Origin of the sequence: Virgibacillus salarius, assembly GCF_039521925.1 — a bacterium.
Taxonomy (GTDB): Bacteria; Bacillota; Bacilli; order Bacillales; family Amphibacillaceae; genus Virgibacillus; species Virgibacillus salarius.
Window position 1 is genome coordinate 1 of sequence record NZ_BAAACY010000035.1, and the last position, 41,436, is coordinate 41,436.

General features: G+C 35.6%; 37 protein-coding genes and 4 pseudogenes. 35 read left to right on the top strand and 6 right to left on the bottom strand.

Translation table 11 applies throughout. The features are described 5' to 3' along the window. From ABDZ84_RS05455 to ABDZ84_RS05525, 15 genes and pseudogenes are all read left to right on the top strand, one after another. The coding region (locus ABDZ84_RS05455) for a thioesterase domain-containing protein (protein ID WP_343780491.1) at positions 1-1,043 on the top strand (1,043 nt) is incomplete at its 5' end. Positions 1,044-1,377: 334 nt separating this feature from the next. Next, complete coding sequence (locus ABDZ84_RS05460) at positions 1,378-2,064, top strand: response regulator transcription factor (protein ID WP_034679502.1); 687 nt, start codon at positions 1,378-1,380, stop codon at positions 2,062-2,064. Further along, positions 2,061-3,074: a sensor histidine kinase gene (locus ABDZ84_RS05465; protein ID WP_026682509.1), complete on the top strand. Its 1,014-nt coding sequence runs from the start codon at positions 2,061-2,063 to the stop codon at positions 3,072-3,074. Before ABDZ84_RS05460 ends, ABDZ84_RS05465 begins: the two co-directional genes overlap by 4 nt. Positions 3,075-3,102: 28 nt before the next feature. Continuing rightward, a complete protein-coding gene (locus tag ABDZ84_RS05470) occupies positions 3,103-3,849 on the top strand; it encodes a thioesterase II family protein (RefSeq protein WP_026682510.1) in 747 nt (248 codons plus the stop codon). After that, a complete protein-coding gene (locus ABDZ84_RS05475) occupies positions 3,842-4,537 on the top strand; it encodes a 4'-phosphopantetheinyl transferase family protein (RefSeq protein WP_026682511.1) in 696 nt (231 codons plus the stop codon). Before ABDZ84_RS05470 ends, ABDZ84_RS05475 begins: the two co-directional genes overlap by 8 nt. A 228-nt stretch (positions 4,538-4,765) precedes the next feature. Further along, positions 4,766-5,530: an ABC transporter ATP-binding protein gene (locus ABDZ84_RS05480; RefSeq protein WP_026682512.1), complete on the top strand. Its 765-nt coding sequence runs from the start codon at positions 4,766-4,768 to the stop codon at positions 5,528-5,530. Then, positions 5,517-7,442, top strand: coding sequence for an ABC transporter permease (locus tag ABDZ84_RS05485; protein WP_026682513.1), 1,926 nt, complete (start codon positions 5,517-5,519; stop codon positions 7,440-7,442). Before ABDZ84_RS05480 ends, ABDZ84_RS05485 begins: the two co-directional genes overlap by 14 nt. 52 nt (positions 7,443-7,494) lie before the next feature. Beyond that, the gene (locus tag ABDZ84_RS05490; RefSeq protein ID WP_026682514.1) at positions 7,495-10,500 is read left to right on the top strand and encodes an efflux RND transporter permease subunit; all 3,006 of its coding nucleotides are present in this window, start codon (positions 7,495-7,497) and stop codon (positions 10,498-10,500) included. Between the two features lie 135 nt (positions 10,501-10,635). After that, positions 10,636-11,619, top strand: coding sequence for an ABC transporter ATP-binding protein (locus tag ABDZ84_RS05495; RefSeq protein WP_026682515.1), 984 nt, complete (start codon positions 10,636-10,638; stop codon positions 11,617-11,619). Beyond that, positions 11,597-12,370 (top strand): ABC transporter permease, encoded by a 774-nt coding sequence (locus ABDZ84_RS05500; protein WP_026682516.1) that lies wholly within the window; start codon positions 11,597-11,599, stop codon positions 12,368-12,370. The genes ABDZ84_RS05495 and ABDZ84_RS05500 overlap by 23 nt, the downstream gene beginning before the upstream one ends. Before the next feature lie 813 nt (positions 12,371-13,183). Next, entirely contained in the window at positions 13,184-13,390 is a 207-nt protein-coding gene (locus tag ABDZ84_RS05505; RefSeq protein ID WP_026682518.1) for a hypothetical protein, read from the top strand. Positions 13,391-14,073: 683 nt separating this feature from the next. After that, positions 14,074-14,580, top strand: a complete 507-nt coding sequence (locus ABDZ84_RS05510; RefSeq protein ID WP_051388428.1) for a matrixin family metalloprotease — start codon at positions 14,074-14,076, stop codon at positions 14,578-14,580. Positions 14,581-14,595: 15 nt separating this feature from the next. Then, entirely contained in the window at positions 14,596-15,213 is a 618-nt protein-coding gene (locus tag ABDZ84_RS05515; protein ID WP_051388429.1) for a hypothetical protein, read from the top strand. A gap of 22 nt (positions 15,214-15,235) precedes the next feature. Next, positions 15,236-15,676 carry a DUF4362 domain-containing protein gene (locus tag ABDZ84_RS05520; protein WP_051388430.1) on the top strand — a complete coding sequence of 147 codons (441 nt, stop codon included), beginning with the start codon at positions 15,236-15,238 and terminating at the stop codon, positions 15,674-15,676. A gap of 196 nt (positions 15,677-15,872) precedes the next feature. Further along, a pseudogene (locus tag ABDZ84_RS05525) lies at positions 15,873-16,390 on the top strand (transposase); the annotation flags it as partial. 570 nt (positions 16,391-16,960) lie between these two features. Here ABDZ84_RS05525 and ABDZ84_RS05530 read toward each other — a convergent pair. The 3 genes and pseudogenes from ABDZ84_RS05530 to ABDZ84_RS05540 all read right to left on the bottom strand — a co-directional run bounded on the left by ABDZ84_RS05530 (position 16,961) and on the right by ABDZ84_RS05540 (position 20,489). After that, a pseudogene (locus ABDZ84_RS05530) lies at positions 16,961-18,390 on the bottom strand (IS4 family transposase). A gap of 125 nt (positions 18,391-18,515) precedes the next feature. Beyond that, a pseudogene (locus ABDZ84_RS21455) lies at positions 18,516-18,755 on the bottom strand (MFS transporter); the annotation flags it as partial. A gap of 585 nt (positions 18,756-19,340) precedes the next feature. Further along, positions 19,341-20,489: an MFS transporter gene (locus ABDZ84_RS05540; RefSeq protein ID WP_205388354.1), complete on the bottom strand. Its 1,149-nt coding sequence runs from the start codon at positions 20,487-20,489 to the stop codon at positions 19,341-19,343. A 195-nt stretch (positions 20,490-20,684) separates the two neighbouring features. On the opposite strand from ABDZ84_RS05540, the gene ABDZ84_RS05545 reads away from it, so the two are divergent. The 13 genes and pseudogenes from ABDZ84_RS05545 to ABDZ84_RS05600 all read left to right on the top strand — a co-directional run bounded on the left by ABDZ84_RS05545 (position 20,685) and on the right by ABDZ84_RS05600 (position 33,746). Continuing rightward, complete coding sequence (locus ABDZ84_RS05545; protein WP_026682929.1) at positions 20,685-21,533, top strand: LysR family transcriptional regulator; 849 nt, start codon at positions 20,685-20,687, stop codon at positions 21,531-21,533. Positions 21,534-21,733: 200 nt separating this feature from the next. Further along, positions 21,734-22,584: pseudogene (locus ABDZ84_RS05550) on the top strand (aminoglycoside 6-adenylyltransferase). 147 nt (positions 22,585-22,731) lie between these two features. Then, positions 22,732-23,298 carry a GNAT family N-acetyltransferase gene (locus ABDZ84_RS05555; protein WP_026682930.1) on the top strand — a complete coding sequence of 189 codons (567 nt, stop codon included), beginning with the start codon at positions 22,732-22,734 and terminating at the stop codon, positions 23,296-23,298. 238 nt (positions 23,299-23,536) lie between these two features. Continuing rightward, the gene (locus tag ABDZ84_RS05560; RefSeq protein WP_026682931.1) at positions 23,537-24,292 is read left to right on the top strand and encodes a class I SAM-dependent methyltransferase; all 756 of its coding nucleotides are present in this window, start codon (positions 23,537-23,539) and stop codon (positions 24,290-24,292) included. Positions 24,293-24,499: 207 nt separating this feature from the next. Continuing rightward, on the top strand, positions 24,500-25,351 hold the full coding sequence (locus ABDZ84_RS05565; protein ID WP_026682932.1) for an AraC family transcriptional regulator: 852 nt from the start codon (positions 24,500-24,502) through the stop codon (positions 25,349-25,351). A 442-nt stretch (positions 25,352-25,793) separates the two neighbouring features. Then, entirely contained in the window at positions 25,794-26,384 is a 591-nt protein-coding gene (locus ABDZ84_RS05570; RefSeq protein ID WP_080668772.1) for a nucleotidyltransferase family protein, read from the top strand. 248 nt (positions 26,385-26,632) lie between these two features. Continuing rightward, on the top strand, positions 26,633-27,097 hold the full coding sequence (locus ABDZ84_RS05575) for an NUDIX hydrolase (protein ID WP_080668773.1): 465 nt from the start codon (positions 26,633-26,635) through the stop codon (positions 27,095-27,097). Between the two features lie 526 nt (positions 27,098-27,623). Next, entirely contained in the window at positions 27,624-29,693 is a 2,070-nt protein-coding gene (locus ABDZ84_RS05580) for a peptidoglycan D,D-transpeptidase FtsI family protein (RefSeq protein ID WP_026682934.1), read from the top strand. Between the two features lie 196 nt (positions 29,694-29,889). Continuing rightward, positions 29,890-30,186, top strand: a complete 297-nt coding sequence (locus ABDZ84_RS05585) for a hypothetical protein (protein WP_026682935.1) — start codon at positions 29,890-29,892, stop codon at positions 30,184-30,186. Between the two features lie 223 nt (positions 30,187-30,409). After that, positions 30,410-30,580 (top strand): GrpB family protein, encoded by a 171-nt coding sequence (locus tag ABDZ84_RS21460; RefSeq protein ID WP_080668774.1) that lies wholly within the window; start codon positions 30,410-30,412, stop codon positions 30,578-30,580. 305 nt (positions 30,581-30,885) lie between these two features. After that, positions 30,886-31,986, top strand: a complete 1,101-nt coding sequence (eutH, locus tag ABDZ84_RS05590) for an ethanolamine utilization protein EutH (protein WP_026682936.1) — start codon at positions 30,886-30,888, stop codon at positions 31,984-31,986. A 54-nt stretch (positions 31,987-32,040) separates the two neighbouring features. Next, positions 32,041-32,685, top strand: a complete 645-nt coding sequence (locus ABDZ84_RS05595) for a YczE/YyaS/YitT family protein (RefSeq protein WP_034679802.1) — start codon at positions 32,041-32,043, stop codon at positions 32,683-32,685. Positions 32,686-33,080: 395 nt separating this feature from the next. After that, complete coding sequence (locus tag ABDZ84_RS05600) at positions 33,081-33,746, top strand: hypothetical protein (RefSeq protein ID WP_026682937.1); 666 nt, start codon at positions 33,081-33,083, stop codon at positions 33,744-33,746. Positions 33,747-33,872: 126 nt separating this feature from the next. On the opposite strand, the gene ABDZ84_RS05605 is transcribed toward ABDZ84_RS05600, so the two are convergent. Then, positions 33,873-34,022: a hypothetical protein gene (locus ABDZ84_RS05605; RefSeq protein WP_161629298.1), complete on the bottom strand. Its 150-nt coding sequence runs from the start codon at positions 34,020-34,022 to the stop codon at positions 33,873-33,875. A 279-nt stretch (positions 34,023-34,301) separates the two neighbouring features. On the opposite strand from ABDZ84_RS05605, the gene ABDZ84_RS05610 reads away from it, so the two are divergent. From ABDZ84_RS05610 to ABDZ84_RS05620, 3 genes are all read left to right on the top strand, one after another. After that, positions 34,302-35,762 (top strand): SulP family inorganic anion transporter, encoded by a 1,461-nt coding sequence (locus ABDZ84_RS05610; RefSeq protein ID WP_026682938.1) that lies wholly within the window; start codon positions 34,302-34,304, stop codon positions 35,760-35,762. A gap of 81 nt (positions 35,763-35,843) precedes the next feature. Then, positions 35,844-36,260: a universal stress protein gene (locus ABDZ84_RS05615; protein ID WP_026682939.1), complete on the top strand. Its 417-nt coding sequence runs from the start codon at positions 35,844-35,846 to the stop codon at positions 36,258-36,260. A 253-nt stretch (positions 36,261-36,513) separates the two neighbouring features. After that, on the top strand, positions 36,514-36,831 hold the full coding sequence (locus ABDZ84_RS05620; protein ID WP_026682940.1) for a hypothetical protein: 318 nt from the start codon (positions 36,514-36,516) through the stop codon (positions 36,829-36,831). A 131-nt stretch (positions 36,832-36,962) separates the two neighbouring features. Here ABDZ84_RS05620 and ABDZ84_RS05625 read toward each other — a convergent pair whose 3' ends face one another. After that, positions 36,963-38,087 carry an NAD(P)/FAD-dependent oxidoreductase gene (locus tag ABDZ84_RS05625; protein ID WP_026682941.1) on the bottom strand — a complete coding sequence of 375 codons (1,125 nt, stop codon included), beginning with the start codon at positions 38,085-38,087 and terminating at the stop codon, positions 36,963-36,965. Further along, positions 38,088-38,540, bottom strand: a complete 453-nt coding sequence (locus ABDZ84_RS05630) for a DinB family protein (protein ID WP_051388465.1) — start codon at positions 38,538-38,540, stop codon at positions 38,088-38,090. A 120-nt stretch (positions 38,541-38,660) separates the two neighbouring features. Here ABDZ84_RS05630 and ABDZ84_RS05635 point away from each other — a divergent pair, with 120 nt between their 5' ends. The 4 genes from ABDZ84_RS05635 to ABDZ84_RS05650 all read left to right on the top strand — a co-directional run bounded on the left by ABDZ84_RS05635 (position 38,661) and on the right by ABDZ84_RS05650 (position 41,135). Then, the gene (locus ABDZ84_RS05635; RefSeq protein WP_026682943.1) at positions 38,661-39,239 is read left to right on the top strand and encodes a hypothetical protein; all 579 of its coding nucleotides are present in this window, start codon (positions 38,661-38,663) and stop codon (positions 39,237-39,239) included. A 42-nt stretch (positions 39,240-39,281) separates the two neighbouring features. Continuing rightward, positions 39,282-39,854: a hypothetical protein gene (locus tag ABDZ84_RS05640; RefSeq protein ID WP_034679805.1), complete on the top strand. Its 573-nt coding sequence runs from the start codon at positions 39,282-39,284 to the stop codon at positions 39,852-39,854. Between the two features lie 69 nt (positions 39,855-39,923). Beyond that, a complete protein-coding gene (locus tag ABDZ84_RS05645) occupies positions 39,924-40,856 on the top strand; it encodes a manganese-dependent inorganic pyrophosphatase (protein ID WP_026682945.1) in 933 nt (310 codons plus the stop codon). 126 nt (positions 40,857-40,982) lie between these two features. After that, positions 40,983-41,135: a small acid-soluble spore protein P gene (locus tag ABDZ84_RS05650; protein ID WP_026682946.1), complete on the top strand. Its 153-nt coding sequence runs from the start codon at positions 40,983-40,985 to the stop codon at positions 41,133-41,135. The last annotated feature ends 301 nt before the right edge of the window (positions 41,136-41,436 follow it).

Below are 41,436 nucleotides of genomic sequence, written 5' to 3' on the forward strand. Positions count from 1 at the left end.
CCCTCACCGCTAATGGAAAAGTAGATCGAAGATCGCTACCAGAAGTCACGAATCAAGATCTCATTCAAGGAGAGTACAAGGCGCCAGAGAATAAAGAAGAGGAGAAGCTTGTCAAGATTTGGCAAGAAGTCTTAGGCATAAATGAAATAGGAACGGAGGATAATTTCTTTGAACTTGGTGGGAATTCGATAAGCTTCGTTCAACTTTTATCTAAAATAAGAGAATATTTTAAAGCAGGCATTGGTTTGGATAGTTTGTATACAAATGCAACGATAAAATCAATGGCAAAATTAATAAGAAATGAAGAATCTTCCTTTATCGTTGGGGAAGAGGATCTTCACTTATTAAATGGTAAAAAGGATCATAACATTTTTGCCTTTCCGCCTATTGGCGGCTTCGGAATGGTATATAATGGAATGGCAAATTTAATGGATACACATTCCCTATATGCATTCGATTTCATAAATTCTGATAATAGAATTGATCAGTATATTGAATTAATTCGAATGGTGCAGCCAGAACCACCGTATCAACTATTAGGTTATTCAGCAGGTGGGAACTTAGCATTTGAAATTACTGCAGAAATGGAGCGACAAGGATTAGAAGTATCCTATATCATCCTTCTAGACAGTTATCCAATCGAGGGAGCAACACTAAATAAAGCGGATACTACTAACTTATATGACAATATTATAAAAGAAGCGAAAACAAATCCTGCCTATCAAAAGTATCTAGAAAGAGATTATTTTAAGGAAGAGATTATCAAGAAGATTAAACTTTATTCGGACTATGTTAATAATCTAGTAAACCATCATATCATTGATACGACTATTCACTTCATTCAGGCTCAAAATGATGAGCATTACGTTAAAGATGAACTGTCTTTGCCAAAATGGGACGAGTTTACAAAGAAAGACGTATTAAACTATCAAGGCTATGGTAATCATGGTGATATGTTATCGGAACCATATTTAGAAAGAAATATGGAAGTAATTAACCAGATATTAACCTCTTTGCAAATGAAAGCTTTAAATACTAAATGATATTAGGAACTAGTAAAGGGCGAAAAAACAGGAATAAAGGGAAACTACAATCAGTTGGGGGGTATCCCCTACGATTGTAGTACCACAAGGGTATGACCTAAAGGACTTTGTTGAACCAATCGGCCATTTACCGGCAGTCGATCGCCACATATCCATATTGGTTTCACTTTTGAAATGGAGGTCTTACTGCCGGTTATATCGAGATAAATATATATTTCAATTTTTCTACACTATTTTAATCCATATTTTCATCTTTTTTGATTATGCTTTACAATACATATAAAAGTGTAATCGTTTAATCACCTAGTTGAGATTCTACTTAGGGAAGGTGAACATGTTGAAAGGTGTTTATAAATTATTAATCATTGAAGATGATGAAAACATGGCAAACGTATTGAAGACTCTCCTTGAAAAATGGAATTTTCATACAATGGTTTGTAATGACTTTGAAAATATTTTAAAAGTGTTTGAAAAAGAAGAGCCTCATATTATTTTAATGGACATTAATATCCCGTCTTTTGATGGATTTTACTGGTGTAAAAAGATTAGAGAGATTTCAAGTGTTCCTATAATCTTTTGTTCCTCAAGAAACAGTAATATGGATATTGTAATGGCTATCAATAATGGTGGAGACGATTATATACAAAAGCCTTTTGATAGTTATGTACTAGTTGCCAAACTGCAAGCAATTATTAGACGTACGTATGAGTATAAATCAGATTCCAATCAAATCATTGAATGTAAGCAGGTCATACTAAATTTAAGCGATACAGCGGTTTACCACCAAGATCAGAGGGTAGAGCTTACAAAAAATGAGTTTGAAATTTTAAAAACATTGATGGAGAATAAAGGAAAAGTGGTCACACGAGATCGATTAATGAAGAAGCTCTGGGATGATGATATTTATGTAAACGAAAATACCTTAACTGTTAATATTAATCGTTTACGAAGTAGATTAGAAGATATCGGTGTCGTGAATTATATAGTAACGAAAAGAGGAATGGGTTATATAATTCAATGAAGATACAAGATTATTTAAAAGCTCACAAGCTATGGGTGGTAAGTAACGTAATTGTACTTTTTATTGTTAATAGTATTTACATTAGTACTGTAGTAGAATATAGATCTTCTGATTTATTGTATATGAACGGCCTACTAATCATTATACAACTATCTTTTCTATTAATTGGATTTTGGCAACAAAAAAATAAATATAACAAAGCTATGAAAAGCTCGATGGAAGAACTAGAAAAAATGGCCATTCATGATGATGATTACATTATAAATATGCTCTATACTTTATTACAGCAACAACGATTTCAACACCAAAACAATGAAGAAGCGTTTAAAAAGAAAATCAATGAAATACAAGATTATATTACACAATGGGTTCATGACATTAAAGTTAATATAGCAGTATGTGACCTGCTACTTGATGAGACAGAAGATATAAAGGTAAGAGATTTACGAAATCAAATAGAGCAAATTAAATTTAGAGTAAATCAAACGCTATATATCACTCGAGCAAATCATTATAGTCAGGATACAGTTGCTGAAAGAATAGACGTTGGTCAAGTTCTAAGAATGGCAATAAAAGAGAATGCGCTTTTCTTGATTAATAAAGACATTACGATTAATACGGATTTACACCATATTACGGTTATTAATGATAAAAGGTGGGTTTATTACATTTTTACTCAAATATTAAATAATAGTAGTAAGTATACCCAAAAAGGGGGAACAGTACAGATTAATAGTGAAGAGGATGATCATGCATATTATATTTACATTAAAGATGATGGCATTGGTATTCCTAAAGAGGATTTGGGGAGGATTTTTGACAAAGGCTTTACTGGTAAAAATGGAAAAAACGTTACCAAATCTACTGGTATGGGACTTTACTATACAAAGAAAATATCAGAAATGCTTCAAATCGGTATAGATGTTAAGAGTGAAGAAGGAGAATATACAGCGTTTACAATTATATTTTATAAACTATCAGATTACTTCAACATAGCATCTAATGGTTAAAAGTTTAAGAAAAGGTGGGAGTTTCATAATGAAAAAGATAAAACTTTTCTGTATCCCATATGCTGGCGGGTCTGCTACTGTTTATTCGAAGTGGAAAAGATTAGTAAGTGCTAATATCGAAATCGTAGAAGTAGAATTAACAGGTAGAGGACGTAGGATAAATGAGGCTTTAATAGATAATATGGATGATATGATAGAGGATATTTATACGAGCATTAAAGATCAATTACAGGAACCTTATGCAATATTTGGTCATAGCATGGGTGGACTTATTACATACGAACTTTGTCAAAGATTAAAAAAGGAAAGCCATCAAGACCCCGTACATATTTTTATTTCCGGAAGAAAAGCACCACATATAAAGAATCCGTTTTATGATTATCACGATTTACCATTTGATGAATTTGTAAAGAAAATTGTAAATTATGGTGGAATGGAACGAGAGATTTTTGAAAATAAGGAGTTGGCTGAGATTTTTGTACCTATCCTACGAGCAGATTTTAAGTTGATTGAAACGTATGAATATAGCCAATCAAATCATCGTTTAGACTATGATTTTTCTATATTTCATGGCAATAACGATCACACGGTTCAATGGAATGACATAATACAATGGGATGAAATAATAAGTGGGAACAGTAAATATCATCGAATCCCTGGGGGACATTTTTTTATTAATGAGAATACAAGGCAAGTAACAGATATCGTTTGTAATGTTCTAGGAAATGAAATAAACAGCTTAACTAAAGGAATGGGGCCAACATTCAATGTGTGAAGTTTATGGTGTAAACATTGCACAAGGAATTGGTGACCAACCGTTTCAGCAATTATTAAGCATATTACCGTATGAAAAACAGAAGAGAATTAATCGATTTAAATTTGTTAAAGATGCGGAAAGAAGTCTAGTAGCAGAGTTATTAATTCGTTACCTCTTAAACATAAAGGGATTTACCAACGGTGAAATTCACTTTCAACTTAACCCATCTGGGAAACCATTTTTGCAAAATGTACCAAATATTGCATTTAATTTAAGTCATTCTGAAAACTGGGTCGTCTGTGCACTGGATAAGACCCCTGTCGGTATTGATGTTGAACATGTACAGTCTATTGATTTACAAATAGCAAATCAATTTTTTACGGATGTAGAATGCCATTATATATTTTCTAATTCTTCTGCTCAGCTGGATAGATTTTATGAAATATGGACGATGAAAGAAAGCTATATAAAAGCAAGGGGACATGGGTTATCCATTCCATTGGATTCATTTTCCATAACCGCATTAAATAATAAATTTAAGATTGAGGTCCATAATACGATAAGTAAGTATAATGTAAAACTAATGACAGTCGATCCAAAATATAAGCTTGCACTATGTTCGATGAGTAATAATACTCCTGCACCTGTTACCGTTATACCCCTGGACAACTTAATTACCAATCATTTGCAAGATAGGTTATCTTAAGGGAGAAATGATCTCCCTTATTTTAGTTTCAACCTCAAATTTCTGGTTATGCATATAGATGTCCCTCCTTTGTAGTCATTATCCTCCTTACTTTAATTTAAAATTCTAGAAAACTAACATAAATGTCACATAACTATTTAAAATGTAACCTAAATCGATAGAGAGTGATTTTATTGCGAATTATAATAAAATTAAAACGTAATTAAGTTGGGTTGGAGGTTGAAATCTTTGAAAAAAATAGTAGAACTATCCAATGTAATTAAAGAATACGGTAAATCAAGTAATTCTTTTCGGGCATTAAAAGAAGTAAGCTTCGACATTAACGAAGGAGAATTTGTTGGCATTATGGGGCCATCTGGTTCAGGTAAAACTACATTGCTTAATATTATGTCTACAATTGATAAACCTACGTATGGAAAAGTCTTACTAGATGGTAAGGATTTAAATGAATTTAAAGGAGAGAATTTAGCTGGGTTCCGAAGAGATAATATTGGTTTTGTTTTTCAATCCTTTAATTTATTAGACAATATGACGGTAAGAGATAATATCGCCTTACCACTTACTTTAAATAATGTAAGACATGAAATTATTTTACAAAAAATTGATACGTTCACGAAGCTATTAGGGATCTCCGACCAAATGGATAAATATCCTGTTGAATTATCTGGAGGTCAAAAACAAAGAGTAGCTATCTGTAGAGCTCTAATTACGGATCCAAAGGTTATTTTTGCAGATGAACCAACTGGAGCATTGGATTCTAAGTATTCATCTGATGTGTTAGAGTGCTTTAAAAATGTTAATAGTAGGTTAGGGATCACCATTATTATGGTAACACATGATTCCAATGCAGCCAGTTACTGTGATCGTGTAATGTTCTTAAAGGACGGAAAGATGCACGGTAGATTAGATAGTAATGGTAACAAACAGGAAATGTTTACAAAAGTATTAGATATGCTTGCTATCCTGGGAGGTTCGGATAATGAACTCCTTTAGAATTGCTTTTAAGCTAATGCGAAACAATTCTAATATCTATGGTCTGTATTTTTTAGTGTTAGTAGTAACAGTTGCTACTTACTATAATTTCGCGGCCATTCAGTATAATGATAAATTTGTGGAATTAACCGAAAGAGTCCAGTCTGCTGTAGTAGCTAGTTTCGCCTCTGGATTTGTCTTGATATGTACAGTTGTATTTTTTATGTGGCATGCGAACAGTTTTTTTATAAAACAGCGTCAAAAAGAAATTGGGCTTTATATGTTGATGGGAATTAGCAATGCTAGAATTGGCAGAGTATTAGCGCTAGAAGGTTTGTTTATTGGTGGATTAGCTTTTACTGTTGGCTTGATCATTGGTATCTTATTTTCCAAGCTTTTCTTTATGTTATTAAGTAAGGCAATGTTTTTAGATGTTGTATTACCATTCAATATTTCAATAGAAGCAATTATACAGTTAATATTGGTGTTTGGGGTTATCTTTATCTTACTGGGAATTAAGAATTATAGTGCTATCAAGAAGAAACAGTTAATCGATATGTTACATGCTACGATAGAAAAACCTGCTAAGCCAAAATATAGTCTACCTAAAGGTATTCTAAGCATTTTTTTAATTGTAGCAGGCTATTTCATTGCACTTAATATTAAGCCTTGGCAATTAGACTTATTGCTTGCTGCGGTAGCGATCGTGTTTTTAGTTAGTCTAGGAACATACTTATTTTTTGGAAGTTCATTAACAGTCATTTTAAGTAACTTAATTAAGACAAAGCGTTTTATTTATAAGGATGTAAGACTAATCAGTATAAGCAGTATTTTTTTTCGGTTAAAGGAGAACTATCGAAGTTTAGCAATGACAGCAATTTTGGCAGCGGCGACCGTTACAGCATTTAGCGTTAGTATTTCATTTAATCAATTTGCAAATAGTCACGAAGTGATTGAAACACCTTATAGTTTTAGCGTTGAGAGTGAATCCCCAGATACTAATGAATTGGTTAGAGAAGCTGTTGAGTCTTCTGAACATAGCTTAAAGGGAGTTCATGATCTGCATTTTTTTATTGGAAAGGTCCATTATGATGATTCCCGTAATGAAGTGGATAAAAATAATGAAGCTATAATTACGAGCTATTCACAGATGGAGAAAACACTGGAGTATTTACAGTATAAAGGTAGAGACAATCTGTTAGATCAGATTAAGCCATCTCAAAATGAAGCGACATTTATTCTAAATCCTAATACGATTGCTTCTCCTATGAATATTCTCGGAGATAAGATGAAGATAAATAAAACTGATTTCCAGATTGCAGAATTTACCCAAGTTCCATTTATAGGTAACAATAGTAAGTATGGACGAATGAACGTGTATGTTCTCCAAGATCAAGATTATGAAAGACATGTTCAAGATTTTGAAGAACTAACGCTTACTGGAGTAGACATCACCAATCAGGAGAACAGTAGTGAGTTAATTAGTAATATCAAACAAATAATTCCTAATGGGGAGCAAATGCTTTATGAGAATCCGAAACAATATATCTGGGAGTACTATGCTTTAGGAACATTGTTTTTCTTAGGTTTAATTATTTCGATTGTATTCATGCTTGCGACATTTAGTACGATTTACTTTAAGTTTTTAAGTGATGCTTTTTCTGATAAAGAACAATATGCGATGCTTAAAAAGGTTGGCATGAGTAGAAAAGAAGTCCAGCGTTCGGTTAATTTAACGGTTGGAATTGCATTCTTAATCCCTATCATAATTGGTATTGTCCACAGTGTGGTAGCGATGAAGGTATTGGAGCAAATCATGAGTGTGAAATTTACCTTCCCGCTTTTACTAGGGGTAGGTTGGTTTGTTTTTGTCATGACCTTCTTTTATAAAGGTATTATCAGAAGCTATACCAATATGGTCTATAAAGATTAAGCTTTTTATGGCCTAATTTCACAAAACAACATTGCAAAGGGGAGTTTTAAAGATGTCTTGGTTTACCAAATGGTCTTTTGCCAACAAAGCGGCTGTAACTCTAGTAACCTTAATTGTTCTGATATTGGGAGTCCTTAGTTACTTTAGGATGCCTATGGAATTCTTGCCAAAAGCGGAAACACCACAGATTAGAATCATCGCAATGGGGCAGGGTGTTAATTCTAAGTCGATGGAAACTGATGTCACAAGTCCGATTGAACAATCAATTGCAGCGGTAACTGGAAAGAGTGGAGTTCTTTCAACAACTGGTGATGGTTACAGTAAGATTGATGTGTTTTTTGAATATGGAACAGATATGGATCAAGCAAGACAAGATGTACAAGAATTAGTAGATTCGGTATCTTTACCTAATTACGTATCAAAACCTTCTGTAACAAAGCTGGATACGTCCTCTATTCCAATTTCCTTTGTAGCAATAACTTTTAAAGATGGTATCACAGCAGAAAATCTAGACTTTGTAAAAGAAAAACTGGAGCCAATATACAGAGATACAGAAGGAGTAGCAGAAGTACAAATACAGGGAGTTGAAGATTCCTTTGTTTCAATCCAATTAGATCGTGAAGAATTAGATGAATTACAAATACCAGTTCAAACTGTTATTGAGGCTCTACAAGGGCAGGATGGGTCATTTGCAGTAGGAGAAAATATCATTGAAGGTAATGCTAGTAATATTACAGTAGTTGGTAATATAGATAGTCTAGAAGACCTTGAGAATATTACTGTATCAAAAAATGTTCAGCTCGAAGATATTGCTATTATTCAAAAAACTAGACCAGGAGATGTTATTAATCGATTTAATGGGGAGGATAGTATTGAATTTACCATTGTTAAAGATAGTACATCCAATGCAGTGACACTTAGTGAAGAGGTCGATAGCATAACAAAAGAAATAAGTGATAAATATGATAATTTAGAAGCTACTGTGTACCTGACTACAGCGGATATGGTCAAATCATCGGTACAATCGATGATCAAAGAAGTTCTTATTGGCGCTCTATTTGCAACAATTGTAATTATGCTATTCCTTCGGAAAATTCGTTCTACCTTTATTACGATTGTTTCAATACCATTATCACTATGTATTACATTAATTTTATTATCCCAATCAGGAATTACGTTAAATATTTTAACACTCGGTGGTGTAGCTGTAGCAGTTGGGCGTTTAGTAGATGATAGTATCGTTGTGATTGAAAACATATTTAAGAAAATGCAACAAGAAAAGTTCTCGGTAGGGATGATAATTGATGCAACAAGGGAAGTAGGCGGAGCAATTACTGTTGCAACTTTGACAACTGTCGCTGTTTTTTTACCGATAGGGCTAGTGAATGGGAGTTTACAAGAATTTATTTTACCATTTGCCTTAACAATTACGTATTCGTTACTTGCTTCATTACTAGTTGCATTAACAGTCGTTCCGCTTATGAGTGCAGGACTATTAAAAGGTTCAAAATTAACAGAGTATAAACCACCTGTCCGATTTAGAAAGGTTGTTAACTGGTCATTGAGCCATAAGTTCATCACGTTAACGATTGCTTTATTATTATTCTTTGGTTCAATCGGTGCATATTTCGTAATGCCAAAAGGAGTAGTGGATGATTCGAGTACAGATTATATACAAGCAACATTAAAATATCCCTCTGATACTCCGCTTAAAAAGGTAACAGAAAGCACATTGAAGCTGGAGTCGAAAGTTCAGAAAATAGAAGGAGTTAAACATGTTATCACCTATTTGGGTAACTCGAGCTCTGCCGTTCAATCGGGAGTCGTTAAGTCGCCTACAGAGGCACAGGTGAGAGTGTTACTTTCAGATGAAGAAGAGGTTGATCGTATAATGGAGGAGATAGAGCAGCAACAGGATTTATTTTCGGGCGCTGATTACAGTGTAGTAGCAGCTTCTTTCCTTGGATCAACAGCAACAGATATTAATATTGATGTAACAGGTGATAATTTAGAGAATATTGAAGATGTTACAAATGAAATAGTCGAACAGATTGAAGATGTAGAGGGAATTGAGGAAGTCACAACAAACCAACAAGAGAAGAAAAGCGTTTATTCGTTTGAAGTGAATTCTGCTAAAATCAATACTGAGCAAGTGGCATCTCAACTAGGCATATTATTAAATAAAACACCAATTGGGACGATTGATCTTCAAGGTGAAAAGACTAATATTGTATTAGAACCATTGCTGAGCACTGAAACAGAAGAGGATTTAGAGGATATCTCGATATTAAGTGAAGACGGCCCTACACCTATTACCGAAGTAGCATCGTTAAAGAGTGAGCGTACAGCTACCAATCAGTATCATAAAGATGGCGAACCATTCTTACAAGTAACGGCAAAAATAGATCCAACAAAACTATCCGAAATTAATGCAGATATTCGTACTACTATATTCGGAGATGGCGAGAAAAATGGGATTAAAATTCCCGAAGATGTTGAAGTATTTATTGGTGGAGCTAATGTCCAACAATCAGAAGACTTCAATGATCTATTCATGACGATGGGCATTTCCATTGGCTTAGTATTTTTAATCCTTGTTGTAACTTATAAAGGGATTAAAACACCAATTGCGATACTCATCACATTGCCGCTAGCATTAATTGGTTCCATTGTTGGCTTATTAATTACAGGAATTTCAGTAGATACGACCGTATTATTAGGGGCATTAATGCTCATTGGTATCGTAGTGACAAACGCAATTGTCTTATTAGATCGCGTAAAACAAAATGAGAAAGCGATGAGTATAAGAGAATCCTTATTAGAAGCCTCACAACGGAGATTACGTCCGATTATCATGACAGCTATCTCCACAATCAGTGCCATGATTCCACTGTTATTTGGAACAGCAGAAACAGGAAGCCTTGTATCAAAAAGCTTAGCAGTTGTTGTTATTGGAGGATTAACTATATCTACCTTATTAACGTTAGTAGTGATTCCATGTGTTTACGAATTATTGCATACCAAGGAGAGAAAAAGATCAGTTATAGAAAAGAATTAAATATAGCTTTTTGTTAGCTAATGGAGAAAATGATATGACGATTTATGAAAGAGTATCATTTTCTCTTTTTCAGAACATTCGATATAATGATGAAGAGACAAGGTCGTATAATAAAAAGCAGAAGGGATGGTGAAGATGGAAGCCATAATTGAAGTAAAAAACCTTAAAAAGGTCTATAAAAAAAGAAAAACGAAAGAATCTCTAATAGCTGTAGATGATATTTCATTTTCGGTTAATCGGGGAGAGATTTTGGGTCTGTTAGGTCCAAATGGTGCAGGAAAGTCTACTATGATTAAGATGATCTGTGGACTTCTTATTCCAGATGATGGCTCTATTATAGTAAATGGCATTAACACCCAAAAGAAGCGATTGGATGCGCTACGCCATATAAGCGCAGTACTTGAAGGGAATCGTAACCTGTATTGGCGTCTATCAGTAAAGGAAAATTTAGAGTATTTTGCTGGAAATAGAGGACTTTCTAGTAAAGATATTGCTGAACAAATTGAAGGCCTTTTGACCAAGTTTAATCTAAAAGACAAAGAAAATGAATTAGTGAATCGACTTTCGCGCGGAATGCAGCAAAAACTTGCCATTGCAGTTGCAATGCTTGCAGATAGCGAGATTATTTTACTGGACGAACCAACTTTAGGACTTGATATTGAAACAAGCTATGAGGTTCGCGAACTATTGAAGTCAATTGCCAAAGGGTATAACCGAACTATTATTATCAGCTCTCATGATATGGATGTCATTCAAGCTATTTGTAACCGGACTATTGTTATTAACTACGGAAAAGTAGTTGCAAATGATAATGTGGAAAACCTACTACGTTTGTTTGAAGTTCGCTCCTACAAGATTCAACTAGGTGATCATTTGACTGATCGGCAGTATAAGATGTTGGTAGAAAAGTTTCCAGGGCTAGAATACATACCAGATTCCATACAATCTACAATCGAGGTTGATCTAAATCATAGTAAAGAAATTTATGATTTGTTTGATGTATTGAAGCTTGAGCATATCCCGGTTGAGACAATTGATAGACAAACAGTTAATTTTGAAGAAATCTTTATGAAAATTGTAAAGGGAGAGAAAGAATATGCGATGGTATATCCTTCTTAAGACAAATGTTCGTAAAGAGTACATAGAGCTAAAACGCTATCTACCTAATACCATAGCTATGCTACTTACTTTTTATTTCATCTTTTTAGCAATGTTTTTAGGTATTCAAGTAATTGGGGATCCTGGTACTCAGGATGTAAACACGCAATATATTATTGTCAATTATGTTTTTTGGTTTTTGACGGTAATGGTTATAAATCAAATTGGCTTTGATATCATCAATGAATCCATGCGAGGTACACTAGAGCAACTTGCTATGTCACCTATGGGGATATGGAGAATCATGACTGCTAGACTTGTTGCCACAACAATACTGAATTTTATAATTGTCGTTATATTATTACTCATGTCTATGCTAACTACCGGACAATGGCTAAATATTGATGTGGTGACTATAATCCCAATTCTAGTATTGACACTTTTTAGTATGTATGGGCTAGGCTTAATTATTGCAGGTATTTCAATAGTGTTGAAACAAGTACAAGCTTTTCTCCAAATTTTACAGTTTATTTTAATGGGGTTAACGTTTATTCCATTATCTGTTGCACCTATCTTATCTTTCTTTCCATTTGTAAAAGGTGTGGATTTAATGCGAAGTGTGATGATAGAAGGCTTAACTTTATCCTCTATAAATTTGGGGGATATAGCAATATTGCTTATTAATGCGATTATTTACTTTACTTTAGGCTTAGCAACCTTTCTTTGCTGTGAACGGATAGCAATGAAAAAAGGATTGCTGGCACAATACTAACAGCTAAAATCAGTAAGTAAATAAGATAGAAGAAAAACTAGAATGCAGCCAAATGTATTTTAGTTTTTCCTGTGTCCTTTATTATGAAGGCGGAAAAGTAAAAGGTAAATTTATTTCAAAAGATAACGGTAAAACATGGGAATTTTCAATGGAGGTACAGCTGAATGAAGCGAAATAGCACGAAACAAAAATGGATAGGCTGGATGTTATTTCTTTTTACAATTGCCTTTTTTGTTTACAAATAGGATATTTGATTGTTCACGATAGGTTTCAAGTAGAGTATATTGATAATAGATTATTTTATATGATTAATATTGTCTGTGTGGCCTGTTTATTTCTTGCAAATATTCTATTGCTGCGAATCACTAAACGATTCAAAATAATAGGTTCTAGTATCATATTCCTATTTATCGCTGTTCATGTAGTACTTCTAGTAGACAGTAATAAACAAGTTAACAATATAACAAGTGTTTCACCTGACTTTAAACATGTACTATCTATTAAAAAAATGTTGAGAGTGGATCAGCCGTTTACTATAGGTCGTATGGTATTTTAGCTCGTCCAAAAGATAGCTTACCAGCCGAGATAATTGGCGATTTTAAGGTAGATTGGTTAGCTAAAGATATCGCAGCCGTTACTTATAAAACGGCAGACAACTCGATACAGCAATTTATAGCCACATATGGGGATCGAGGTGATGGTACAAGCTATTATTATGTTGGTGCACAAATTCACGGGAATTGGCAAGGTGATAACATTAAAGTAGTTAGTAACCAAGAAGGGATCTCTGTTACACAAGCTAATCAAACAGAATTGTTTACATGGGACACTATTGAACAGTTTGGTACACTTGCAGTTGTTTTGAAGAAAAATAACGAAGCAGCTTGGACCATTTCTTTGAACGAGAATTTTGAAGTTGATTCTGCTGCCTCCCAATCAAATGTTGGCAATATTCGTTTATATAAAGCAATCTTAGAAGAAAATCAGCCAATTACGCTCCACTATAAATCTTCAAACTAAAATTAATTGTACTATTAGTGATCCCTACATTACTTTTTAGATGTAAGTATGCTACGTAATACGTAAGATTATATATAAATATTTGTTGCACCTTGTTAGGATGAATTATAAAAATAACCAGAACGATTAACGGTCTAAGCTCTATGACAAACAGGGCAAAGGCCAATTAATCGTTATTTTTTTGAAACCAATTGGAGTTCCATTATTATCATAAACTATACTTTTATCAAACAAGATTTCTAATACTTTTGCAAGATCTTCTACTTCTTTTTCATCATAATTGTCAGCTTCAGAAGCACTTGCAGAAATACTACTTACATTTGTAATTAAAAATCGTTCAGAAACAGACAGGAACCTACAAAGTGTTGATTTATGGCTAACTACACGCTTTTTCGTAGTTGGCCATAAACTACAGTTTGTGGTTATCGGCTGTTTTAGAGGGAAGCGAGAAGCCATAGAGTTGTAAGTTAGCGTTCTTTGATAACTTACAACTTATGTGCAGACCTTTAGGCAACCCCCCTAAAAAATTTAATTTATTTGATTATTCTTGCAGGTTTGAAAAATTTTAGGCAGAAGTTATTATATAGGTTATTAATGTCGAAATTAAAAAGAAAGGGGGAATAGCCCTTCATTACCACGACAATAACCTTAATAAATGTTCTACTTTTAAAGGAGGAATTAAAATGAATAGAAAGAAAGTTATAAAGATATTGGCAGCACTTTTTATTTTACTATCAATCCCCACTTATTCTAGCGCATACGTACTTAATGGAAAATCTTTATCAAATAGATTAGATGCTTATTATTGGATAGATGGAGATTTCAATAGTAATAGAAGAGAAGTTTTATATGGCATATTAGCATGGAATGACACAAGCCAAATACAATTCAGAAAAGAAGCCGGGGTTCCAGGGGGCGGGGATGTAATGGTAGAGTATGTAAACTATTATAACGGCGATATTTATGCTGTTAGTAAAGGACGTGGGCATATTATGGTTTATAAAAAATGGAAAAACATAAGCTCATATACACAAAGGAAAGAAGTCATAGTTCATGAGGTAGGTCATGAAGCAGGTTTAGCTCACACCCAAAAATCTAACAATAGTATCTCTGTAATGCGCCAATACGGTTTTAATAATAAAGCATATCCTTTATCAGACGATAAAGCTGGACTTCGAGCTAAATATTAAAAGGGGGTAAAAGTTATGAAGAAGATTACTAGTGTTTCGCTTATCCTAATATCTTGTCTAACAATAATGGTTTTTATAATTAGTAAATCGAATGAAGAAAAAAATATTATTCAAGGTAAGTCTTTAGATAATCTTTCCACAACTGAGACTTTAGTATTTGAAGCGAAGACAGATGGATTTGAGTCACTAGATGAATTAGAAAGTAATTCAAAAATCATTCTACGAGGAAAGAAAATAGGAGAAGAAAGTCCAGTAATTTATAGATCGGAAGTAGACGGTTCAGTAGCAGGTGGCTATACAGTAACTAACTTTAAAATATCAAAGGTATATAAAAATGAAACAAAAAATAAGAAGATTAAAGAAAAAGAAGAAGTTAATATAGCAGAAAATAATTTTTTTGATAAAAAAACAAACAAAACATACAGTTTTAATGGATATAAAAAAATGAATGTGAATGAAGAATATCTTTTATTTTTAACACCAGAACAAGATGGAGTATTTGCTACAAGAGGAGTCACTTTTGGTAAAATACCTTTAGAAACCAACAAAATTGAAGTTTTAAAAGACACAGAAGAACCTCTATCTTTGAATTTGCAAAAAATATTTAGTGAAGCAAGAAACCAATACAAATAATTTAAGTCATGAGGGAGATAACGTGAGAAAAACTATACAGTTAGTAATTATACTTTTAGTGAGCGTAAACATTATAGGTTGTTCTCAATCTTCAAAATATGATTCAAAAGAAGCGATAAAAAAGGGTGACGTTGTATACAGTGGAGATAACGTATACAACCTAGATATTTTTTTAAAATTTCTAGATAATATTCATAGCAATAAAAAAGATTCTATTCGAATAACTAGTTATACAAACGAAGGAGACCCTATATTTCAGGACTTGAATTTTGATGGAAATGTAATAAATTATAGTTATGATAATAGGTATGATGATTATGGAGGGGGTGATGTAGGAGTAAAAAAAGACGATTGTGAAAACATAAAGAAAGAAAGAAAGAAAGATGGAAAAATAGAATATTTCATCGTAGGTTGCTCAAAAAAACCTAATGATAGTTACTTACTTATTCGTACAGATGAATAAAAATAAACTTGAAGCATGATAGGTTGTTTACCAGAGGATATACAAATCTTCAATGTATTTTTAATCATAGATGTAAGCTAGCATAAATGCAGGAGTGTAATATTAACTGTGTAAGTAAGAAATGCGTACGGTTTCTTACTCACACAGTTGTTTTTATTTGGTAAAATAAAAACATAAAGCTAAAGGAGTGTTTTAAATGGGAAAACCTAAAAGAGATCCTAACTCCGTAGAATTAGCTAACAAGATTATTGAACAGTATCAACCAAAGTCTGTAGAAGGTTATGCAACATGCATTAAAGGACATATTTGGGCTATGGATCAAAGGAGAAAAAGAAACAAACAATAAACGGAATGGGTACGGAAAAAAGACAGTCAAAACGACTGCTGGCGAAATGAATATTGCCATACCTCGTGACCGTGTCATTTGAACCACAACTTATTCCCAAGCGCAAAAGAAATGTTTCTGCCATCGAGGATAAAGTCATCTCCATGTATGCAAGAGGAATGTTCCAGCGAGATATTTCGTCCACTATCGAAGATGCCTATGGTTTCTCTGTGTCTCATGAAATGATATCCGAAATTACCGATACAGTGCTTCCTGATTTAGAAGAGTGGCAAAGTCGCCCTTTAAGCAACTGTTATCCTTTTGTGTTTGTAGATTTCCTTTATACGACGATACGTAATGACTATGAAACAAAGAAATACGCTGTTTATAGGGGTGGTGTCAGCTTCGCTGGCACTACCCCTACTGCAAAAAGGATATTCAATAATCATTATCATCACGCAATAGAGGTTGTGAATTTGCATTCCTATAGGAAAGGTGAGGTATCAAAGATCATAGAAGAATTAAATATCCTTTTGATCAAATAAATATTCCTTTAGCTTTGTATACAGAAAAACCCAAGTTAGTAGATTACTACGAACAACATGGATTTATAAATTATGGAAGTTGTGGAGTTCATAGAGAATATTTTATGGTTAAATGGCCAGAGTCGTTATAGAACATGGAGAACAGAGGTTTAATGCTAATAGACATTACCAGCCTTTAGACCATTAAATAAGACTTAAACCAATAACATAATCCAAATTCCTTAACATACAAGAATTTGGATTTATCTATATAGAAATTTTCTTAGCGTACAAAATTTCCGAAATGGTGGCAGTACCCCATACCCATCAAGTTAACGTCGCTGATTCATAAAGTCGGTCCCTTTCCACAAGACAACCGTTTAGATTACGAAATAATGGCATGCCAAATAAACCCGAAACGGGGTCATTTTTTTGCTATGCAGCTTTCCCGCTGGACATGGTATACTGATACACGACACCCAAAATATCAAAGACCGTTTTTTTCTCATATCGATGGGATTTACGCCCGTTTTTCTGTAGGAGGGTAAACAGGCGATGCAGCGTCTTTGATAGCTCTTGGGTGTTTTTTTGTATTGCTTGAAACAAAAGTAAGAAGTAATCTTTAATGATATAAATGGCTTTATATTCACTGAGTTCCCGTTTTTTCTTGATAAGAAGTAGCTGCCTAATTTGAAACATGGTAGAAGAACAGAGAAGGATGGCAATGAGTTGGCCATAAAGGTGACATTCTAATCGATCTTGTTTGATCTCTTTACACTGATCCACTTCAAAGAAGGATTTCCATGTTTTAAAAAGTAGCTCAATTTGCCAGCGAAGGGAATAAAGATCGTGAACGTGTCCCGCCGGGACTCCTGGGGTGGCATATTGGTGATGTATACATTCATGGCACTCAATCGTTTACTTCGTTCTTTCATGACAATCCCCTTCTTTTTCTCTTTTAACGCTTGATCTTCCCATCTTTTTCGGGTTTGTTCCTCTGTAAGTCGGTGAATAATAACTCGAGTTGGCAACTTTTGATACATGCCAATATAAACGTCTGAGATTTCATAGGTTTGTCCTGGTTTTAGTTGATTCATGGTCTCCTCCATATCCAATTGAATATATTCAGTTCGTTTTTTGATCAAACCATTTTTGAAGTATTCGGGATCAGGATTCTTCAAATATATCCGATTATTTAATTTTAAGCGAGAGATGTAGTAGGCTCCTTTCTCATCTATTTGATAGAAATCGTTCAAGTCAAAATAACCTAAATCGCGTATACATAAATCGCCTGATTGCACCGTTTGTAAGCAAGTGGAACCGTAGGTTCGATCGTTTTCTTTACCTGGTCCTGAGTGAACGTGCATGAATTGGCCGCTGAGAAGATCATATTCTAATTGAATCTTTACGCCAGCTGTATGGCTACTGCCTCCAGATCCTTGATAGGTTGAGGCAAATACATCTGGAAGTTGAAAGGTCGTAGAATCCAAGATTCGTATACGATGAAAATGAGAAGCATAACGATAGGGAAGAGTCTGAGAGGTAAATAGTTTATGAGTTAGCAAGGAAGTGAATACGCGACGTAAAAGTTGAACAGCAGAAGAATTAAATCGTTGATTGAGCCCTTCAGGACTCATCAAAACTCCCGTTGAGGATTCTAAACAACTAGATAGCTGCGTTAGAGAAGTACTCGCTACTTTTTGGCTTAACCACGCGCATAGCGCAACTAAATCTTTGGCTTGATACTTGCTCGTCCTTTGAACAAAACCGACTTCCTTGGCTAACTGTTGAAGAACTTGAGGAGACAAAGATCGTTGTAGTTCCTGTGAAAAGAGAGTCAATTCATCCGAAGTCTCGCAACACATAAAAACACCATCCTTTTCCATATATTACTAAAAGGATAGCGCTTTTTCCGTTTTGGGGGTAGTAACTTGTCTTAGCTTGATGGGCATGTGGCAGTACCCCCTTACTATTCTTTCTACAATTTTATTTATAATACCCTCCTACTAACAATACAGCCAGAAGCAATTGGAAGATATGAAGGTGTTAGTCCACCAACCATCACGATTCCTCCAAGTGCAGATCCCATGGAACCACCTAAGTAATTAGCTGAGCTGTTTAAAACAACTACAGCTGGTCCGTGTTCTGGCTGTAGCTGAAGTAATACATGCTGCTGTGGGGCCAATGAAGCCCAACCCATTGCTCCCCATACCATGAAGGGGAGAAATGCTAGAAAAGTAATTCCAAGCACCAATGGTAAACTAAACATTGCTAATGCTAATAGAGCAAGTATTCCACCTATAATCCAGCTTGGACGTCCTATTCGATCAATAAGCGTCCCAATAGATAAGTTTCCGATAACACCACCAATTCCCCATGCCCATAAATATGGTGTTACTTTTGGTACACTTGCAGTTGTTTTGAAGAAAAATAACGAAGCAGCTTGGACCATTTCTTTGAACGAGAATTTTGAAGTTGATTCTGCTGCCTCCCAATCAAATGTTGGCAATATTCGTTTATATAAAGCAACCTTAGAAGAAAATCAGCCAATTACGCTCCACTATAAATCGTCAAACTAAAATTAATTGTACTATTAGTGATCCCTACATTACTTTTTAGATGTAAGTATGCTACGTAATACGTAAGATTATATATAAATATTTGTTGCACCTTGTTAGGATGAATTATAAAATAACCAGAACGATTAATGGTCTAAGCTCTATGACAAACAGGGCAAAGGCCAATTAATCGTTATTTTTTCTTCACTGTCTATTCATAGTTTCTTATTATCTACTTCAAAAGGTCTTACGGCATGTTACTTCTTTCGTTGTTTATTTATTATAAGTATGATCAATTGCCCTAGAAAAGCCACTAGTACAAGGCAGCCAGAAGCAATTGGAAGATATGAAGGTGTTAGTCCACCAACCATCACGATTCCTCCAAGTGCAGATCCCATGGAACCACCTAAGTAATTAGCTGAGCTATTTAAAGCAACTACAGCTGGTCCGTGTTCTGGCTGTAGCTGAAGTAATACATGCTGCTGTGGGGCCAATGAAGCCCAACCCATTGCTCCCCATACCATGAAGGGGAGCAATGCTAGAAAAGGAATTCCAAGCACCAATGGTAAACTAAACATTGCTAATGCTAATAGAGCAAGTATTCCACCCATAATCCAGCTTGGATGCCCTATTCGATCAATAAGCGTCCCAATAGATAAGCTTCCGATAACGCCACCAATCCCCCATGCCCATAAATATGGTGTAACTTGATGAATTTCCTGTAAATCTTGCAAGATTGGAGCAATATACGTGTAAAGACCTAAACTAGCGAGGGCAGCAACAAACGTTATGCCCACTGTTGCTGTGACACATCCATTAGTCATCATTGCAAAACGTTGGCGCAATGAAGCTGGTTGTGAAGCAGGAATGTCCGGAAACCAGAGTATAATCCCGATCATAGCAATAATGCCGAGTGTAGTAATTAACCACAACGTACCGTGCCAACCTATCTCTGTGGCCATAATTAATCCAAGAGGAACCCCTATGACTGTGCCCAAACTCATACCACCTAATACCGTACCTAAGGCACGTCCACGTTTTTGAGGAGGAACTAGTGCGGCTGCTGCGGCTGTTGCAAGCGGTGAATAGAGACCAGCTCCAATACCTGCAATTGCCCGAGCCAATAGTAGCAGGGGGAAATTCGAGGCAAGTGCACTCAATGCATTACCTAATGAGAAAATAACTAGTGCGATAACTAATATTCTTCGAGCTGGTTTGCCCGCTAATAATGTTGCGAAAACGGGGGCTGCAAGTGCAAAGCAGAGGGTAAAGACAGTGACTGCCTGTCCTGTCTGTGAGTCGCTAGTCTTAAAGGTTGCTCCGATATCAGGTAACAAACCAGCTACTACATAAGCATCAAATCCAAGCGTAAACATTCCTATAGTGAGAAGAAAAACCATTCTCATTTTACCCCTCCTTAAATGTCTCAGTATAATTTGTCAATGCTAATCAGAGTGGGATATAATTTTTTTGTTATATCGATATGTTATAATGATGGAGCGATTGACATTTGAAATAATATCATATCGATAGCCTCAATAGAATAATCAATATCTTAGAAGGGTATAACAAATAGTTATAACAGATGTGGGGTAAAAGAAATGAATACAGTGTGGATGCAAAGCTTTATAGAAGCTGCAAAGCAAAAAAGCTTGTCTAAAGCAGCTAAGGAAAATAATATATCTCAACCGGCATTGAGCAAACATATACGAAATTTAGAAAATGAACTAGATGTTGCGTTGTTTTACAGGACCTCTACGGGTATTGAGCTTACAGAAGCTGGAGAACGTTTTCGCTCTCGAATTTTACCTGTTATTACTGAGCTAAACGCGATCCGTCAAGATTTACGGCAGTTTTCACGAACTTCACCTATAGCGATAGGAAGCCTGCCTAGTCTAGCAACCTATTATTTGCCACCAATGATTAAGAAGCTTCAGTCTTTAGCCCAACCAGCAACGCTAATGATTCAAAATACTTCAAATGAGCTTGTACAATCATTAGAGGAAGGGAGACTTGATGCAATCTTTATGGATACAGTAAGTACAAGGGAATCCCTGTGGAGTTGCGAATTATTTAAGGAACCTTATTATGCGGTGTTTCCATTAGATCATCCGTATCGTTCTAGAAAAGCGGTCAAACTTGCTGAGTTATGCGAGGAGCAGCTTATTGTTCATCAATCTCCTTGTGATACAAGGAGTCGTATTATGGAGCACATGGAATTGATAGGGCAAAAACCTACTATTATTAGCGAGGTGGCTTTTGGTGATTTTATTTACGGAGCTGTAATAGCTGGAATGGGGATAACGATTGTTCCCGAAATAAGTGCAGAGCATATTGATCGTCATCAGCTTTTTGCTTTACCGATTATAGATTTCGGAAACGAGCGGTCGATTTCATTGGCCACCCGAAATGCTAAACTTGGATCACAACTTTATCAATATTTTTGTTGACATTGATTTCTTATATGTTTCCGTTAGGAGTGTAGCAGGCATTCTTACGTGTTTGGATACAAGTAGATAAGTAGTTTTAATTAGAAAGGTGAAAAATTCAGCACATTATAAGATATAATGGTTGAATACAAGTTAGATAAGTAAAATGATATATTCAAGATTAGAGATGGATGAATGAAATGAGAAGCGAGCAGGAGATAATGAATTTGATTATAAGGATTGCTAAGAATGATGAGCGTATTAGGGCTGTTTATATGAATGGCTCGAGAACGAATCCAAATGTTCCAAAGGATATTTTCCAAGATTACGATATCGTTTTTGTTGTGAGAGAAACATCTTCATTCATCAATGATGACAATTGGATCTCCAAATTTGGTAATCTATTAATGATTCAAGAACCTGATAAACTTGACAAAGGGATTGGTCAGGATAAGAATTTTGACGATACTTATGCCTATCTAATGCTATTTACAGATGTGACCTACGCCTTCAAACAGTTGATGTGATGAATCATACTTATACGAATGATAAGCTTACTCATCCAGTGTTGGATAAGGATAATATTCTGCCATCGATTCCCTCGCCATCTGATATCGACTATCATGTAAAGAAACCTACACATGGCCAGTTTGAAAGCTGTACAAATAATTTTTGGTGGTGCTTGCAAAATGTTGCCAAAGGAATATGGCGTGATGAACTGCCTTATGCAAAATTAATGTTTGAATATACCACAAGAGATTGTTTGGATAAAATGATTAATTGGTGGATTGGTATGGAACATGATTTTGGAGTGTCGACAGGGAAACTAGGAAAATATTTCAAGTACTATCTCCCTTCAACCTATTGGAAGATGTATGAAGCTACATATTCTAATTCGGACTATCAACAGATGTGGCATTCCATGTTTACTGCTTGTGAATTATTCAGGGCATTATCGTTAGATGTAGCTACATACTTTGGGTTCATCTATCCAAAGACGGACGATAACAACATAACCAAATTTCTAAAACATATTAAAGGATTACCAGCAGATGCAAAAGATATATATTAAATTACGAATAAATAAGAAAATTATTTGAATAATGGTATAACTGCATAAGTGTAAAGAAAGGAATGATTACTATGATCAATAAGCTAAATGGTATTAAAAAGGAAGCATTTGTATTTAGAAGAAAAACGATGCAGAGGAGATATTGTATTGAAGTCGGAGAACATAAACCATGATTTTGTTTCAGAAACAGAAAGATTAATAATTAGATTGTTAGATGAACAGGATTATAAACGGTGGCTGGAAGGGTTTAATAATAATTATCCTCCCCAGTACAAATATGATGATGACCACCTAGATATAAGCGAGTGGACGGAGGATGCATTTCAAAATGTTGTAAAAAAACATCGGGAATTAGCAGCTGATGATAGGGCGTATGTATTTGGGATTTTTCGAAAAATGGATGGTCAACATATTGGTAAAGTGGAATTTAGTACAATAATGAGGGGGGAATTTCAATGGGGGATGATTGGTTATCGTTTGCATAATCAATTTTGGAGATATGGCTATGGCAAGGAGGCAGTAAAAGAAGGATTGAATATCGCCTTTAGTCATCTTCATTTCCATCGGATTGAGGCCCATATAAATGTGGATAATATTCCCTCGATTAATTTAGCAGAGAGTGTAGGAATGGAGTTCGAATGTACACGTAAAGGATTTATATTTGAATTTGGAGAGTGGACGGATAATCTCGTTTATTATAAAAACGCAAAATAGCTAATTTCAAAATAGGTGCAGCTCATGTATCATATACTGACTGCACCTTTCCTATAGTCTAGGAAATTAAAGGAAATTATAAAATTTGCCCATATGGATAAAGATGCGTGTTGAGCCACGTTCAGCTCCAACGCCCAGAAACGTAGCGACTTCACGAATCGCCCTAAGTTGTTATAAGTTTGTAGTTGAATTTTCAAAACGTGAACAATAGATAATCTTAAAAAAAAGGGGAGCTTACATGAGCCAATCAATGGGGACCGAAGAGGCAATCAAAAGATGGGATAACTTCGCTGAAAATTATTCAGAAAACCATACGGAACAAGGTGATCTTCATAAAGAAATCTTTTTAAACCCAGCTTTATTCTCACTTATGGGGAATGTGAAGAATAAAAAAGTGCTTGATGCTGGATGTGGAGAAGGATATTTGAGCAGAATTTTATCTAAGCGTGGTGCCGCTGTAACAGCGGTGGATTATTCTCCGACCATGATAGAAATCGCTAAGGAAAGAACGCCAAAAGAATTGAACGTTCATTATAGTCATGGAAATTGTGAGGATTTACATCAACTAGAGGATAAAAGTTTCGACTTCATCGTGTCCAATATGGTCATCCAAGATCTTGCGGATCATGAAAAAGCATTTCGAACGATGTATCGGCTGTTAGCAGATAAAGGTATCTTTATCTTTTCTATATTGCATCCATGTTTTGTTACTCCAGAAAGTGGTTGGGAAAGAACAGAAAACGGAGAAAAGCTGCATTGGAATGTGGACAAGTATTTTTATGAAGGAGTCTATGAACAGCCCTTAGGTGATAAAGAAAACATGCTGCTTTTCCATCGAACGTTAACAACCTATATAAATACATTAATACATACAGGGTTTGTTTTGGAGAGCATTATCGAACCACAGCCATCAAAAGACATGCTAAAAAAATACCCTTCATTTGCAGAAGATTTTAGGTGTCCTGACTTTATTGTTTTTAAATTAAGGAAATAGTCGAGCTTGTGTTATTTGTTACAGGGTGCTTATTTCTCCATACAATAAGCACCTTTTTTTGTGTGCTACATGAAGTAATATGTATAAATATTATGAAATACTTATTATTAACCTAGCATTGTAAGCAAACATACTGTCAGCCTAGAGCACAAAGTGACAGGATACATGGTGAAATACTTGTTAAGATCTGATTAGGGAGTGGGCGATATGACGTGGGTCGAATCATTACAGAAGGCCATCAATTATATGGAGGAGCATTTATTGGATGAAATATCGATAGATAGCATCGCAAAGCAGGCGAATTTTTCAGCATTTCACTTTCAGCGTACCTTTTCGATATTGACCGATATATCTGTTGGTGAATATCTCAGACGTAGACGCTTAACATTGGCTGCGCATGAGCTTAATCGTGAAAATACGAAAATTATTGATATTGCCTACAAGTATGGCTACGACACTCCAGAAGCTTTTTCCAAAGCATTTCGCAGACAGCATGGTATAACACCGAGTGAAGCGCGAAAATATGCAGGAAGGCTTAAATCTTATAACCGCCTGGTGATTCAGGTTAGTGTGAAGGGAGCAGAACCAATGCAATACAAAATTGTTGAACGGGAAGCATTTCAGATTGTAGGGATTAAACGAGAATTTTCGTGTATCAATCAGCAGAATCAAATTGATATTCCAAAAATGTGGGATAAAGTAAATGGGGATGGAACGGATGATTTATTATTCCGATTAAACGATGGTTTGATCGAAGGGGTGTTGGGGGTTTGTGTCGACAAAAGCTCGGAAGTAATTGATTATTGGATAGGTACAACCTATGAGGGGGACGTACCTGATGGGCTAGTGGCTTTGACTATTCCTGAATCAAAATGGGCTGTTTTTGAGGTGCATGGCCCGATGCCCGATGCCATGCCAAAAGTATGGAAACAGATTTTCTCTGAATGGTTTCCTTCGAGTGGTTATAAACATGCTGGTATACCGGAGTTAGAGGTTTATTCAGAAGAGGATCCTTCGAGCCCAGATTTGTATTCAGAAATTTGGATACCAGTGAAATAGAAACAGAGATGAATAGGTAGTTATTCATTCATTAATAATAATTGGGATTTCTTATTAAAATTCATGTTAATTTATAAGAGGTTGAGACAAAAGTCGTCAAAAAACAATCAAGAAACGAACGATAATTAGTTTAGATTCCACATATAACTGGCAATTAAACCCCCACTTCAAGCAATAAAGTGAAGCCAATATTGGTAAGTGGGGGTGCTCTGCCAGTAAATATCCAATTGGTTCAAAGGCCTTTAGGTCATACGTTTCTGGTACTTACAATTAGTGGGAATAAACAAACCCCCCATCATTTTAGGTTCACACCAACTTATTGAAGATAGTCAGTGTCTAGACTTAGATGCTTTACCAATAATTAATTTGTTTCCTTTTCACTAAAAGTCAATAGACGGAACAAATATTCACTAAAGCTTTTATTATGCTATAATAAGAATGTATGTTCTGGATAGGGGGAATATTCTTGTTAAAGAATAAAGAAGATGTCAGAAAGTTAATTCAAGCTGATGATGAGATGATGGAAATTTTGCAAGCTGCCAATACATTGAACCTGCCTGATTGGTGGATATGTGCCGGATTTATTCGTGCGAAAATTTGGGATACATTGCACGGCTTTACTAAACGAACTACTATACCAGATGTGGATGTAATCTATTTTGATATAGAAACGATAGATGAACAGGAGGAAAAAATTTTAGAAGCTAAATTAAAAAATAAAATGCCCAATGTTCCCTGGTCTGTTAAAAATGAAGCAAGAATGCATATTGTTAATAATATTCCACCATACACTTCATCAGTTGATGCGATATCTAAATTCCCAGAAACAGCAACTGCACTTGGGGTAAAGCTAGATAAAGAAGGTAAGGTAATTGTTACTGCACCTTGTGGTATAGCCGATGTCATCAATTTACAGCTGAAGCCAACGCCTTATTTCACAGAAACAAGAGAACGTGAAGCAATTTATGAGGAGAGAATAAGGAAAAAGAAGTGGAAATCTACTTGGAACAAGCTTAACATTTATCATACATAACTTTTTCATACAATCGGTAGATCTGTCCTATCAGTTTCCATTAAGAGCATGTAGTCGAACAAGAATAGTGGAGGAGGAGCCTAATTTGTCTTGGGAATATAAGTTATTATTAGCAAAAATTTATACCCCCACTAATTGAAGCTTCACTTTATATATTTCTTGTGAGATTAATAGATATATGTGCTATAGTCTGATAAAAAACTAATAAATTAAGAATTTTTAAAATAAAAATAGAAAGGTGCTTATAGATGAAAAAATGGCTTGGTGCTGCGGGAGTATGTGTTTATGACAGAAAGGTTCTAATGGTATTACAGGGAACCCCAGAAGAACCAAAACGTTGGTCTGTTCCTTCTGGCGGTTTAGAAGCAGGTGAAACCTTTGAGGAATGTTGTGTTAGGGAAATAAAAGAAGAAACAGGCTTAAACGTAGAGATAAGACAATCTATATGGAAAAAAGAAAGACCATATGGGGAAATTATTTATTTTGCAGTTAAGGTGGTTGGTGGAGAGGAAACCATTAATGATCCTGATAAATTAATTTATCGTATAGATTGGAAATCACCAGATGAACTAACAAATTTAGCTTTATCCTATCCTGAAGATAAAACATTTTTAATCGAATACATACAAAATTATAAGCACGATGATTTGTCTATTAAAAATGACAGAGAGTTAATAGGTGAGCATCTCAATAATGACATCGATGAAAAGTAAGCTTCTACTTAGGCATTTTCCTTTGAGAGAATTCATTTTCCATAGCATGTAGTAGGTTCAAGAACTCCCTCTTATACCTGTGATGATGGATCGATAGTTGCATTCAAACAGTAAATTCACAGAGAGCTTCTAAAAAGTTTGCAGCTATGATAGATAATAAAAAGGAATACCTTATCATGGGGAAGGGGCAGAGGACTTTAAAGTAATACTGGAAAAGAATCTGATCATATACATAGTATACTATAGACATTGATAAATCCTTAATTACTCAAGGTATAGAGTGTTTAATTATTGCTTCTATAAAAGGAAATAATTGGTTGAATTGCAGGATAAGTAAATGATATGATTAACTCAAATATATTGTTATTTATTAAGTAAAAAGCATCAATTGAGTATTAAGTTGGATTGGATGGTGGTCTTAAGTTCTGTAGTTATATTTTTTGGCTAAAAAGTCTTAATATTCTTATTGTTAGAGGGGATAAGAGGTGTTAGATTACATAGCACTTGTAACAAAGGGGAAGATTAGATGGGGAAAAAGAACAAGCGAAGGAAGTTGAAAAGGGAGAGACTTCCTTTTCGATTAAACATTTTATTTTTTGTCATGTTTATTATGTTTTCTGCATTGGTGTTGCAGCTAGGTGTAGTTCAAATTCTGAAAGGAGAGTCATTTCAAGAAGAAATCGATCGAACGATTAGAGACACAACTAAGGTACCAGTGCCGCGGGGGGAAGTTTATGATAGTAATCATCGAGTAGTAGTCACGAATAAACCATTGTACGCTATTACATATACACCCGCTAAGAGAGTGCAAGCGAAGAATCGATTAACGGTTGCTAAGAAATTAGCGCAATTAATTTCTTTTGATAGCAAAGGAATTTCGGAGCGGAATAAAAAGGAATATTGGTATTTAGAAAATAAAAAAGAAGCTGTTAAGCTGCTAAGCACAGAAGAGAAAAAGGAATTAGATGATACAGAGGAATATAATCTTATTTTAGAGAGAATCCCGAAAGATAAAATAAGTGATTTCACGAAGAATGAGCAGAAGATCATAGCCATTAAGCGGGAGTTGGATAAGGCATATGCTTTAACGCCCCAAATTGTTAAAAATGAGGGGGTAACGTCAGAGGAATATGCAATGGTTTCTGAACATCTTAGCGAACTTCCAGGCATTAATGCAACAGCTGATTGGGAAAGGGAGTACCCATTTGGTGACACATTTCAAAATTTAATCGGAAATATTACAACGCAAAAGAAAGGAATTCCAGCAGAAAAGGAGGAATATTTTCTAACTAGAGGATACAGTCGGAATGATCGTGTTGGGATAAGTGGTTTGGAAGAATACTATGAAAATGTATTACGAGGTAGGAAAGAGCAGATTCAATACACAACTAAAAAGGACGGTACGATTGTAGGTTCTGAAACGGTTGTTGAAGGTGAGGCAGGGAAGGATCTCGTCTTAACCATAGATATGGAGTTTCAGAAGAAGGTTGATAAAGTTGTGAAGGATGAATTAAAAAATATTATTCAAGCGAATCCTTATCAGCATCCATACTTAACAGATGCAATTGCAGTTGTGATGAATCCGAAGACAGGTGAGTTATTAGCTGTTAGTGCTGCGAGTCGGGATAAGGAAAAAAATGAATATGTAAATGAGTCGTATAGAGCATTGTACGATTCCCACTTGCCAGGTTCTGCAGTTAAGGGAGCTACGGTTTTAGCTGGGTATGAATCGGGAGTTATTTCCCCGGGACAATCATTTTATGATCGCAAACTGAAGATTAAAGGCGATCCTAAAAGAAGGGGTTCCTATAGGAATTTAGGTGCTGTGAACGATTATGATGCATTAAGACTGTCTTCAAATGTGTATATGTTTTATATCGCTTTAAAGATGGGGGGAGAACAACGGAATCCATTACCAGATGAGGCCAAAATTACGTTTAATCCGGATGCTTGGGAAGAAATGAGAAATTATTTTCAGCAATTTGGTCTAGGAGCGAGTACAGGCATTGATTATCCATATGAATCGACAGGATTAACGGGTGAAAATTCAACGATGGGTGGCTTGTTTATGAACCTTGCCATTGGTCAGTATGATACATATACTGCGCTACAAATGGCTCAATATGTGTCAACAATTGCCAATGATGGCTATCGTGTTCGCCCGCATTTCGTAAAGGAAATTAGAAATCCAAGTAACTCGTCTAAGGAATTAGGTTCCGTTTATCGAAATATTGATACAAAGATTTTAAATCGAGTAGATATGGATCAATCGTATATTACTCGGATTCAGGAGGGGTTCCATCGAGTTTTTCACGCAACTGGCGGAACAGGTGTAAATTATTTTGGTAATGACGAGTATAGTAAATATAATGCGGCAGGAAAGACAGGAACTGCTGAAAATGCATATTATATAGATGGAAAGAAGCTAGCTGATACGGAGAACCTTTCATTAGTTGGTTACGCACCATATGATGATCCGGAAATGGCTTTTGCGATCATTGTTCCACATACAGGAAAAATAAAGGGGAGGTATCCAATTAATCATAGGATTGGTCAAGGAATATTAGACGCTTATTTTGAAACATATAAACCATAGAGCTTTCTTAAGAAAAAACGTAATCGCTGAGTGGCGTTTTAGTAAAACAGTAACAGCTATTTTAAACCAGAAAGTCGAACGAATTCGAATGCTACGTACATTTCGAAAGGTCGTTCGGCTTTTAGCTTTAACGTATACTTTTGTCTCAGTCACTTTCAGTTATAGAATAGGTACCATTATGAATGGAGGATGAGAGGTGAAGCTTCGTAGCGTTTTAGTAATGGCGATCTTAAGTATTATGTTGTTTGCAACTGGGTATATAACTGCGTTATTTACAAATAGTCAGACCTCAAGAGAAATATGGTTAACGGATCATGATGAAACGGTGATAATTACAAATATAGCAGATCAATCTGTCGTCGATAATATAATAATGATTTATCTTAGAAAAAAACAGCTAACAGCTAATATTAATGAACTTGGTAAACCTGATATGTCCATTCGTGTTGTAAGTCCGAGGGAACATACAAGTCTGATTGATTCTAAATTGTAGTTTGTAAAAGACGGAGCTATTATTAGTGAACGAGCAGGAGAATCTTCGAGTCAAGTGATCTACTATAGCATTGATGAAGCGAGTAAAAATTTTATTGTAGAGGAATTTAAAGCGAAAAAGTAAGCTGTGGAAACCGTCATGCGAGAAGTAATTGTAATATTTTAAGGGGAGCAGTGGGGAAATACGTTTATCAAGGAAGTTGAGAAACTAAAGAAAATGTTTAATGTGGGAGTTAAATGCTATTCATCATATCGGAAGTACGGCAGTTAAATGGGGAAACGAAAAACCTATCATGGATATAATGCCTATAGTAAAATCAATCACAAAGTTAGATTTCTATAATCAAGCAATGCGTAAGCATGGTATAAATCATGTGGTGAAAACGGTATTTTAGGAAAGGTATTTTCAAAAAAGTGGAGAACAGCGTAGAGATTATGTTCCTATGTATGAAATAGCAGTTTTGCTTTTAGGATTTATTACAAATCCTTCCATATGAAGCAAAACGGTATGGGAATGTAAAAGAGAGGCTGGCAAAACGATCTCCATTGATATAGCTATGTATATTCAAAATAAAGACGCAATTGTTAAGGAAATAGAACAAAAAGCATTGACTTGGTACAAGGGTTTGCGGTAGTTTATTCCTATTAGTATATGAAAGTTCACCTGTTAGAACAGATATAGAAAGAATGGAGAACTATAATGGGAATTAATGATGTCATTATAATCATTGTTGTCTGTTTTCTTTGTTTGGGTGCCATTGATAAATGTTTTGGTAATAGGCTTGGATTTGGTCAACATTTTACAGAAGGGTTTATGACCATGGGATCGCTTATGCTAGCCATGGTCGGAATTATTTCCTTAGCTCCAGTATTAGCTAGGATATTAACACCAATTATTGCTCCGATATACGGCTTTATCGGAGCTGATCCAGCAGTGTTTGCAAATACTATATTAGCCATTGATATGGGGGGGTATGCGCTAGCACAGGAAATGGCGCAAAATAAGGAGGCAGGATTATTTGCTTGGGTATTTTTAGGGACGATGATGGGCCCAACCATTGTATTTACAATTCCCGTAGCATTGGGGATTATTAGAAAAGAGGATCATACATATTTTGCAAAGGGTATCCTGTTAGGTTTGATTACAATTCCAATCGGCTGTTTAGTAGGCGGAATACTCGCTGGTTTTAGCATCCAGCTAATTATTATTAACCTTATACCGACATTGCTTTTTTCTGCTCTCATTTCCATGGGGCTGTGGAAGAAGCCGGGACAAATGATTATTGGTTTCTCTATATTCGGTAAATGTGTTGAAATTATAGCTATTATTGGGCTTACCGCGATTATTATTGAGACATTAACTGGTTTTATCGTCATTCCTTATCTAACACCGTTAGAAGAGGGGATTCAAATTGTTGGCCAGATTGCAATATTTTTAGCAGGGGCTTTCCCCATGGTCCATTTTATATCCAAGGTATTTAAGAAACCATTATATACGTTGGGTTCGAAGCTTAGTATTAGTGATACGTCTACAGCAGGTCTAGTAGCATCACTTGCCCATAGTATTCCGATGTTAACGCTGTTAAAACATATGGATGCCAGAGGGAAAGTCATCAATGTTGCCTTTGCCGTAAGTGGTGCGTTTGTTTTGGGTGGTCACTTAGGATTTGTAGCAGGAATTAATAAGGAAATTGTATTTCCTATGATTGTAGGGAAACTTATCGCTGGTTTTAGTGCAATTATTTTAGCAATGATTGTATTAAAAAAATCAAATGGGTCTGGACGCCATTCGTATAAATAGAACCTACGTCACCTGGCGAGATAAATATATATGATGAAAGAGAGAAGGGATAAAATGATAGTTGCCATCCGCTGGGGTATGTTTTTTGTAGGGTTAGCCCTTTTTAGTTTAGGAATAAGTATATCGATTAATGTTCAGCATTTAGGAATTCATCCATGGGATGTCTTAAATGTTGCATTATATGAAAAAGTAGGTCTTTCGATTGGGTCATGGACGATTATCATCTCTGCGCTCTTAATTATCATATCCTGGTTTTTGGATAAAAGCTATATAAAACTAGGAACGTTTCTAAATGGGGTACTGGTAGGTGTATTTGTAGACATCTATCTCTATCTTGACTTTTTACCCGTTGCAACGTATACATGGATCGATTATCTTATTATTATAGTAGGTATCGTTATTATGGGAATCGGTGGAGGAGTATACAATGCGGCAGGTGTTGGTTCTGGACCTCGTGATGGATTTATGCTTTCCATATCTGATAAGCTTGACGCATCTGTAGGCAAGGTGCGAATCATAACAGAGTGCCTTGTTCTCATAATTGGCCTGATATTAGGAGGCCCAGTGTTTTTATTTACCTTTATCTTTACATTTATTCAAAGTCCAATATTCCAATATATCTACGGAAGGCTAAGAGAGGAGATTACTCGTTTAGAACATAATAATCAGAACAAGCATCTCCCTAAGACACGTGCTTAACTGACAAGCTGCTTGAAATCATAGTTGTGAATGACGCTCGTTATTAGATCATCCTAAGTGAAGCTAAATATCGGGCGTTTTTTGCCAATTTTAGAGAACTACAAGACTCTCCATGAAATCAGAACAAGCCGGATTTAACGCATAGGAGTGACTAGAAAATGTTCGTTTTTAGGGATGGTAAGATGATTGTAATGAGAGGTTGTCTTCCAAGACATCATTGGTATAGGCATATAACAAAGTTTTATATTGTTAATGATTTTGAGTACAATTTGTAATTTTGTTGACAGAAAAAATCGATACTCATCTAAGTCCACTGTTATAAAATACGCTTTTAAAAACTAGACGTCTGATTTTACCATGCTAGAATGTAAGAAACTTAGCATGGGGGAGATAAAATGGATAAACGTGATATTGCTCCAAACATACTGATGGATGATCCGATAATGGGAGAGATTCATAGTATGATCGACGAGATAATGATCTATGCTATCGAAGAGTTCCACTCTGTCCTTACAAACATCATGGAGAATATGAGGGTGGAGCTGAACATTTCTGATGAATGGATGAATAGACTCTATGATTCGTGGTTATGCTGGACCATTTTTTGTTTTCATGAAAAACATACTAGCAAGACTATTTATCAGCAATTTCTTCAGTATAATAGGGAAAAATGGATAGATAAGTCTGTAGCCATTCAGAAGCTATTATATCAATGGAACCATCTTAAACCAGGAATTTACGTGGTGGGAAGTGACTATTCTATTGGTGAAAATTATACATTTATCGATATAGTCGAAGGAAAGGTGAATTCAGTTATATTGCGTCAGCGAAAAACTAGGATAAATCAAGGGGATATGGTTATAGGATTTTTACTTCCATATAGACAAGGTCACTATCTTAGTATAGGTAAAACATGCTTAATACCAAATATATTAACCAATCAAGTTTCCTTAGCAGTTCTTTCCTATTTTAGTAAGCACGCAGCGTCCTCTAGGTTTACTGAAAGTTTGTATCCGGCTTTGTCGGCAATAGCAATACATACGGTGGAGCAGCATCTATGAAATGGAGCAGACTGACTTCAAAAGAAGCAGAGATTACTAAGATTATAGAGCGGCTATCAGCTAGAAAAATACGCATTATCTTTGTAAGCGTAAATAGAAGTCAATATAAGGTCACAAAAAATCGGACTAAAGAGAAAGGGTCTCACTAGTCCATTTTAGTTGCATGGCTCGTTCTAAATCGTAATCCACAATAACATCCTGTAACCAATACCAGCACAAGACAAGTGCAATTAACGTTATAATAATTAATAAAAAGACAATCATTCTTCCCTTCATTGTACTTCCTCCTTATATCTAAAATAAGCGTACCAAACAGGCTAATGTATGTAAATATAATCCATAGGTAAATGGAAAATATTTTTGAGTAAAAAGCTCTCATTCTAATAACTTGTTATGAAAATGGTAGAAAATAATAGTAAATAGAATTTTACTTGTGATGTACACGCTTTCTTTAGGTTTTTCCTCTTTTTTTATTTATGGTATGATGCATAGGTTATCTACGGCTAAGTCTCTGGAGGGCTTAAATAATCTAAACAATAGAAAGAGGTTGAACATTTGAAAACTGCACAATGGAAACATGAATGGTTTGGTAACGTCAAGGGTGATATTCTAGCTGGAATTGTAGTTGCTCTAGCGCTAATCCCTGAGGCGATTGCCTTCTCAATAATTGCTGGTGTGGATCCGATGATTGGCTTGTATGCATCGTTTTGCATCGCAGTTGTAATTGCTTTTGTCGGAGGTCGTCCGGGAATGATTTCTGCGGCAACTGGAGCAATGGCGTTACTTATGGTTAATCTAGTTGCGGACCACGGGTTGCAATATTTATTAGCAGCAACAATTCTTACAGGTATTATTCAAATAATCTTTGGTATCTTTAAGCTAGCAAGAGTGATGAAATTTGTACCACGTTCGGTGATGGTTGGATTTGTTAACGCGTTAGCTATTTTAATTTTTACTGCTCAGCTTCCTCATTTTAAAGGGGAAGGTTGGATCATGTACGGTTTAGTTGGGTTGACCTTAGCAATTATATATATTCTCCCACGTATTACAATCGCAGTACCCTCAGCGCTTGTAGCAATTATTGTCGTAACAGCAATTGTCATTTTAGGAGATATTCACGTAGGAACCGTAGGTGATATGGGAGCTTTAACACAACAGCTGCCCATGTTTTTAATTCCGTCTATTCCATTTACATGGGAGACGTTAACGATTATATTTCCTTATTCCTTAGCACTTGCAATCGTAGGGTTATTAGAATCGCTATTAACCTCTAATATTGTAGATGATATGACAGACACGGAGAGTAATAAAAATAGAGAAAGTCGTGGACAGGGGATTGCAAATATAGTAGCTGGCTTTTTTGGGGGTATGGCTGGTTGTGCCATGATTGGCCAATCGGTGATTAATGTAAAATCAGGAGGCAGAGGAAGATTATCTACACTAGTAGCAGGTATATTCCTTATGTTTCTCATTATTGTATTAGGTGGATTAGTTGTACAAATACCGATGGCAGCTCTTGTAGGTGTTATGATTATGGTGTCGATTGGTACATTTGATTGGTCATCGATTAAAAATTTAAATAAACTGCCAAGAACGGATGTAGCTGTGATGCTAACAACAGTAGGTGTTGTGGTGTATACGCATGACTTGTCAAAAGGTGTATTAGCTGGTGTGTTATTAAGTGCCATTTTCTTTGCTGCAAAAATTTCTAGGATAAAGGTTACTAGTGAGCTTGTTCATCAAGGGCAAAAGCGCATTTACCGAATGGAGGGTCAACTGTTCTTTGCATCAGTCAGTGAGTTACCGAATAAATTTGATTTCACAGAACGTGTGAGTGAAGTGGAAATTGATTTATCAGAAGCCCATCTATGGGATGACTCTGCTATAGGAGCATTGGATAAGATCGAAATGAAGTTTGAGCAAAAACAAGTTCCCGTTCACTATACAGGTTTAAATGAAGATAGTCGGAGGCTTAAACAGCAGATCAGTGGCCTTTCCAAAGCTTCTGGACATTAATATTTGTTTTACCAAAGGCATCCATGTTTTTAATCGAAAGCACAAGGTTGTATTTTAATGAATTTCTAAGAGGTGAGCCGTTTGTTCCAAAAAATATTATTAGCTGCTGATGGTTCTGAGCATTCTGTTCGATCCGCAAAACAAGCGATTGAACTTGCAGAAAAATTTTCTAGTTTAGTAGAAGTTGTTTATGTGATAGATGGTCAAACAGCAAAAGCAGATGTATTACATGCAACAGACAAATTAGAAATTGAGAAAAAACGTAAAGAAAAGTTGAAGGTTGTTGAAAATTTATTAATAGCCGCAGAAATAGAATATGACATAACGATTTTACATGGAGAACCTGGTCCAACGATTGTATCTTATGCCAATGACAATGCATTTGATTGTGTTGTCATCGGAAGCCGTGGATTAAATAATTTACAAACGTTTATCTTAGGTAGCGTGAGTCACAAGGTGGCAAAACGAGTGAATTGTCCTGTAATGATTGTAAAATAGTAGGAAGAACATGATGTATTGTCAGATTGTAATAGTTCTACAATCTTCTTAAGCTGTCAAGTAATTTTTCTCATTAAAGAGCCTTACTACACACAAATTGTAGTAAGGCTCTAACTATTTAAGATAAAAATTAAACAACTTTATTATCTCTATAACCCTTTCATTGTAATAAAAGGAAATAAAATACAGAATTATGATATCTAATTGGTCTTTTTGTGTTTCCTCTACCAGTTGAGACAGGGGATAAAGATGAGTGAGTAAAGAAATAAAAAAAATAGCTAACAAACTACCGAATTTTTTAATTTTAAATCTTCATCTGAATGTAGGAGGATTTAAGGATGCCCAACGAAGTAATTTTGCTATTCTCCAGTCAAGCTACAGAAAATCTGCCCCTGCAGCAATCCATTATTACTTAGGGGTTCTGGAAAAGAGTAAACCTGGAGAAGTGTACTTTAGAATCAAGAAAAAGCCGAGCTATTTGAGCCAGCTCAGCTTTTCTATAGATTATAATAAACTCCATTTAGTACGTTTTTCCCCTAGCACTGTAAAAGCTTTTTCCACTAATATTTAGCATAGGAGCATGCTTTGAAAAAATTTCTTTCTTTGTTTGTTAGGTTGTGTTTATCTTTAACGTTAAGTGTTTTGTTATGTCCCAGACTATGTGTGAGTAGTGCTAGGATGTTCGAATAGAGGTACTTACGTTTAGTTTTTAGTGATCGCTTTTTCTACAGGATAATCACATAGATGGATATCAACTTCTTCTTTCATTACAAGCTTGGATAGCTGTAAACCGATGAATGGTCCCATCGTTAAGCCAGTTGATCCAAGTCCATTCGCAAGTAATAATCCATGAAAGCCAGGGAGTGGTCCAATAACTGGTAGAAATCCTGGTGTGACTGGTCGGAAACCAACGCGAGCTTCAAGAATAGTACTTGCTTCTAATCCAGGAGCGACTTCCATTGCCTTCGTAAGGATTTCATGCATTCCACCTGCTGTTACCCGGTGATCAAACCCTACATTATCTTCATGGGTTGCACCTAATACAATTCGATTATCAGGGAAAGTCAACATATATTGGTTATTAGGTGGTTTTACGACGGGCCAATTAGATGCATCTCCTGTTGGCAGCTGAACATGGAGAATTTGTGCACGTTGCTCGTCCACTTGAAAATGAATACCCAACGGACTTAAGAGTTCCGTCATCCAAGCTCCAGTAGCAGCAATAACGGTATCTGCAGGGATTGTTTGGCTGTTTACATGTACACCATTAATTGTATTGTCTTTGTACGTTAACGCTGCGTTTCCCTTTATCAATATTGCTCCGTGTTTTTCCGCTGCACGCAAAAGTGCATCTCGTAGTTTTCTTCCATCAACTCGAGCGGCACCACTTACGTAGACCGATTTATAGTTACCGTTTAATAATGGGAACAATTCTGTTGTGGCTTGCTGATCTAATAGCTTTATTTCTCCTATTTCTGGAGCAGCAAGCTTCCGTTTTTCGGCGCGTTCTTTCATAGCAATTAACTTTTTATCATCATCATGCAAATGAATAGCTCCAACCTGTTCGTATCCTACATCCTCTTCACCATCTTGATATAAGGAATGAATAAGGTTAGGATAGCTTCGTGCTCCTGCTTTTACGAGTTGATACCAAGCTTTATTTCGTCGTTGGGAGAGCCATGGGCATACGATACCAGCTGCAGCATCAGTTGCTTGACCATCATCAAAGCGATCGATGATCGTAACATGGTATTTATTTCTTGCGAGGTAATATGCGGTTGAAGCACCTACAATTCCCCCACCGATAATACTTATTCGATTACTCATCTATCTATTTTCAACTATCTTCTTCATTGCTTTTATTTGTCCCAAGTGCTCTGCTTCATGAGAAAGAATCATTGCAAAAACGTCACCATATGTTTTGAAATTACCAAACGGTAATGTGTACGGTAAGTCTGTAGCAAAGAACTCATCTGTAAGTGCTTCAATTCGTGGAGCTTGATTCTCTAAATCAACGATAAGCGTAGCTAATTTTGGAGCATTCTCTGACCATTCAGATGGTTTTGTTCCCGTAGCAAATAACCCTTGATATGATACAGGAATATTCGTTGACTGTTTAGGATATCCAAATAATAGGCTCTCAGCAGTTACAAGGATATGCCCGATATGCCAACGTATCGTATTATTAAATCCCTTCGGTTGGATATCCATTATTTCCTTATCTAGCTGTTTCACAAAAGTTAATAAACTCCCACGTGTTAATGAAAATTGATTTGTCATTTCCGATTCCTCCATTCTTGATTCCTCTATTTATTATGATAAAAATAATCATGGAAAAAGTAAAATATTTGAAGGGTTTACCATACGAATAAAGAATTAATAAACAGGGGGGGATACAAGTTGCAACGAAATATTCTAGGAATTGCTATTTTAATTTTAGGTATTGGATTAATGCTTATTGGACCAATGTTCGCTTATTATGTCACGTTTAATGAAAGTTCTATATATGAAATGGGAGAGCAGGAAAACAGGTTTATGTGGCAGTCCTTTTTTACGATTGCTGGTCGGTGGTTTTTAGGTGGGGTACTACTAATTGGCGTATCTGAAGTGATTCGCTTGCTTGTCTCTATTAATAATCATATCTATAATGATCGAAAACAAACTAGAGAAAAGGGGAAGCGAATGACCGACGATGAGTCTGGCTATAGTCAAACTACTGAACGAGAACAAACTGATATGCAGGAGGAATGGAACTTACGGCCAGCAGATGAAGAGAAGATTTATCGCATATTTAATAATGAGGCAATTTTAGAAATGAGGCTAGCTCCCATCAAGGGGTATTGCGTTGTTAAACTCCAGGATAAAGATAGTCCTATAAATCCATATGTAAAAGTAATTGAGGTAACAGAAACAGTTGCAAAAGAGGTTCGTAATGCTGAAATTAGGAAAAGGGTTTTAGAATGGTATAACGCACAATAACAGTAAAAACAGGAGAAAAATTTTCTTGAAGGAGTTTTTATAGTGAAAAAAACGAATTCAAAACGTACATGGGGTTGGTTTGGCTGGACATTTTTCATCGTACTATTCGTATCATTTATTGGATCTACGGTATTTTTCTTTGCGCTATTTGATATTGATTTAAAAGCCGTATTTCAAGATGAAAGAGCTAGTGGTTCTACAGAAATAGTTGATGCGAAAAATAATGAAAAGAAAGAGCAAACCAAAAAGAGTGCTGAACAAGAAAATGAATCAGTATCACAAAATAAAGCGGATATAGGGGATTTTATCGCTCAGGCACATGATTTTTATAATGATACGACTGGATATGGTGCTATTAATGATATTGATTGGGATGAACAGGTAACACAGGCCCAAACGATTCGAGAAACCATAAATAACCAATTAGGCGAAATTGCTAATGAGTCGTTAATAAGAGATTTAGATGCGATCAAAAAACTGACGAATCAATTAGAACAAGAAAAAAATATGAATACGGTTCGTCAATTACATCGATATTTTCATGATTTAGATATTGTTTGGAATAATTACAGTAGATCAAAAAAATTATGGGGGGTAACGGAAACGGAAGAATAAACGCTATTCAATTTTAATTAATTTTGGTAAGCTAATAATGGTAGAAGCTTAATAGAAGGAGAATGATTCATGGATAAGACGTTAATTTTTGGACATAAGAATCCAGACACAGATACAATTTGTTCAGCTTTAGCCTATGCTGACTTGAAAAATAAACTTGGTATACGTGCAGAACCAGCAAGATTAGGGTCTGTTAGTAAAGAAACACAATTTGCGTTGGACTACTTTAATGTGGAAGCTCCGAAACTAATTGAAAAAGTGGAAGATGATGTGAAATCGGTTATTCTTGTTGATCATAATGAATTTCAACAAAGTGTAGAAAATATAAAAGATGTCCGTATTGCCGAAGTAATTGATCATCATCGTATTTCTAATTTCGAAACAAGTGAGCCCTTATATTTTCGTGCTGAGCCGGTAGGTTGTACAGCTACGATTCTGAACAAAATGTACAAGGAAAACAATATCCCTGTTTCCAAAGAAATTGCTGGTCTATTACTATCTGCAATCGTATCAGACTCGTTGCTATTAAAATCTCCAACTTGTACAAAAGAAGACGTGGATGCTGCATATGAATTAGCAAAAATTGCTGGAGTAAATCTAGAAACGTATGGAATGGAAATGTTACAGGCTGGTGCTGATTTAAGTGATAAATCTGTTTACGAGTTGCTTACCATGGATGCAAAAGAATTCTCCATGGCTGATGCAAAGGTAGAAATCGCACAGGTAAATGCAGTGGATACTGCAAAAATATACGAATTGCAGCATGAAATCGATCAGGAAATTGCAAAAATAGTGAATGAGAAAGACCTTGATCTTTTCTTGTTTGTAGTAACAGATATATTAAATAATGATTCCGAGGTATTAGCACTTGGAAGTGGAAAAGAAAAAGTAGAAGCAGCATTTGATGTCAAACTTGACGATAATAGTCGTGCGCTTCTAAAAGGTGTTGTATCACGTAAGAAACAAATTGTCACAGCACTTACAGACGCTTTTACGAAATAATCTATATGACAGAGGACCCAGAAAAGCAGTATGCGCTTTTCCGGGTCCTTTTTGAATTACCATGCCCATGTATAAATGGATATGCTCCCTCAAAAACTAAATGGAAGTTGAAAGGAGGAAGCTGACATGGCGGGTAAACCAAAAGGACCAAAGCAACAGGAACATCCAAATTTGCCGCAAAGTCCAAAACAACCCTATGGCGAACCGTTAGATGGTTCAAAGAAAGTTAAAAACGCCAATCATTCTAGACAAAAGCATAATCCCCATCACGGACTTTAGCTTGAAGGTATCCTTTTACTGGGTACCTTTTTGTAAGTTAAGAAAGTATAAAATCAGTGCAATGACTGCGTTAAGCCAAGTAGTTATTTTGAAATGTTTGATGTCTATTGGCAATGCTCCGACTAATTACTTCGCTTTCCGCGGGCACGGCCTCAACTAACTTTGCAAAGAAGAACACGTTGCAAAGTGGATTTTCGGCTCGCACAATTCCCGCAGGAGTCTACGTAATTCGTCTCCGCTATGAGAAGGTGCAACAATTCTTGTCATAAGTAATAGGTTGACTTTTTTTACAATGGGTAAA

Bases quoted from the DNA above. Each gene is read 5' to 3' on its own strand.
- ABDZ84_RS05575 (WP_080668773.1), top strand. From the start codon at position 26,633: ATGAAAAAATGGCTTGGTGCTGCGGGAGTATGTGTTTATGACAGAAAG.
- ABDZ84_RS05565 (WP_026682932.1), top strand. From the start codon at position 24,500: ATGACGTGGGTCGAATCATTACAGAAGGCCATCAATTATATGGAGGAG.
- ABDZ84_RS05580 (WP_026682934.1), top strand. From the start codon at position 27,624: ATGGGGAAAAAGAACAAGCGAAGGAAGTTGAAAAGGGAGAGACTTCCT.
- ABDZ84_RS05475 (WP_026682511.1), top strand. From the start codon at position 3,842: ATGTGTGAAGTTTATGGTGTAAACATTGCACAAGGAATTGGTGACCAA.
- ABDZ84_RS21460 (WP_080668774.1), top strand. From the start codon at position 30,410: ATGTGGGAGTTAAATGCTATTCATCATATCGGAAGTACGGCAGTTAAA.
- ABDZ84_RS05560 (WP_026682931.1), top strand. From the start codon at position 23,537: ATGAGCCAATCAATGGGGACCGAAGAGGCAATCAAAAGATGGGATAAC.
- ABDZ84_RS05540 (WP_205388354.1), bottom strand. From the start codon at position 20,489: ATGAGAATGGTTTTTCTTCTCACTATAGGAATGTTTACGCTTGGATTT.
- ABDZ84_RS05460 (WP_034679502.1), top strand. From the start codon at position 1,378: ATGTTGAAAGGTGTTTATAAATTATTAATCATTGAAGATGATGAAAAC.
- ABDZ84_RS05650 (WP_026682946.1), top strand. From the start codon at position 40,983: ATGGCGGGTAAACCAAAAGGACCAAAGCAACAGGAACATCCAAATTTG.
- ABDZ84_RS05470 (WP_026682510.1), top strand. From the start codon at position 3,103: ATGAAAAAGATAAAACTTTTCTGTATCCCATATGCTGGCGGGTCTGCT.
- ABDZ84_RS05595 (WP_034679802.1), top strand. From the start codon at position 32,041: ATGATAGTTGCCATCCGCTGGGGTATGTTTTTTGTAGGGTTAGCCCTT.
- ABDZ84_RS05645 (WP_026682945.1), top strand. From the start codon at position 39,924: ATGGATAAGACGTTAATTTTTGGACATAAGAATCCAGACACAGATACA.
- ABDZ84_RS05465 (WP_026682509.1), top strand. From the start codon at position 2,061: ATGAAGATACAAGATTATTTAAAAGCTCACAAGCTATGGGTGGTAAGT.
- ABDZ84_RS05605 (WP_161629298.1), bottom strand. From the start codon at position 34,022: ATGAAGGGAAGAATGATTGTCTTTTTATTAATTATTATAACGTTAATT.
- ABDZ84_RS05510 (WP_051388428.1), top strand. From the start codon at position 14,074: ATGAATAGAAAGAAAGTTATAAAGATATTGGCAGCACTTTTTATTTTA.
- ABDZ84_RS05570 (WP_080668772.1), top strand. From the start codon at position 25,794: ATGTTCTGGATAGGGGGAATATTCTTGTTAAAGAATAAAGAAGATGTC.
- ABDZ84_RS05630 (WP_051388465.1), bottom strand. From the start codon at position 38,540: ATGACAAATCAATTTTCATTAACACGTGGGAGTTTATTAACTTTTGTG.
- ABDZ84_RS05485 (WP_026682513.1), top strand. From the start codon at position 5,517: ATGAACTCCTTTAGAATTGCTTTTAAGCTAATGCGAAACAATTCTAAT.
- ABDZ84_RS05625 (WP_026682941.1), bottom strand. From the start codon at position 38,087: ATGAGTAATCGAATAAGTATTATCGGTGGGGGAATTGTAGGTGCTTCA.
- ABDZ84_RS05500 (WP_026682516.1), top strand. From the start codon at position 11,597: ATGCGATGGTATATCCTTCTTAAGACAAATGTTCGTAAAGAGTACATA.
- ABDZ84_RS05515 (WP_051388429.1), top strand. From the start codon at position 14,596: ATGAAGAAGATTACTAGTGTTTCGCTTATCCTAATATCTTGTCTAACA.
- ABDZ84_RS05490 (WP_026682514.1), top strand. From the start codon at position 7,495: ATGTCTTGGTTTACCAAATGGTCTTTTGCCAACAAAGCGGCTGTAACT.
- ABDZ84_RS05600 (WP_026682937.1), top strand. From the start codon at position 33,081: ATGGATAAACGTGATATTGCTCCAAACATACTGATGGATGATCCGATA.
- ABDZ84_RS05495 (WP_026682515.1), top strand. From the start codon at position 10,636: ATGGAAGCCATAATTGAAGTAAAAAACCTTAAAAAGGTCTATAAAAAA.
- eutH (WP_026682936.1), top strand. From the start codon at position 30,886: ATGGGAATTAATGATGTCATTATAATCATTGTTGTCTGTTTTCTTTGT.
- ABDZ84_RS05545 (WP_026682929.1), top strand. From the start codon at position 20,685: ATGAATACAGTGTGGATGCAAAGCTTTATAGAAGCTGCAAAGCAAAAA.